General features: G+C 62.6%; 40 protein-coding genes, 14 tRNA genes, 1 pseudogene and 1 riboswitch. Of the genes and pseudogenes, 29 read left to right on the top strand and 26 right to left on the bottom strand.

The genetic code is table 11. The features are described from left to right. A partial coding sequence (locus BN1143_RS13585) for a VCBS domain-containing protein (protein WP_042051007.1) occupies window positions 1–5051 on the top strand: 5051 nt, incomplete at its 5' end. Between the two features lie 295 nt (window positions 5052–5346). Further along, entirely contained in the window at window positions 5347–6291 is a 945-nt protein-coding gene (locus BN1143_RS13590) for a chemotaxis protein CheV (protein ID WP_005297781.1), read from the top strand. A gap of 85 nt (window positions 6292–6376) precedes the next feature. Here the strand turns inward: BN1143_RS13590 and BN1143_RS13595 are convergent, their stop codons facing one another. Continuing rightward, window positions 6377–6976 carry an arylesterase gene (locus BN1143_RS13595; RefSeq protein ID WP_042051008.1) on the bottom strand — a complete coding sequence of 200 codons (600 nt, stop codon included), beginning with the start codon at window positions 6974–6976 and terminating at the stop codon, window positions 6377–6379. Between BN1143_RS13595 and BN1143_RS13600 the strand changes: the two genes are divergently transcribed. Together BN1143_RS13600 and BN1143_RS13605 are read left to right on the top strand one after the other, a co-directional pair. After that, window positions 6975–7697 carry an ABC transporter ATP-binding protein gene (locus tag BN1143_RS13600; protein ID WP_019839439.1) on the top strand — a complete coding sequence of 241 codons (723 nt, stop codon included), beginning with the start codon at window positions 6975–6977 and terminating at the stop codon, window positions 7695–7697. The two genes, BN1143_RS13595 and BN1143_RS13600, sit on opposite strands and share 2 nt — an antisense overlap. Beyond that, entirely contained in the window at window positions 7697–10144 is a 2448-nt protein-coding gene (locus BN1143_RS13605; protein WP_042051009.1) for an ABC transporter permease, read from the top strand. The genes BN1143_RS13600 and BN1143_RS13605 overlap by 1 nt, the downstream gene beginning before the upstream one ends. 93 nt (window positions 10145–10237) lie before the next feature. Here BN1143_RS13605 and BN1143_RS13610 read toward each other — a convergent pair whose 3' ends face one another. Beyond that, window positions 10238–11146, bottom strand: a complete 909-nt coding sequence (locus tag BN1143_RS13610; RefSeq protein ID WP_042051010.1) for a TIGR01777 family oxidoreductase — start codon at window positions 11144–11146, stop codon at window positions 10238–10240. A 246-nt stretch (window positions 11147–11392) separates the two neighbouring features. Here BN1143_RS13610 and BN1143_RS13615 point away from each other — a divergent pair, with 246 nt between their 5' ends. After that, window positions 11393–12925 carry an EAL domain-containing protein gene (locus tag BN1143_RS13615; protein ID WP_042051011.1) on the top strand — a complete coding sequence of 511 codons (1533 nt, stop codon included), beginning with the start codon at window positions 11393–11395 and terminating at the stop codon, window positions 12923–12925. 65 nt (window positions 12926–12990) lie between these two features. On the opposite strand, the gene BN1143_RS13620 is transcribed toward BN1143_RS13615, so the two are convergent. Together BN1143_RS13620 and BN1143_RS13625 are read right to left on the bottom strand one after the other, a co-directional pair. Beyond that, on the bottom strand, window positions 12991–14172 hold the full coding sequence (locus tag BN1143_RS13620) for an aminotransferase-like domain-containing protein (protein ID WP_042051012.1): 1182 nt from the start codon (window positions 14170–14172) through the stop codon (window positions 12991–12993). A 194-nt stretch (window positions 14173–14366) separates the two neighbouring features. Next, complete coding sequence (locus BN1143_RS13625) at window positions 14367–15434, bottom strand: M28 family metallopeptidase (RefSeq protein WP_042051013.1); 1068 nt, start codon at window positions 15432–15434, stop codon at window positions 14367–14369. Window positions 15435–15782: 348 nt separating this feature from the next. Here BN1143_RS13625 and trmB point away from each other — a divergent pair, with 348 nt between their 5' ends. From trmB to BN1143_RS13655, 6 genes are all read left to right on the top strand, one after another. After that, window positions 15783–16496 carry a tRNA (guanosine(46)-N7)-methyltransferase TrmB gene (gene trmB / locus BN1143_RS13630; RefSeq protein ID WP_010632994.1) on the top strand — a complete coding sequence of 238 codons (714 nt, stop codon included), beginning with the start codon at window positions 15783–15785 and terminating at the stop codon, window positions 16494–16496. A 14-nt stretch (window positions 16497–16510) separates the two neighbouring features. Next, a complete protein-coding gene (locus tag BN1143_RS13635; protein WP_042051014.1) occupies window positions 16511–16843 on the top strand; it encodes a YggL family protein in 333 nt (110 codons plus the stop codon). A 123-nt stretch (window positions 16844–16966) separates the two neighbouring features. After that, the gene (gene glsB / locus BN1143_RS13640; protein WP_026142053.1) at window positions 16967–17887 is read left to right on the top strand and encodes a glutaminase B; all 921 of its coding nucleotides are present in this window, start codon (window positions 16967–16969) and stop codon (window positions 17885–17887) included. Between the two features lie 28 nt (window positions 17888–17915). After that, on the top strand, window positions 17916–19208 hold the full coding sequence (locus tag BN1143_RS13645; RefSeq protein WP_042051016.1) for a sulfurtransferase: 1293 nt from the start codon (window positions 17916–17918) through the stop codon (window positions 19206–19208). Between the two features lie 119 nt (window positions 19209–19327). Next, the gene (locus BN1143_RS13650) at window positions 19328–20509 is read left to right on the top strand and encodes a S8 family peptidase (RefSeq protein WP_042051017.1); all 1182 of its coding nucleotides are present in this window, start codon (window positions 19328–19330) and stop codon (window positions 20507–20509) included. A gap of 114 nt (window positions 20510–20623) precedes the next feature. Next, a complete protein-coding gene (locus BN1143_RS13655) occupies window positions 20624–20833 on the top strand; it encodes a YgdI/YgdR family lipoprotein (protein ID WP_010632998.1) in 210 nt (69 codons plus the stop codon). Between the two features lie 55 nt (window positions 20834–20888). On the opposite strand, the gene BN1143_RS13660 is transcribed toward BN1143_RS13655, so the two are convergent. The 5 genes from BN1143_RS13660 to BN1143_RS13680 form a co-directional block, all read right to left on the bottom strand. After that, on the bottom strand, window positions 20889–24449 hold the full coding sequence (locus BN1143_RS13660; RefSeq protein ID WP_042051018.1) for an ATP-binding cassette domain-containing protein: 3561 nt from the start codon (window positions 24447–24449) through the stop codon (window positions 20889–20891). A gap of 98 nt (window positions 24450–24547) precedes the next feature. Beyond that, the gene (locus BN1143_RS13665; protein ID WP_042051019.1) at window positions 24548–25825 is read right to left on the bottom strand and encodes an alpha/beta hydrolase; all 1278 of its coding nucleotides are present in this window, start codon (window positions 25823–25825) and stop codon (window positions 24548–24550) included. Window positions 25826–26228: 403 nt separating this feature from the next. After that, window positions 26229–26304, bottom strand: a tRNA-Asn gene (locus BN1143_RS13670). Between the two features lie 4 nt (window positions 26305–26308). Further along, window positions 26309–26384 (bottom strand) — tRNA-Phe (locus tag BN1143_RS13675). Between the two features lie 183 nt (window positions 26385–26567). Continuing rightward, window positions 26568–28781: an immune inhibitor A domain-containing protein gene (locus BN1143_RS13680; protein ID WP_231570629.1), complete on the bottom strand. Its 2214-nt coding sequence runs from the start codon at window positions 28779–28781 to the stop codon at window positions 26568–26570. 482 nt (window positions 28782–29263) lie between these two features. Here BN1143_RS13680 and rraB point away from each other — a divergent pair, with 482 nt between their 5' ends. After that, window positions 29264–29611, top strand: coding sequence for a ribonuclease E inhibitor RraB (gene rraB, locus BN1143_RS13685; protein ID WP_080628938.1), 348 nt, complete (start codon window positions 29264–29266; stop codon window positions 29609–29611). Between the two features lie 68 nt (window positions 29612–29679). Here rraB and BN1143_RS13690 read toward each other — a convergent pair whose 3' ends face one another. Next, window positions 29680–31653, bottom strand: coding sequence for a putative bifunctional diguanylate cyclase/phosphodiesterase (locus BN1143_RS13690; protein WP_005297806.1), 1974 nt, complete (start codon window positions 31651–31653; stop codon window positions 29680–29682). Window positions 31654–31824: 171 nt separating this feature from the next. On the opposite strand from BN1143_RS13690, the gene BN1143_RS13695 reads away from it, so the two are divergent. Continuing rightward, a complete protein-coding gene (locus BN1143_RS13695) occupies window positions 31825–32319 on the top strand; it encodes a hypothetical protein (protein ID WP_010633004.1) in 495 nt (164 codons plus the stop codon). 143 nt (window positions 32320–32462) lie between these two features. Here BN1143_RS13695 and BN1143_RS13700 read toward each other — a convergent pair whose 3' ends face one another. From BN1143_RS13700 to rsgA, 5 genes are read right to left on the bottom strand one after another with little or no spacing between them, the layout of a single operon-like run. Next, on the bottom strand, window positions 32463–32861 hold the full coding sequence (locus tag BN1143_RS13700) for a hypothetical protein (RefSeq protein ID WP_017788341.1): 399 nt from the start codon (window positions 32859–32861) through the stop codon (window positions 32463–32465). A 2-nt stretch (window positions 32862–32863) separates the two neighbouring features. Beyond that, window positions 32864–33115, bottom strand: a complete 252-nt coding sequence (locus BN1143_RS13705) for a DUF2960 domain-containing protein (RefSeq protein ID WP_005297812.1) — start codon at window positions 33113–33115, stop codon at window positions 32864–32866. 4 nt (window positions 33116–33119) lie between these two features. Next, window positions 33120–33371 carry a VF530 family protein gene (locus BN1143_RS13710; protein WP_017763973.1) on the bottom strand — a complete coding sequence of 84 codons (252 nt, stop codon included), beginning with the start codon at window positions 33369–33371 and terminating at the stop codon, window positions 33120–33122. Then, on the bottom strand, window positions 33368–34240 hold the full coding sequence (gene asd / locus BN1143_RS13715; RefSeq protein ID WP_017763974.1) for an archaetidylserine decarboxylase: 873 nt from the start codon (window positions 34238–34240) through the stop codon (window positions 33368–33370). Before asd ends, BN1143_RS13710 begins: the two co-directional genes overlap by 4 nt. A 28-nt stretch (window positions 34241–34268) precedes the next feature. Beyond that, window positions 34269–35303, bottom strand: coding sequence for a small ribosomal subunit biogenesis GTPase RsgA (gene rsgA / locus BN1143_RS13720; protein WP_041202860.1), 1035 nt, complete (start codon window positions 35301–35303; stop codon window positions 34269–34271). A gap of 91 nt (window positions 35304–35394) precedes the next feature. On the opposite strand from rsgA, the gene orn reads away from it, so the two are divergent. The 8 genes from orn to BN1143_RS13760 all read left to right on the top strand — a co-directional run bounded on the left by orn (window position 35395) and on the right by BN1143_RS13760 (window position 36828). Next, on the top strand, window positions 35395–35940 hold the full coding sequence (gene orn, locus BN1143_RS13725) for an oligoribonuclease (RefSeq protein ID WP_010633010.1): 546 nt from the start codon (window positions 35395–35397) through the stop codon (window positions 35938–35940). Between the two features lie 178 nt (window positions 35941–36118). Beyond that, window positions 36119–36194 (top strand) — tRNA-Gly (locus tag BN1143_RS13730). 36 nt (window positions 36195–36230) lie between these two features. Next, window positions 36231–36306, top strand: a tRNA-Gly gene (locus tag BN1143_RS13735). A gap of 32 nt (window positions 36307–36338) precedes the next feature. Beyond that, window positions 36339–36414 (top strand) — tRNA-Gly (locus BN1143_RS13740). A 24-nt stretch (window positions 36415–36438) separates the two neighbouring features. After that, a tRNA-Gly gene (locus BN1143_RS13745) sits at window positions 36439–36514 on the top strand. Between the two features lie 24 nt (window positions 36515–36538). After that, window positions 36539–36614: transfer RNA gene (locus BN1143_RS13750), tRNA-Gly, on the top strand. Window positions 36615–36652: 38 nt separating this feature from the next. Then, window positions 36653–36728 (top strand) — tRNA-Gly (locus BN1143_RS13755). Between the two features lie 24 nt (window positions 36729–36752). Further along, window positions 36753–36828: transfer RNA gene (locus tag BN1143_RS13760), tRNA-Gly, on the top strand. 379 nt (window positions 36829–37207) lie between these two features. Here BN1143_RS13760 and BN1143_RS13765 read toward each other — a convergent pair. From BN1143_RS13765 to BN1143_RS13775, 3 genes are all read right to left on the bottom strand, one after another. After that, window positions 37208–37417: a cold-shock protein gene (locus BN1143_RS13765; RefSeq protein ID WP_005297820.1), complete on the bottom strand. Its 210-nt coding sequence runs from the start codon at window positions 37415–37417 to the stop codon at window positions 37208–37210. Window positions 37418–37689: 272 nt separating this feature from the next. Next, complete coding sequence (locus BN1143_RS13770) at window positions 37690–38358, bottom strand: LysM-like peptidoglycan-binding domain-containing protein (RefSeq protein ID WP_005297821.1); 669 nt, start codon at window positions 38356–38358, stop codon at window positions 37690–37692. Window positions 38359–38456: 98 nt separating this feature from the next. Beyond that, window positions 38457–40559 carry a methyl-accepting chemotaxis protein gene (locus tag BN1143_RS13775; RefSeq protein ID WP_042051022.1) on the bottom strand — a complete coding sequence of 701 codons (2103 nt, stop codon included), beginning with the start codon at window positions 40557–40559 and terminating at the stop codon, window positions 38457–38459. A 261-nt stretch (window positions 40560–40820) separates the two neighbouring features. On the opposite strand from BN1143_RS13775, the gene gltX reads away from it, so the two are divergent. The 7 genes and pseudogenes from gltX (at window position 40821) to BN1143_RS13810 (ending at window position 43173) form a co-directional block, all read left to right on the top strand. After that, entirely contained in the window at window positions 40821–42236 is a 1416-nt protein-coding gene (gene gltX / locus BN1143_RS13780; protein WP_042051024.1) for a glutamate--tRNA ligase, read from the top strand. An 11-nt stretch (window positions 42237–42247) separates the two neighbouring features. Further along, a pseudogene (locus BN1143_RS22935) lies at window positions 42248–42382 on the top strand (glutamyl-tRNA synthetase); the annotation flags it as partial. A 238-nt stretch (window positions 42383–42620) separates the two neighbouring features. After that, a tRNA-Ala gene (locus tag BN1143_RS13790) sits at window positions 42621–42696 on the top strand. A gap of 28 nt (window positions 42697–42724) precedes the next feature. Beyond that, a tRNA-Ala gene (locus tag BN1143_RS13795) sits at window positions 42725–42800 on the top strand. Window positions 42801–42863: 63 nt separating this feature from the next. Beyond that, window positions 42864–42939 (top strand) — tRNA-Ala (locus tag BN1143_RS13800). Between the two features lie 48 nt (window positions 42940–42987). After that, window positions 42988–43063, top strand: a tRNA-Ala gene (locus BN1143_RS13805). A gap of 34 nt (window positions 43064–43097) precedes the next feature. Continuing rightward, window positions 43098–43173 (top strand) — tRNA-Ala (locus BN1143_RS13810). 134 nt (window positions 43174–43307) lie between these two features. Here the strand turns inward: BN1143_RS13810 and BN1143_RS13815 are convergent. Further along, window positions 43308–45452, bottom strand: a complete 2145-nt coding sequence (locus tag BN1143_RS13815; RefSeq protein WP_042051025.1) for an ExeM/NucH family extracellular endonuclease — start codon at window positions 45450–45452, stop codon at window positions 43308–43310. Window positions 45453–45748: 296 nt separating this feature from the next. After that, window positions 45749–45834: riboswitch (cyclic di-GMP riboswitch) on the top strand. Window positions 45835–45949: 115 nt separating this feature from the next. Between BN1143_RS13815 and BN1143_RS13820 the strand changes: the two genes are divergently transcribed. After that, complete coding sequence (locus BN1143_RS13820; RefSeq protein WP_462477390.1) at window positions 45950–48985, top strand: glycosyl hydrolase family 18 protein; 3036 nt, start codon at window positions 45950–45952, stop codon at window positions 48983–48985. A 414-nt stretch (window positions 48986–49399) separates the two neighbouring features. Here the strand turns inward: BN1143_RS13820 and BN1143_RS13825 are convergent, their stop codons facing one another. The 7 genes from BN1143_RS13825 to BN1143_RS13855 all read right to left on the bottom strand — a co-directional run bounded on the left by BN1143_RS13825 (window position 49400) and on the right by BN1143_RS13855 (window position 57112). Then, on the bottom strand, window positions 49400–50635 hold the full coding sequence (locus tag BN1143_RS13825; RefSeq protein ID WP_017784162.1) for a tetratricopeptide repeat protein: 1236 nt from the start codon (window positions 50633–50635) through the stop codon (window positions 49400–49402). Window positions 50636–50646: 11 nt separating this feature from the next. Then, complete coding sequence (locus BN1143_RS13830; protein ID WP_005297832.1) at window positions 50647–51282, bottom strand: energy transducer TonB; 636 nt, start codon at window positions 51280–51282, stop codon at window positions 50647–50649. Window positions 51283–51298: 16 nt separating this feature from the next. Beyond that, complete coding sequence (locus tag BN1143_RS13835; RefSeq protein WP_005297833.1) at window positions 51299–51706, bottom strand: ExbD/TolR family protein; 408 nt, start codon at window positions 51704–51706, stop codon at window positions 51299–51301. A 67-nt stretch (window positions 51707–51773) separates the two neighbouring features. Beyond that, entirely contained in the window at window positions 51774–52301 is a 528-nt protein-coding gene (locus tag BN1143_RS13840; protein WP_005297834.1) for a MotA/TolQ/ExbB proton channel family protein, read from the bottom strand. A gap of 10 nt (window positions 52302–52311) precedes the next feature. Beyond that, window positions 52312–53685, bottom strand: a complete 1374-nt coding sequence (locus tag BN1143_RS13845) for a MotA/TolQ/ExbB proton channel family protein (protein ID WP_017784161.1) — start codon at window positions 53683–53685, stop codon at window positions 52312–52314. After that, window positions 53682–54446 (bottom strand): DUF3450 domain-containing protein, encoded by a 765-nt coding sequence (locus BN1143_RS13850; RefSeq protein WP_005297842.1) that lies wholly within the window; start codon window positions 54444–54446, stop codon window positions 53682–53684. The genes BN1143_RS13845 and BN1143_RS13850 overlap by 4 nt, the downstream gene beginning before the upstream one ends. A 110-nt stretch (window positions 54447–54556) precedes the next feature. Continuing rightward, window positions 54557–57112, bottom strand: a complete 2556-nt coding sequence (locus BN1143_RS13855; RefSeq protein WP_042051028.1) for a TonB-dependent receptor — start codon at window positions 57110–57112, stop codon at window positions 54557–54559. Window positions 57113–57671 lie beyond the last annotated feature (559 nt).

Raw genomic sequence — 57671 nt, forward strand, 5'->3', positions numbered from 1 at the left:
TGACCGAGACCGGCACCCTGACCGTGACCGACGTGGACGGCGCCGACGAGGCCAAGTTTGTGGCCGGCAATGGCACCCCGAGTGCCGGTGCACTGGGCAGCCTGACCATCACCGAAGGCGGCGCCTGGACCTACAACGTCGACAACAGCAAGGTGCAGTACCTGGGCGAAGGCGAGACCAAGGTCGAGACCTTCACCGTCGAGTCTGTCGATGGCACCACCCATACCGTCTCGGTCACCATCACCGGCACCAACGACGCACCGACCCTAAGTATCGACAAGGGGGCCGTGGTCTCCGAAGAGGGGCTGGCCGGCGGCATTGCCGACACGGCAGGCAGCAGTGATACCACCGACAGCGTGGCCGCCAGCGGCAAGATCACGGTTGGCGACGTCGATAGTCAGGATACCCTCACCATCAGCCTGAACGGGCCGGCTGGCCTGACGGCTGGCGGTGCCGCGGTGCAGTGGAGCTGGAATGCCGCCACCAAGGTGTTGACCGGTTATACCGGCACTCCGGGCGGCGCCGATTACAAGGCGGTCATGGATGTGAAGCTGACCGCACCTGCCGGCAACGGCAAGGGCGACTGGAGCTATGACGTGACGCTCAAGGCCCCGCTGGATCACCCGGTCAAGGGCAGTGAAGACGTACTCAACTTCCAGATCGGTGTGACCGTATCGGATGGTAAGACCACCACCACCGGCAGCCTGCCCATTTCGGTCGAGGACGACTCACCGGTGGCTGGCGACATGGCGGCCGTCTCCGTCATCAAGACCAACATCCCGGATACTCTGACCGGCCTGTTTGATCTGACCAAGTACAGTGGCAGCAACCAGATGACCCTGAACGTGAGCGGTTTCAGCATCACGGCGCTGGGCTTTACCTCGTCGACCAACTCGGCCCTGACGACGGCCAATGTCAACGGTTCCAGCGCCGGCCTGGGTGTTTCCAGCGTTGGTTCACCGAACCACAACCTCGCCAACGAGGTGGACTTCCGCCACTTTGCAGATGGTACTTCGGCATCCGAGCAGCTGATCATCAAGCTGGATGCGGGCAAGGTGGCCTATGGCGCCAACATCAAGTTCAGCCAGATGTTCGGTGGCGAGCTGGAGAGCGGGGTGGTCGAGTTCTACCGCGGTGGCGTGCTGATCGGTACCCAGACCTTCAGCTCCAACGCGGCGGGTGGCGACTATGCCGGCAACTTCCAGGTGCAGCAGGGTGGCTTCGATACCATGGTCATCAAGGCCACCAACAATGGTAACGGCCTCTACGCCGACAACAGCGACTTCACCGTGAAGAGCATCGAGTTCCTCGGGGCGACCACGGCACCGGCCATCGCCTACGGTTCCGGCACGGTTACCCCGCAGTGGGGCGCTGACGGCAAGGGCTACATGCAGCTGGTCGGTTCTACCGAGACCGGGCTGACCACGGCGACCGGCAAACTGATCACCACCTCGATGGAATCGGCCAATACCCTGATCGGCACGGCCAGCGATGGCACCCTGGTGTTCCGTCTGGAATTTACCCCGGCCACCGGCAAGTGGGAGTTCTTCCAGTATCAGAACATGTCCAAGCCGCTGGGCGATGGCGACATCGACTTCCAGATCAAGGTGGTGGATGGCGACGGCGACTACAGCCTGGGCTCTTTCGCAACCAAGCCGCTGTTTACGCCCATCGTACAGTCGGTCTCCAGTGAGAGTGCGGCCGAGGGCGGCAACCTGCTGCACACGGTGACGCTCTCTGATGCGACCCAGGAAGCGACCCAGTATGACTTCGGCATCAAGGGCAGCGGCACCAACCCCGCTTCCAGCCTTGACTGGGGTACTGCCCAGTTCAGCAACGGGGTGACCTACAACAGCACTACCGGCAAGATCACGGTACCGGCCGGGGTGTCGGGCTTTACCGTGACCATCCCGACGGTGGACGATCGTCTGGTCGAGGCGAATGAAACCCTGACCGTGACCGTTGGTGGCCAGAACGGCACCGGTACCATCATCGACAACGATCGTGCGCCGGTGACCACGGGTGGCTACAGTGCCGGCAAGGAAGATACGCCGCTGGTGCTGAAGTGGGCCCAGTTTGGTGCCAGCGATGATCAGGCAGCCTCCGACCTGAGCGTGCAGATCAATACCCTGCCGCTGAACGGCAAGCTGGAGTACCTGAACGCAGCCGGCCAGTGGATTGCGGTGAAGGTGGGGGATCTTGTCTCTTACGCCGATATCGACAACGGTCACCTGCGCTTCGTGCCGGGCCTCAACGAGTCGAGCACCAATGCCAGCAACGGCAATGGCGTCGTGACCGGCAACCTACAGGGCGACTACGCCAGCTTTGGTTACCAGATCAGCGACGGCGCCAACCTGAGCAACAGCGGCAAGCTGGTGATCGATATCGCGGCGGTGGCGGACAAGCCGGTGGTCGACATCAGCCTGACCGGGAACGGTGTTCCGCTCTATAGCCAGTACCCGTCGTCCGGCATCTCCACCGGGGCGTTCCAGAGCGGCAACTTCAACAAGGGCAGCTTTGGCATCACCAGCAGCTTTACCGACAGCACCACCACTCAAGACAGCGTGGTGGGTACCAGCGGCAACGACTACATCGTCAGCGTCAAGGGCGGCGGCGATTACTTCGTCGGTGGTGCGGGCAATGATGTGCTGGTCGGTGGCAACTCCACCTCAGGTGACACCCTCGACGGCGGCACCGGCAACGACATTCTGGTGGCCGGGCTGGGTGGCGACACCCTGTATGGTGGCGCCGGTACCGACCTGGCCGTGCTGATGGGCTCGCGTGCCAACTATGTCATCGAGCGCAGAAGTGACGGCGGTTTCAACTTCCTGGTCAAGGAGAACGGCGTCACCATCAGCAAGTCGCTCTACGACATCGAGCTGGTGCAGTTTGATGACGGCATCTACCAGTTCAATCAGACCGACGGCACCCTGACGGCGGTACCGCCCAGCTTGGTGGATTATCCGCTCGAGATCAGCGCCTCCCTGACCGACCGGGATGGCAGCGAGCAGTTCGACAGCCTGGTGCTGACAGGCATGCCGACGGGGTCGACGCTGTATCAGGGCTCTACCGTGCTTGGCACAGTGGGGGCCGATGGCAAGCTGACGCTGACCGGTTTGTGGAACCAGAGCGCGCTGGACGTCAAACTGACCGGTCTGACCCTGCGGGTGCCGGGCAGCAGTGCCGGCCAGTTCGACCTCAAGGTCGAAGCCATCGCCAAGGAAGTGGCGACCGATCAGACCAGCAGCGCATCGGATCAGGATTCGATTCGCATGAGCTACTTCCTCTCTACCGAAGGGGAGCCAGGCGATCAGAACCGTACCTACGGCAGCGAACACAATATCGTGGTCGGGGATCTGGATGGCAGTGTGGTGCTGCCGGGCCAGAACTACAACATCGCCTTCATGGTCGACAGCTCGGGCAGTATCGGCACCAGTGCCATGAACACCATCAAGAGCCAGCTGGCGCAGGTGTTTGCAACCCTCAAGACCAGTGCCGGTACTGAGGGGGCGGGCAAGGTCAACATCTTCCTGGTGGACTTCGACAGTCAGGCCAACAAGTCCATCAGCGTGGACTTGAAGGATCCCAATGTCCTGACCAAGTTGCAGGCCGTGCTCGACAGCATGGACGGCAGTTACTGGAATGGTGGGGCGACCAACTACGAGGATGCGCTCAAGACCACCTCCAACTGGTTCAACAGCGACACCGCCAAGAACAACGCCAATGCGAAGAACCTGGCGTACTTCATTACCGATGGGGCACCAAACACCTATTACGACTATGAAGATACCAACCCGATCGTGAATACGAGGACCAACGAGCGTCTCGATTCGTTTGTCAACGTCAACAACTATGTGCCGGGTGAAGCCTTCTACGCCAACATAGGCGGCACCAACCGGGTGTTGATCGACGCGAATGGCAATGTTCAGAAGTGGTCGCAGGGCAATAACAACAAGTGGAGCTCGACCACCATCGGGACCTTGAAGGCACAGGGGGATGGTACCTTCGAGATCTCCACCTCCTATGACAGCAACTACTGGGCATTGCAAAACGCGCTGGCTGTGCTGCCGCTTCTGCTGGCCAATAACGTGACGCTGGAAGCGATCGGCATCGGCAGCAACGTCTCCATCGATACCCTGAAGCTGTTCGACAGTGATCAGATTGTGCAGTCCAACGTGTCAGCCAACGATCTGGCCAACGCCATCCTGGGTACCTCGGTGAACAACCTGCCGGGCAGCGACCGGATCGACGGCGGTGCCGGTGACGACATCCTGTTCGGTGATGCCATCCACTTTGCCGGCATCAATGGTGAAGGCTACGCGGCCATCAAGCAGTATGTGGCCGGCAAGCTGAGCGCAGGCTCGGTGACCGATGCCCAGGTCCATGACTACATCACGGATCATGCCAGCGAGTTCGATCAGTCCTCCAGCAACGACAAGGCAGACGTGCTGATCGGCGGGGATGGCAACGACATCCTGTTCGGTCAGGGTGGCGATGACTTCCTGTTCGGCGGGGCCGGCAACGACATCCTGTTCGGTGGTGCCGGCAACGACACCCTGTACGGCGAGAGCGGCAACGATACCCTGTACGGTGGCAGCGGCAACGATACCCTGTTTGGCGGCATCGGCGACGATACCCTGAGCGGTGGTCTGGGCAATGACATCCTGGTTGGCGGGCTTGGCAATGACATCCTCAAGGGGGATGGCGGCGCCGATACCTTCACCTGGCTGCAGGGCGATACAGCTGCGGGCAGCGTGGCCAAGGACTACGTGGTCGACTTCTCCAAGGCGGAAGGTGACAAGCTGGATCTGAGCGACCTGCTGGATCACGACGGTTCTCGCAACCAGAACGATCTGAAGAGCCTGCTCTCTGTCTTCCAGGACAGTGAAGGAGTGCATCTGCAGGTCAAGGAGAGCAGCGCCGCCCCCGTGACCCAGGAGATAGTGCTGATGAACCACACGTTCGACAGCCTCACCGGCAGTGCAGCGGCCACCTCGTCTCAGGTGATCGACTACATGCTCAACAACAACATGCTGGATATCGACAAGTAATCCGGTCGACCCCAGGCAAAAAGCGGCAGAGCAATCTGCCGCTTTTTTTATGGATGGCGCTACCGGGCTGGTTCGATGCTTCCCCCCAAAGGGGGGTGAATGTGCGCCAGGAGCGGGAATTTAGGTGAATGACTACTGACAGGCTTGAAGAGAGCATGGGCGCGAGCGGGGTCTCGCTTTTTTTAATCAAGTTCAGCCATCATCTGGCCGACATAGGATAAGAATACGGGTCGTGTTGGGATTCTGACCCTTCTATACTATGGCGAGACTCGGGCAACGGACGTAAGGGCTTTATATGGCGAGCATATTGGATTCGGTGGATCAGCGTACCCAGTTGGTAGGGGAGAACCGCCTGGAGCTGTTGATGTTCCGTTTGGGATCCCAGCAGCTGTTTGCGATCAACGTGTTCAAAGTACGGGAAGTAGTCAAGCTGCCTCACCTCAACAAGATGCCCGGTGCACACCACAACATCAGCGGGGTGGCCAACATCCGCGGCACCTCCATTCCGGTGATCAACCTGCGCAGCGCCATCGGCATGCGCCCCATGCCCATCGATGCCGAATCCAACCTCATCATCACCGAGTACAACCGCACCATTCAGGGCTTTCTGGTCGGCCAGGTGGCCAACATCGTCAACATGACCTGGAAGGACATACTGCCGCCACCGCGTTCGGCCGGGCGGGCGAACTACCTGACCGCCATCACCCGCATTCCGGAGGATGGCGTTGACCAGATCGTCGAGATCATCGACGTGGAGAAGGTGCTGGCCGAGATCATCACCTACGACATCCGCATCTCGGAAGAGGTGCTGGATCGGGATATCCTGCCGGAAATGCATGGCCGCAAGGTGCTCATCGTCGACGACTCCAGCACGGCCCGCAACCTGGTGCGCGAGACCCTGGGCCAGCTGGGGCTGGAGGTGATCGAATGCCAGGATGGGCTGCAGGCGCTCAATCTGCTCAAGGGGTGGTGCGATGCGGGCAAGAAGGTGACCGACGAGATCCTGCTGATGATCACCGATGCCGAGATGCCGGAGATGGACGGCTACCGGCTGACCCACGAAATTCGCAGCGATGCTCGCATGTCCGATCTCTTCATCACCCTCAACACCTCTTTGAGCGGCAACTTCAACGAGGCCATGGTCAAGAAGGTGGGCTGCGATCGCTTCATCTCCAAGTTCCAGCCAGACTTGCTGGTTGGCGTGGCTCAGGAGCGGCTGCGCCAGATCCTGGAGCGCTGATTCAGGAGCAATAAAAAATCCCGCCAAGGCGGGATTTTTTATTGGGCCGTTCGAGCTGGATGGCGGACGAGGCGCTATGCCGTACTCATTGAGTCAGCAGCGGCTCGATGAAGCTGGCCACCCGGTCGCGGATCTGCGGCTGAGCGGCGGCGGTGGGGTGGATGCCATCGTTCATCATGAGTTCAGGGCGCAGCGCAATATCATCCATGAAGAAGGGCATCAGCGGCAGCTGATTGGCGCTGGCCAGTTCCGGGAAGATCTGCTCGAACTGGCGCAGGTAGCGGGCTCCGTAGTTGCGGGGCAGCTGGATCTGGGTCAACACGGTTTTTACCTGTTGCGCCTTGGTCAGCTCCACCATCTTGGCCAGGTTGTCCCGGGTGATGGCCGGTGCGAACCCGCGTAGCCCATCGTTGCCACCCAGCTCGATCAGCACCCAGTCCGGTTGATGTTCCTTGAGCAGAGCGGGTAATCTGGCCAGCGCCCCTTGCGTAGTTTCACCACTGATGCTGGCATTGATAAGCTGATGTTTACCCCCCTGCTGCTGCCATTTCTGATTGAGCAGGGCAGGCCAGCTCTGCTCCGCCGGCATCTGATAACCCGCACTCAGGCTGTCGCCCAGCACCAGCAGGGTCTGGGCCTGCACCGATGACACCAGGCAGCACAAGGCAAACAGGAAACGCGTCATGAATTCAACTCCCATTATCAACGTCAAGGGCCTGGGCAAGACAGTGCGCCTGGGCCAGGAAAGCCTCACCATCCTTGAAGGGATCGACCTGCAAGTCAATAGCGGCGAAACGGTGGCGCTGGTCGGTGCCTCCGGCTCCGGCAAGTCCACTCTGCTGGGGCTGCTGGCCGGGCTCGATCTGCCGAGCCAAGGGGATATCGAGATCCTCGGCCAGTCGCTGCTGAAGCTGGACGAGGAGGGGCGTGCCCGACTGCGGGCCGAGCAGGTGGGGTTCATCTTCCAGTCTTTCCTGCTGTTGCCCACCCTGAGTGCGCTGGAGAACGTCATGCTGCCCGCCGAGCTGCGCGGCGAGACCCGCTGCGAGCCGCGGGCCCGCGAGTTGCTGGCGGCGGTCGGCCTCAGTGAACGGCTGCACCATCTGCCACCGCGTCTCTCCGGCGGCGAGCAGCAGCGGGTCGCCATTGCCCGCGCCTTCATGACGAAGCCCAGCCTGCTTCTGGCCGATGAGCCCACCGGCAACCTCGACAGCAAGACCGGGGAGCGGGTGATCGAACTGCTGTTCGAGCTCAACCGCGAGCACGGCACCACGCTCGTGGTGGTGACCCATGATCACGACCTGGCCCGGCGTTGCCAGCGGCAGCTGGTGATGGCGGCGGGGCGACTGGAGGCGGCTGCGTCAGCATTCGAAGATGCCTCTGCAGCAAGAGTCAGGGAGCTGTGATGAGTCAGTGGCGACTGGGATTGCGCCTGTTGCGGCGCGAAGGATTCAACGGCGAACTGCGCTGGTTCGTGCTGGCGCTGGCGCTGAGCGTGGCCTGCGTACTGAGCGTGGCCCTGGTGGCGGATCGGCTGGATGCCGGGCTCAAAGCCTCGGGGCGGGACTTTATCGGTGCCGACCGGGCGCTGCGCACGGCCACGCCGGCACCGGCCGCCTGGCTCGAGCAGGCGGCCAAAACGGGTCTGGCGGTGCAGACCACGGTCAGCTTCAACAGCATGCTGTTTCATGGGGATGCCCTGCAGCTGGCGTCTATCCGCGCCGTGCCCGAGGATTTCCCCTTCTACGGCAAGCTGGAGCTGAGCCCCCAGCGGGCGCCGGCACCCGGCGAGATCTGGCTCTCCGCCCGGGTGATGCAGCTGCTGGCGGCCAAGCCGGGGGATGAGCTGGAAGTGGGCAATACGGTGCTCAAGGTGGCGGGGGTACTGGGTCAGGAGCCGGATCAGGGCTTCAGCCCCTTCCTGCTGGCGCCGCGGGCGCTGATCCACAGCGCCGATGTGGAGGCGACCGGTGCCCTGCTGCCGGGCAGCCGCCAGCAGTGGCGCTACCTGTTCAAGGGCACCCGCGAGCAGGTGGCCGAGTATGAACGCTGGCTCAAGCCCAGGCTCAAGGCGGGACAGAAGCTGATCAAGCCGGACGACCAGGGCTCCCAGGTTGGCCGCTCGCTGGCCAATGCCGAGCGCTTCTTCCGGCTCGCCTCCCTGGCCGGGGTGCTGCTGGGGGCGCTGGCCATGGGCATCGCGGTCCGTCACTTTGCCGAGCGCCAGACCAACATGGTGGCGCTGCTCAAGACGCTCGGCGCGTCGCGGCGCACGCTTTGGCAACTGATGGGCACCCTGCTGCTGTCACTGACCCTGGCGGGCGCCCTGCTCGGTCTGGTGGCGGGCAGCGCCATGCAGTGGTTGACCCTGCATCTGCTGGGCAACCTGCTGCCTGCCGATCTGCCGCCGCCGTCGTGGCGCCCCTTTGCGCTGGGGCTGGCAGTGGCCTTCTTCATCACCCTGCTGCTGGCCTTCGTGCCCTTCCTGCGCCTGCTCAAGGTGCCGCCACTGAGGGTGCTGCGCCGCGAGCTGGAGGCGGGGATCCCGCCCTGGCTGGCGCTGCCGGTGGCGCTGCTCGGCCTGTTTGGGCTGGTGTGGGGCTTCACCGCCGACGCGACCCTGGCGTTGGGGCTGATCGGCGGCATGGGTCTGTTGATGGGGCTGCTGGCGGGGATCGCCTCCCTGCTGTTGCGACTGGGGCGCCGGGTACAGGGCCCTCACGCGCTGCGGCTGGCCATCAGCCACCTTTCCCGCGAGCGGGGCAGCGGTCTGTTCCAGCTGGCAGGCTTTGCGCTGGCACTCATGCTGTTCGGTCTGCTGTGGGCGGCGCGGGTCGACCTGCTCGGCGAGTTTTCGGCCCGGCTGCCGGCTGATGCCCCCAACCGCTTCCTGGTCAACGTGGCAGACGGGGAGCGGGAGGGGATCCTGGCCGATCTGCGCCAGGCGGGGGCCGTGACTTCGGACTTCTACCCCATGGTCCGTGGCCGGCTGGTCAGCATCGCCAGCGAGGCGGTGCGCGACACGGATGAAGATGGCCGCGAGGGGGTCAATCGCGAGCTCAACTTCACTACCACCGCCACCCTGCCGCCGGACAACACCCTGACCGCAGGACGCTGGCTGGACGGCCCCGGCCAGGTATCGGTAGACAAGGATCTGGCCAAGCGACTCGACATCGAGCTCGGCGACACCCTGGGCTTTACCATCGAGGGGCGCAGCTTCAAGGCGAAGGTGACCAGCCTGCGGGCCATCAAGTGGGACAACATGCGCCCCAACTTCTACATGATCTTCTCGCCGGACGTGCTGGCTCCCTTCTCCCAGACCTGGCTCGGCAGCTATCGTCTGCCGGAGCAGGGCCGGGTGGCCGAGGTGGAGCTGATCCGCCGGCACCCCACGGTGAGCCTGATCGATGTGGACGATTTGATCGTGCGGCTGACGGCGGTGTCGGATCAGGTGAGCCGGGCGCTGGGGCTGATGCTGGGGCTGGTGACGGTGGCGGCGCTGCTGGTGCTGCTGACCCAGACCCAGGCCAGCATGGCCCATCGGCGCCGGGAACTGCTACTGATGCGCACCCTGGGGGCCGGCAGCGAGCTGCTCAGGAAGATGCTGCGCTGGGAGCTGGTTGCCAGCGGCCTGCTGGCGGGATTGTGCGCCGCCATGGTGGTCGAGCTCTGCTCCCTCGGCCTGCAGTGGTGGTGGTTCGAGGGGCAGTGGCAGTTCCACTGGGCCATCTGGGCCGGTCTGCCGCTGCTGGGGGCCGTGCTGGTGACACTGGCCGGGCAGGGCATGCAGCGCCAGCTGCTGGCGGGCACCCTGAGCGATCGGCTGCGGGGACTGGGGCAGGGCCTGCTCTGAGCACCAGATCCTGCGCGGATGCCGCGAGGCACAACAACAATCAGCCCGGCCAATTGCCGGGCTGATTGTTATCCGGTTGGCTGAAGAGCCCGGTCAGCGGGCAGTAGTGCTGAGCAGATTGGCAAGGGCCTGGGGCAGTTCCGGGTAGGTGAAGTGGAAGCCGGCCTGCTGCAGACGGGTTGGCAGCACCCTCTGGCCGGTGAGCAGCAGATCGGCCGCCTCGCCCATCAGCAGCTGTAACAGGGGGGCTGGCACGAAGAAGAGGTGCGGCCGGTGCAGGGTGCCGGCCAGAGTCTGGCTGAACTCGTGGTTGCTGACCGGCTGCGGTGCCGTGCCGTTGAACAGGCCGTCGCACTCCTCGTGATCCAGCAGGAACAGGATGGCGCGCACCAGATCCTGAATGTGGATCCAGCTCATGATCTGGTTTCCCGTGCCCATGGGGCCGCCGAGGCCGAGGCGATAGGGAGGCAGCATCCTGGGCAGGGCGCCGCCGTCGGTGCCGAGCACCAGCCCGATGCGCACGATGCAGACCCGGGTATGCTTGCTGCGGGCCTCGCGGGCCAGGGTTTCCCACTGCTGGCAGAGCTGATGGGTGAATTCGTCGTGAGGGGTCTGGCACTGTTCGTCCAGCGGCGCATCGCCCTGGCGGCCATACCAGCCGATGGCGGAGGCGTTGATCAGCACCCTGGGCGGGGTGTCAGAGAGCTTGATGAGATCGACCAGCTGCTCGGTCAGCAGCCAGCGGCTGTCGCAGAGTTGCTGCTTGCGCCGCTCGCTCCAGCGGCCGGCGGCGATGGGTTCTCCCGCTAGGTTGATGACCGCATCCACGTCGTTGAGGTTGTCGAGCCGGTCCAGGGTATCGATCAGCTTGACGTCGTGGCCGAGCAGATCGTAGGCGCGGCTGCCCTGGCGGGTCAGCACCAGCACCTCGTGCGCCACCTTGAGGTGGGCCACCAGGCGGCGACCGATAAAGCCCGTCCCGCCCGTGATCAATATTTTCATATCCAGACTCCCTGACGCTGTTGGCTCTACTCTAGTGGGCCTGCGCAAGATGAACAAGCAACTGTTTTTGCAAAGATTATAATCGTCACTGCAGACGTGGGCGGTGCTCACCCAGGGTGTGAGCCGTCATGCCGCCTGCCCTGACGGGGCGCCTTGCCCTGTTGTCCAATGCATCAGAAGATGCTTGTCAGGAAAGGGGATAGGAGTAGACTCGTCCGCCTTTTCACCGTTGCAGCGAGGGGGAGTATGCCGTTTCGTCGTTTGAGGTTGCGCCAGTTTTATACCCGGCTGGGGGCGGCACTGCTGGCCGGCCTGCTGCCCCTGCTGCTCGGCGTGCTGATCGTCTCCTGGCAGACCTTTGCCGGCATGAAACAGGATGCCGAAGAGCGCCTGCTCCATGCTCGCAACATGCTGGAGCGCACCCTGGATCACGCTCACCAGGCGGCCGCCATGGTAGAGGGCAGCGTCGGGCGTCCCTGCGAGGAGGTGGTGCAGGGGCTGCGGGATCAGGTGGCCACCATACCGGACGTGCGCACCGTCAACCTGGCCAGGGGGGAAGTGGTCTACTGCACCTCGCTCTATGGCTCCTATCATGGCCCCTTCAAGCTGGCCGACTACGCCAACGGCCAGCTGGATCTGATGCGGGGCAACCCGGTGACCCCGGATCGGCCTCTGGTGGTCTATCGCCAGCCGGTGGGGGAGTACAGCGTGCTGGTCGGGGTCGACGGTTACTATCTGCACAACATCCTCGACATGCTCAGCCGCAACTCGCCGCTGACCCTGGTGATCGGGGCGCAGAGCATGCTGGCCAACGGCCAGATCCATGACGAGGTGCCGCCCGTGGTGCTGGGCTCGCTGGAGCAGGTCTCCGGCAAGTACCCGTTTCGGGTCGTCACCGAGCTCTCCTATGACGAGTACGGCAGCCACATCTGGACCTACTCCCGCGCCAGCCTCATCATCTATCCCCTGCTGGGGCTGGTGGTGGGCTGTCTGGTCTACTGGCTGACCGGCCGCTCGACCTCTCCCTCCCAGGAGCTGCGACGGGCGCTGGATCAGCGGGAGTTCATCCCCTACCTGCAACCCGTGGTGACCGGTGACGACGCCCACTGGAGCGGCTGTGAGGTGCTGATGCGCTGGCTGCATCCGCGCCAGGGCCTCATCTCGCCGGATCGCTTCATCCCGCTGGCCGAAGACAGCGGCCTCATCGTGCCCATGACCCGCCTGCTGATGGAGCAGGTGCGCGAACAGTTCGCAGGCCGAGTGCACAGCCTGCCCAGAGGGTTCCACTTCGGCTTCAACATCAGCGCCAGTCACTGCAAGGATCTGAGCCTGGTGGAGGATTGTCGCCAGTTCATCAACGCGTTTCGGGAGAACCCCGTCAAGCTGGTGTTGGAGCTGACCGAGCGGGAGCTGATCGTGGCGGACGAGACGACCGACCGGCTGTTTGCCGAGCTGCATCAGCTGGGCGTCTTCATCGCCATCGACGACTTCGGCACCGGCCACTCCAGCCTCACCTACCTGCAGCAGTTCCAGGTGGACTTTCTCAAGATTGATCAGAGCTTCGTCGGCATGATCGGCTCGGATGCCCTCTCCAGCCATATCGTCGAGAACGTCATCGATCTGGCGACCCGGCTCGGTCTGCAACTGGTGGCCGAAGGGGTGGAGAACGAGGTGCAGGCCGCCTATCTGCGGGCGCGTCAGGTGACCTTCCTGCAGGGTTATTTCTTTGGCCGGCCGATGCCGATGAAGGAGTTTGCCGCCCTGCTGGCGAAGGCCTGAGCCAGCCTGCCACCCATAAAAAAACCAGCGACCTTGGTCGCTGGTTTTTTTCATCCCGAGGCCTGTCAGAGCATGCGGGCGAGGGCGCGGCACAGACGCTTGACCCCCTCCTCTATGGTGGCTTCATCCACGCAGGAGAAGCTCAGGCGCAGGGTGTTCTGGATCTCGGGGCGCACATAGAAAGGAGCGCCCGGTACGAAGGCCACCTTCTCCTTGATCGCCTCGTCAAACAGCTCCATGGCGCTGACGCTGGCGGGCAGGGTCAGCCAGAGGAACATGCCCCCTTCCGGTCGGGTATAGCTGACGCCGGGCGGGCAGTGACGGGTCAGGGCGGCCTCCATGGCGGCGCGCTGGCGGCCATAGACCTCCTTGATCTTCTCGAGGTGGGCGTCCAGCGAGTTGTCGATCAGGAAGCGGTGCAGCACCTGTTGGCTGAAGGCGTTGCTGTGCAGGTCGGTGGCCTGCTTGGCGATGGTGACCTTCTTGCGCAGCCAGTCCGGCACCAGCATCCAGCCGAGGCGGAAGGCCGGGACGACGGTCTTGGAGAAGGAGCCGAGCAGCACGGTATTGTTCGGTGCCAGCTTGGCGATGGGGGGCAGGTGCTCGCCCTCGAAGCGCAGCTCGCCGTAGGGGTCGTCTTCCACCATCAGCAGCTCGTGGCGTACCAGTCGCTCGGCCAGCGCCTCGCGGTTGGCGCGGCTGTAGGAGACGCCGCTCGGGTTCTGGAAGTTGGGCACGCCGTAGAGCAGCTTGGCGTTGGAGCCACTGGCCAGCAGCGCATCCAGCGCCGCCAGATCCAGCCCCTCTTCACCCAGAGTGATGGGCTTGAAGGCAGGTTGATAGACGGAGAAGGCCTGGATGGCGCCAAGATAGCCCGGCTCCTCGATGATGAGGTCTTGTCCCTCGTCGATCAGCACCTTGCCCAGCAGATCCAGCGCCTGCTGGGAGCCGCTGGTGATGAGGATGTTGTCCGGATTGACCTGCATGCCGTGGCGGGCCAGATAGCGGTCGGCGATGTACTGGCGCAGCGGGGCGAAGCCCTCGGTGGCCGCATACTGCAGGGCCGCGGCGCCCTGCTCGCGCAGCACGTCCTGGCAGGCCTGCTCGATGGCCTTGACCGGGAACAGGTGCGGATTGGGCAGGCCGCCGGCGAAGGAGATGATCTCCGGATTGGCGGCAACTTTGAGGATCTCGCGGATGAAGGAAGGTTCTACCTTCTCGAAGCGCTGGGCAAAAAAGGGCTGCATAGGATTCTCTCTGGCGTGGTAAGCGGTCGCTCCATTCGACCGCCAAGTTATCCGTTTGTATCAGATTTAAAAAATGAGGCAATGGCTGTAACAAAAATCGATAAAAAAGGGCAGGTTTGGCACCTGCCCGAATTTTATCGGCCGGGGAAGGCCGCGAGGCGTAAAAGCCCCGGTTCAGCGGCGAGATGGCAGGGTTACAGACCCGGCTCCCTGAGGAAGCGGAGCATCAGCTCGGTGTTGGCGCCGAGTTGCTGCTGTACCCGGCCCGGGAACAGCTCGGCCATCTTGTCGAGACGGTCATACTGGGTATGCCAGATCTTGCCCCACTGGGTTTCGCTGCCCCGATCGCAGGAGCTCTTGGTGGCCTCGTCGTAGCAGTCCCACAGCGCCGGATTGGTGGTCTGGGAGTAGCCGTCATAGCCATCTTCCCCGTTGATGGTGAAGTTGGTGGCCTCCACGTAGGCGACGGGCACCCCCAGGCAGGCGAACGGCGCATGATCGGACCAGCCGCCGGTCTCCCCCTCAGGGTAGCCATCATAGCTGGGATGAATGGCAAACGGGGTGGCGGTCTGTTTGGAGATGGCCAGCAGGCGATCCCGTACCTTGGGATCGAAGCTGTAGCGGCTCGGGTCGGCACACTTGTACTTGGCCACGTTGGAGTGGGCCGAGTGAACGTAGACAAGGTCGCCCCCGGCGATGGTGTCGTAGTTCACCATGGCCAGCAGCTTGGCAACGGCGGCGCTGTCGAGGCTGGCGGCATAGGCCTTGGAGCCGTTGAGGCCGTTCTCCTCGGCGCCAAAGAAGGCGAAGCGTACCGTGTAGGGCAAGGTCTGCCCCTTGAGCGCTTCGGCGACCGCCAAGAGGGCTGCGACCCCGGCACCGTTGTCGGTGGCTCCCTCGGAGCCCTGCTTGTCGCCTGTGCTGTCATAGTGGGCACCGATCAGGATCACCTTGTCGCTCTTGCCCTTGAGCTCGGCGACGAGGTTCTGGGAGGCCTTGCTGGTTCCGCTCTGGGTGTAGGTGAAAGGCTGGTGCTGCACCTCGTAGCCCCAGCCGGCCAGATGGTCCTGGATCCAGGCGGCGGCACGGGTCTCGGCCTCGCTGCCGGTCGGTCTGGCGCCTATCCCCTCGGCGGTGGAGCTCAGCTGCACCAGGTATTCATAGGCCTGCTCGGCGGCGGAGGGGGCCTGTGAATCGTTGCTGGAGGTGTTGCACCCGGCCAGCAGGGCTGTGATGGCAAACGCCAATGCTGTGTGTTTCATACTGCAATCCTTTGTTGTGTATGGTTTTATTTGCGCAGGTCAGGATGCGCCCGTGCCCCGGCAGATTCTGTGAACGGGGTGGCATTTGTCAATTGCGGTGGCGGAATTGGTCTGTGTCGGGGGATTTGTTGCGTGAAACACTTGCGCCTTGGGCCTATCTTGGGATAATTCGCTACCCTGTTTCGCCAAGCGATGAAATGACGAGCAATTTCGCGTTCATCGGCGAGGTGGAGCGATGAAACAACGAGCAATTCATCTCGGTCGTCTGTGACCAGCACGACGAGATAGCTAGCAATCCATTTATGTCGTCTGTGACCCAGACCGATGCAATAAACGAGCAATTTGATTATGCCTGTGACCCAAGATGTATTTAACGAAGACGGCAAGTTCATGCGCAAGATCCGCAGCTTTGTCCGTCGCGAAGGCCGCCTGACCAAAGGGCAGGAGAAGGCTCTGGAGGAGCTGTGGCCGGTCATGGGCATCGATTTCGCACCGGAGCCGCTCGATCTGGTTGCCCTGTTTGGCCGCGAGGCCCCGGTGGTGCTGGAGATCGGCTTTGGCATGGGCGCCTCCCTGGTGGAGATGGCCAAGAATGCCCCCGAGAAGAACTTCATCGGTATTGAAGTGCACTCACCGGGTGTCGGTGCTTGCCTGGGCACCGCCCAGGAAGCGGGGGTCACCAATCTGCGTGTCATCTGTCACGACGCGGTCGAGGTGCTGGAGCACATGATCCCGAACGGCTCGCTCGCCTGCCTACAGCTGTTCTTCCCGGACCCCTGGCACAAGAGCCGTCACCACAAGCGCCGCATCGTCCAGCCGGCCTTTGCCCAGGACATTCGCCAGAAGCTGGCCATCGGTGGCGTGTTCCACATGGCCACCGACTGGGAAAACTACGCCGAGCACATGCTGGAAGTGATGAGTGCCGCCGAGGGGTACGAGAACACCTCCGCCACCGGCAACTGGGTGGCGCGCCCGGACTGGCGTCCGCTGACCAAATTCGAACAACGTGGCCATCGTCTCGGTCACGGGGTGTGGGATCTGATTTTCAAACGTGTCAACTAACTGAAGGAGCTATCATGGCCAACCGTAGCCGCCGCCTGCGCAAGAAACTGCGCGTCGATGAATTCCAGGAAATGGGCTTCGACATCAGTTTCAACTTCCCGGTCGGCACTGCCGAAGAGACCATCGATGCGGTAGTCGATGCGATGATCGATGAAGTGATCGAACCCCGCAAACTGGCCTTCGCCGGCTCCGGCCACCTGGCCTGGGAAGGGATGATCTGCACCCAGCTGCTGGGCAAGTGCAGCGAAGAAGACCGCGCCGCCGTCAAAACCTGGCTGGAAGGCAAGGGGATGGAAGCCGTGGTGGTTTCCGAGCTGTTCGACCTCTGGTACGGTGAACCCGCCTGATATCAGGCCGGCTGTGGCAGGCGCCCCGGTTCGACAGCCTGCGACAGCAGATAGACAAGTCCCGCCGCTGGCGGGATTTTTGTCGGTGGTGATGGGATCTCCACGTTAGTTATGGAATCGCTTATGGTGTTGTCATCCGAATTACTGGCCAGCATCCTGGATGAGGTGCGCCCGCTGCTCGGACAGGGCAAGGTGGCCGACTATATTCCCGCACTGGCCCAGGTGCCGGCCGATCGGCTCGGGATCGCCGTCTGTACCGTCGAAGGGGAGCTGTTCACCGCAGGTGACGCCTTCGAGCCCTTCTCCATCCAGAGTATCTCCAAGGCCTTGAGCCTGACCCTGGCGCTCACCCTCTACCAGGAAGAGGAGATCTGGGCCCGGGTCGGCAAGGAGCCCTCGGGTCAGCCCTTCAATTCTCTAGTGCAGCTCGAGTTCGAGCAGGGCATTCCCCGTAACCCCTTCATCAACGCCGGTGCCCTGGTGGTGAGCGATCTGCTGGAAACCCGCCTTACCGCCCCGCGTCAGCGCACCCTGGAGCTGGTCCGCCGCCTCTCGGGCAACCCGGCCATCATGGCAGATCAGGTAGTGGCCCGCTCCGAATATCAGCACTCCGCCCGCAATGCGGCCATCGCCTATCTGATGAAGGCCTATGGCAACTTCGAGAACGAAGTGGACAAGGTGCTGCAGAGCTACTTCAATGCCTGTGCCATCCGCATGAGTTGTGTCGATCTGGCGCGGGCCTTCATCTATCTGGCCAACCGTGGCGTGCCGCTTGGAGAAAGCTCCCCGCTGCTGCCGGCCCGTACCACCAAGCAGGTCAACGCCCTGCTCGCCACCTGCGGCCTCTATGACGAGGCGGGGGATTTCGCCTATCGGGTCGGCATGCCGGGCAAGTCGGGGGTCGGTGGCGGCATCATCGCCCTCATCCCGGGGGAGTTGTGCGTCTGTGTCTGGTCGCCCGAGCTCAACAAGGCGGGCAACTCGCTGGCGGGCACGGCCGCGCTGGAGCTGCTGGCCGAGCGTCTGGGCCGCTCCATTTTTTAACCTTGTCACTCTGAATCGAGAGATCACCATGAAACGAATAATGAGCTTGTTACGGGCCACCCTGGCGACCTTGTTGCTCTGGCATGCCCTGCCGACCCTGGCAGCCGAGCTGCCACCGCTCTCGCTGGCTGACGCCAAGGCCAAGGCGGCGGTCATTCTGGATACCCGCGCCAGCTACTTCTACCAGGGCTGGCCCATGGAGGGCGAGCAGCAGGGCGGCCACGTGGCCGGTGCCGAGAACCTCTCCGCCGACTGGAAGTACAGTGATGAAGAGTGGCCGGCGGCGCTGGAGACCAAGGGGCTGCAGGCCGAGCGGCCGGTGGCGCTCTACGGTGCGCCGCGCGAGGTGGCCGAAGTGGCCCGCCTGCTGCGCCAGCAGGGCATCAAGCAGCTGTTCGAGCTGCAGGGCTGGAAAAGTGCGCCGCGCGAGCATCTGGCTCGCTGGCAGCAGCTGGTCCATCCGCGCTGGTTGGCCGACCTGCAGGAGGGCAAGCCGGTGGTGGCTGCGCCCAAGGGCGACTGGAAGCTGTTCGAGGTGGCGTGGGGTTCACCCAAGGCCTATCTGCTGAGCCATATCCCGGGGGCCGGCTACATCGACACCAACCGGCTGGAAGAGGAGCCGCTGTGGAACAAGGTCTCTGACGAGGCGCTCAAGAAGCTGCTGCTGGAGAACGGCATCCGCCACGACACCACCGTCATCCTCTACGGTCGCAACACCATGGCGGCGGCCCGCGCGGCCCACCTGATGATGTATGCGGGCGTCGAGGACGTGCGGCTGCTGGACGGCGGCCTGGATGCCTGGTTCGTGCAGCATCTGCGCACCGAAACCGGGCTGGCCAACACCTTCAAGCCGGCCAAGGAGTTTGGCGTCGCCATCCCGGCTCATCCCGAGTACTACACCACCCTGAGTCAGGCCAAGGAGCTGCTCAAGCAGCCCGACGGCGCCCTGGTCAGCGTGCGCACCTGGGACGAGTTCGTCGGCAACACCTCCGGCTACAGCTACATCAAGCCGAAGGGCGACATTCCGGGCGCCAAGTGGGGTCGTGGTGGTGTGGATGCCAACAGCATGAGCGACTTCCACAACCCGGACGGCACCATGAAGCCGGCCCGCGAGATCCTCGCCATGTGGGATGAGTGGAACATAGAGCCGACCCAGCGGGCCGCCTTCTACTGCGGTACCGGCTGGCGCGCCTCCGAGGCCTTCTTCTACGCCTGGCTGATGGACTGGAAGCGGATCAGCGTCTACGACGGCGGCTGGTACGAGTGGAGTGCCGATCCCAAGAACCCCACGGTTACCGGCGAGCGCAAGCCAGCCAAGTAACTGATAATCCAGAGCAGGCCGGACCCATGTCCGGCCTTTTTGTTGCCGCATTCGTAGCACGGGCGAGGGGACACTACACTTTTTGCGAAGGGATATCAGATCGACGTGAGGAGTGACTGATGAAACGGATATGGATAGGCCTGCTGGTCGCGGGCGTGCTGGGACAGGGGGCGATGGCCGCCGAGCGGGCGCGTTATCTGGTGCAGCTCAAGCCGGGGGCGGAGGCGGCCGTACTGGCCCAGAGCCGGGGGATGGGTGGCGAGCTGGCCCTGGCGCTGAAGGAGCAAAATGCCCTGGCACTCTGGTTGCCGTCGGCGGCCGCCACGGCGCTGGCGCACAATCCCAACGTGCTCTGGGTTGAGCCGGATGCCAAGCGCTATGTCAGCGCCGAGACCCTGCCCTACGGCATTCCCATGGTGCAGGCGCCGCAGCTGAGCGATGCCGCCGCCGGCGAAGTGCTGGTGTGCATCATAGATTCGGGCTACAGCGGCGGCCACCCGGACTTGCCCCACGGCCCCCAGGTGCAGGGCTATGACGATGCCGGTACCGGCAACTGGGACAGCGACGAGAACAGCCATGGCACCCATGTGGCGGGCACCATAGCCGCAGTGGGGGGCAATGATCTGGGCGTGCTCGGGGTGTTGCCAAACCAGAGCGTGCCGCTGCAGATCGTCAAGGTGTTCGGGGCCAACGGCTGGGCCTACTCTTCCAACCTGGTGGGGGCGCTCAATGCCTGCAAGCAGGGGATGAGCAGCCGCGGCTTCACCCGCATGGTCATCAACATGAGCCTGGGGGGCAGCGTACCCAGCAAGACCGAAGAGAGAGCCTTCAACCAGGCCTACAGCCAGAACGTGCTGAGCGTGGCGGCGGCGGGCAATGCGGGCAACACCAGCAAGTCCTATCCCGCTTCCTACAGCAGCGTGGTGAGCGTGGCCGCCATCGATGCCAACAAGCAGCTGGCCTATTTCTCCCAGCGCAACGATCAGGTGGAGCTGGCCGCCCCCGGCGTCTCTGTGCTCTCCACAGTGCCGGCCGGGTACGCCTACTACAGCGGCACCTCGATGGCGACGCCGCACGTGGTCGGGGTGGCGGCGCTGGTCTGGTCACAACGACTGGAGTGCAGCAACGATCAGCTGCGCCAGACCCTGCGCAGCAGCGCCCAGGATCTGGGGGCTCTGGGGCGCGACAACAGCTTTGGCTACGGTCTGGTGCAGGCGAAGGCGGCGGCAGACAAGCTGGCACTTGGCTGCGGGTCCGGTACCGGAGGTGGTGGCAGTAGCAAACCGGGGGGGCGCAAGTAGCTGATTCTTGACGTTGATCCCGTTGCGGCAATGGCGGCAAACGGGCTCATCTGGTTGAGCTAGGCTTCAGTCACCACCCTCGTGGTGAGGGTGAAGCGGGAGGCGAAACAGGCGATGAAGCAACTGATGATGATCCTGGTGTGTGCCCTGGCGCTGGCGGGGTGCAGCTCGCAATACATCATGAGCACCAAGGATGGCAAGATGATCACCACCGACAGCAAACCCAAGCTGGACGAGAGCACCGGCATGTACCGCTATTACGATACCGAAGGGCGGGAGGTGATGATCAAGAAGGATGACGTCACCCAGATCATGGAGCGTTGAGGCTCTGCCCAAGCAACAAGGGCTGCCCGCGGGCAGCCCTTGTCATTTTTGGTGCTCAGGCCGTCTGGGGCACCTGGCGGTTCACCTGACCCACGAACAGCTGATGGAAGCGGGAGTGGGAGTTGGCCAGCAGGCTGACCGGCGAGCCCTGTTCCACTACTGTGCCGGCCTCCATCACCACCACCTTGTCCACCGACAGCAGCGGCTCCAGATGGTGAGCGATCACCAGGTAGCTGGCCTCCGGCCGGTAGCGATAGAGCAGCTCCGCCATCTTGCGCATGCCGCCGTGGTCGAGATCCGAGGTGGCCTCGTCCAGCACGATGAGCGGGCGGCGCGACAGCAGGATGCGGGCGATCACCAGCAACTGGGTCTCGCCGGCGGAGAGCTGCAGCTTATCGAGCTCCTCGTCCAGCCGGCCGGCGCAGCGCTCGGCCAGCCCCACCCGGGCCAGCGCCTGCTCCAGTGCCGCGTCGTCATGCTCGGTCAGGGGCGCCAGGTTGGCCCGCAGGGTACCGAAGAAGGTGAGCGGGATCTGGGAGACGGTGTCGTAGAGATCGCGCACCGCCTCCGGGGCCAGCCGGGAGAGCGGCTGCTCGCCGTAGTAGATCTCCCCCTGGGTGGCGGGATACATGGCCTGCAGCACCCCCAGCAGCGAGCTCTTGCCGGCGCCGGTACGGCCGCACACGCCCACCTTCTCGCCGGGGGCCAGCTCGAAGTTGACCTTGTGCAGCGCCCACTGGCTGGCCTGGGGGTAGCGCAGCCCCAGGTTGTCGAAGCGCACCTTGGGGTGAGGGGTGGCGAGGGCCTCCCCCTCCTGGCGCTCGCTCTCTATTTCGCTGTATTCGCGCACCCGCTCCACCGCGTTCATCACCTGCTCCACCTCGGCGAAGGTGCGAATGAGGGAGTTGAGCATGGCCGAGGCGGTAAAGGCGTAGGTGATGGCCACGGCCCCCAGCAGCGAGCTGTTGCCAAAGGCCACCATCAGCGCCACGGCGCCCACCAGAGCGGCGGAGAGCAGGGTCTGGTGCATGCCGAGCCAGCGGTTGATGGAGGTGGTGGTGTACCAGCTGCGCAGGTTGTTGTCATAGTGCAGCAGAACCTGATCCAGCGCGAAGCGCTCGGCCCCGGCCAGGCGCAGGGCGGGGGCGCCACGGATGGTCTCGCTGATGCTGATGTAGAGCGGCGAGCGCAGCACCGATGCCTGCCGCCGCAGCTTGAGCTGCACCGCCCGGTAGCGGCGCTGCAGCACGTAGAGGGCCCAGCCCACCAGGGGGGCGATGAGCAACAACAGCGGCATGTTGATGCCGATCACCACCACCTGCAGCGCCACCGACACCAGCATGCCGAACAGCCCCATCAGCATCGACAGCAGGATCTCCTGGGCTTCCCCCAGATCCCGGTCGAAGCGGTTGAGGATGCGCCCCTGCGGCACCTTGTCGAAGAAGGCCATGGGGGCGCGGCTGATGCGCCCCAGCATGCCGTCAAACAGGGTCCAGGCCAGCTTGAGGCCGAGTTTGTAGTTGATAACCCGCACCACCATGATGCAGGTGAGGGAGCCTGCTCCCAGCAGCACATAGATGCCGAGCAGCTCGCTCACCTCGGTCACCCCGGCCTTGCCGCCGAGCCAGAGATCCGAGGCGATGCGCAGCCCCTCCTGACCCAGGGTGAGCAGCAGGGCGAGCAGGATGGCGCCGGGCGCGGCCAGGCGCTGCCACATGAAACCGAACAGCCCCCAGTCCACCTTGCCCTCCACCACCTTCTCCTCGCTGAACTGCTCCGCCTCTTGGGGCGGCACCGGCGGGGTGGGCTGGGGATGCTGGATAAGATCCGCCAGCTGGTGGGCATCGAGCTCCACCAGTTCACCCTGCTCGATGCGGATCACCCGATCGCAGTGAGCCAGCACGTCCGGGTCGTGGCTGACCAGGAGCCGGGTCGGCCCCGGCTTGAAGGCGAGCCCCCGCTCCAGCACCTGGGCCGAGACGATGGGGTCGAGCGCCGAGAGGGGGTTGTCCAGCAGCAGGATGTCGGCCCGGGCGTAGAGGGCGCGGGCCAGGGCGACTCGCTGCTGCTGGCCGCCGGAGAGGCGGGTGCCGAGCTCGCCCACCAGGGTCTGATCGCCGTGGCTGAGCAGTTCGAGGTCGGCGCCCAGCGCACAGGCCCCCAGCACCCAGCGATAGCGCTCGGCGTGCCAGGGCTGGCCAAACAGGATGTTGTTGCGGATGGTGTCGTTCATCAGCCAGGGCTTGTGGCCCAGATGGGCGACCCGGCCGTGGCGGCGGATGCAGCCCTCGAAGCTGTCGTCAAAGCCGGCGACCAGGTGCAGCAGGCAGCTCTTGCCCGCCCCGGTGGCGCCGGTGATCCCCACCAGTTCCCCCGGCTGGATAAACAGGCTGGCTCCCTGCAGCACGGTTTTTTGCTGGTGCAAGGCGGTGACGTTGTCGAGCTGCAGGGCCCCCACCGGCAAGCTTGAGTCGGTGAGATCCCGATGCTGCTCGGGGCTGTTGAGGAACTCGCACAGCCGGTTGAAGCCGGTGTTGAAGTTGATCAGGGTGCGGATGAGATAGGGCAGCCGCATCATGGGGATGCGCAGCACGGTGAACAGGGCGATGGTGGTGAACACCTGGGGCAGGGTGAGCTCCCTGCCCGACACCAGATAGGTGGTGAAGGTGGCCAGGGTCACCAGCAGCGGGGTGCTCAGCATCAGGCTCTCGTTGATGGCATCGAGCCGGAGCACTCGTCCCAGCACCCCCAGCTCCTGCTGGCGCTTGTGGCCGGCGGCCCCGGTGAAGAAGGCGCCGAGCCCGTTCTGGCGTACCAGCCGCAGCTTCTTGATGTACTCTGCCAGGATGCCGTTGCGCTCGTCCTGCTGGCGCTTGAGCTGCTGTTCCTGCTGGTTCATACGCCGCACCACCCGGGTGGAGATGAGCAACAGCAGGGTGAGCACTGCAAAGCCCACCAGGCCGGCGCTGCCCACCTGCCACACCAGCAGGGCGATGGTGCCGAGCAGTTGCAGCAGCATGGTGAGCGGCATGGCGGGGTCTGCCAGAATCCAGGTAATGTCCCACACGTCTCGGTTGATCAGGTTCTGCACCCGGCCACCGGCCCGGTCATCGAAGCTCTTGCCGCCCAGCTTCATCACCTTGGCGAGCAGGGACTCGGCCAGCAGGCGGCGGATGGGCACGTGCATCTTGAGCGCCAGCTGCAGCGAGTGCTCCGCCAGCATGCCGGAGGCGAGCACGGAGGCGAACAGGGCCAGGGCCAGCAACAGCTTGTGGCCGGTGTCAGCGCCGGTGCCAAGCTGGGTCATGCTGTGGTTGAGCAGCCAGGGGCTGGCCAGGGTGGCCAGCATGCCAAGCAGCTGCAGCAGGGTAAGCAGGCCGATGCGGCCGCGATACTGGCGCCAGATAAAGGCGGTGATGGGCCAGGGGCGCACCGGCTGGGCGGCGGTGAGCGCGAGGAAGGCGTCGGCACGGCCATCGCGCCTGTCTTCCGGCAACAGGGGATAGAGATCGTCGAGGTTGACCTGGGGCTCGGTCAGCCCCTTGCGTTGCAACGGGCCGGTCCAGTGATAGAAGAGGCGGCTCAGCCAGCCGGCCGATATTTCCGGATGATCCAATGGGTGTCCTTATTATTTTGTGCTGCTTCCAGGGGGCGGGGCGGCTCATGGGCCGCCCTCGATATTGTCGTCTTGCTGTGGGCGCGAGCCCGGCGGGATCAGCGATCCCGATTCATGCGGATGAGTCGGTCCAGGATCTGCTCACCATCGACCCGTAGACCGTTGTGCTCGTACTCGTTGGTGATCCAGGCGCGGCTGTTGCCAAGCCCCTTGAGGGTGTCGCGGCTGTAGTCGAACTCCACGTACATGTCCTCGGCATAGACGGCGCAAGCCACCGGCACTTGGTTGCGGGCCAGCTGCACCGGGTCGTAGAGGGGGCCCCAGTCCGCCTTCTTGGCCAGCAGGTGAGCGGCTTCCTTCAGCGGGATGAGCTCGCGGAACTGCTCGAACATCCAGGGGAAGATCATCTCGCCGGTGAAGGCGAAATCCTTGCCCGGCGCCCAGGCCAGGGCCGGGAACTCGCCCCTGACCCGCTCGGCCGCCCAGTTGCTGGCGCTCCCTTCGCAATAGATGGACTCGTGCAGGATGGCGAACACCGGGTTGGTGTTGAACGGCTGCATCGCCTGCAGCTGATAGAGGAAGGCGGGGTTGAGCCGCTCGCCGATGAAGGCGTCCTCCAGCAGGTAGTAGAGCTCCTCGAAGGCGCCGCTGGCACCCAGATCCAGCCCCTGCTGCTGCAACTGCTCCACCGTCAGGCGCTGGCCGTTGGGCAGGCGCACCTCGTGACTGTGCAGGTGGTTGGCCAGCCGGTTGGCGATGGCCTGGGCATGGGGGAAGCGGGCGAAGAAGGCGCGGTTCTTGTCCGCCACCCGCTGGTAGGTGGCGCGGTAGACCTCGTCTGCGCTGCGACCGATGGGGGCCACCCCGCCGGTGAGGTAGACCTCGTGCAGGCTGCCTGGGAACAGGGAGAGGTAGGTGAGGCTGCAAAAGCCGCCGAAGCTCTGGCCGAGCAGGCTCCAGGGGCGACCCGGGCTCAGCACTTCGCGAACGTACTCGGCGTCGCGCACTATGCTGTCGGCGCGAAAATGGCCGAGGTACTCCGCCTGCTGCCGGCCAGTGAGCTGGGCCAGCGCATCGGCACTGATGGGGCTGGAGTGACCGGTGCCACGCTGATCGAGCAGCAGCACCCGAAACTCCTGCAGGGCCCGCTTGATCCAGCCGCTGGCGGCGGTCGGGCGCGGGGCGCCAAAGCCGGGCCCGCCCTGCAGGAACAGCAGCCAGGGCAGATCGTCATGCAGCCTGTCCTGGCGGCAGAGGGTGCGGCCGAACAGGGTGAGGGTCTCCTCCTCATCCGGTCGCTGGTGGTCGAGGGGCACGGTGAAGAAGCGGGGCTCGCAATGGATGCCGTCCAGCACGTAACGCAACGGGCTGCTCATCTGGGGTCTCCCTGAAGGTAGGAAAATCGTCGGCCTCATCATAGCCCTGGCGCAGGAGCGGGTCACGCCGGTTTTCCAAATTGTTAACATTGTCGTCAAGTGAAAACGGGGGCTGCAGGGTGATGAATTTATTGTCGGCAAGGGAGTTGACGGTGGCGGGCCGGCTGCACAAAGATGGCTCGCCTGCCGACGGGGCAGGGGTCGTAACAGGATGAGGTGGGCGCGATGAAGCCTGGGTGGAGACGATTGCGCAAAAAAGAGAAACGGGTGAACCCGGAGGGTTTGCTGCAGACCGGCTTGTTGCTGTTCAGTGCCACCTGCGGCGCGACCCTGCTGCTGGCAACCTGCAACGGCAGCTGACCGGAATGAAAAAAGCCCGCTCGATGAGCGGGCTTTTCAAATTTGGCTCCTCCTACTGGACTTGAACCAGTGACATACGGATTAACAGTCCGCCGTTCTACCGACTGAACTAAGGAGGAATTGTGGTGCCCAGAGACGGAATCGAACCGCCGACACGGGGATTTTCAATCCCCTGCTCTACCGACTGAGCTATCTGGGCAACGGCGCGCATTAAACCCTTTCTGAACGGATGTGTCAACCGCATGGCGCAGATAGTCGCATTGTTCGCTCGACAAGTGAGCAATCAGGGTGTTTGTTGGGCGGTTTGGCCTGTTTTCATCCTGGGCGGCGGGTCGGCAGATGAAAAAAGGGGCCCTAGGGCCCCTTGTCATGGTTATCGTGCTCAGTGGCGGCTGACGATGATCCGCCCGGTACTCATGTCACGGGCCTGACCGGTGACGCTGATCTTGAGCCCGTATTCGGGCAGCAGGCGACCGGCATCCGGGATCTCCTTGCTCTGGTAGCTGCGGGAATCCTTGAACACCCGGTTCGGGGTGATCCAGAAGTCGCGCAGCAGGGAGCCGCTCGGGTGCTTGAGGTTGAGCGGCTGCTGGAAGCCCAGGCTGAAGGTGGCGTCGTGGATCTGGTAGCGGGTACCGGCCACGGCGCCGTCGCTCCACTTGAGGGTGCGCTGATCCGCATCCACCACCCCGAGGAAGCCCTCACCCGGGTGGACTCCCACCCAGTTGTTGACCTGGCTGTTGTCCACGTACCAGAGCAGCATGCCCGGCTCGTAGCGCATCAGCTGGTCGGCCACATTGATGTGGGCCAGCCCCTTGTCCACTCCCGCATGGTTGCGCCACTCGGCCAGGTAGTAGTGATCCTTGGCCTCGTTGCCGTCGCTCTTCACGAAGCCGGCCAGGGTGAAGGGGGAGTTGCCCTCGGCACCGTCTCTCAGCAGGGTGTCGCCATCGGCGAGGATCTGCAGCTCGTCCACGAACAGCCCGTTCTCGGCCACGCCGCCGTCGCTCAGGTATTGCAGGGTCAGAGTGACCTGCTGACCGGCCCAGGGGGTGAGGTCGAACTCGGCATCGGTCCAGCCGTTGGAGTTGCCGGTGATGCCGACCCCGAAGCCGACCCCGTTGGGATCGTCACTGGTGGTCAGGTTGCCCGCGATGGGCTGGCCGTTGACCAGCACCCTGGCGTAGTCGTACCCCTCTTCAATCTGATACCAGGCCTTGAAGTTGAGGCTGGCGCTCTGTTTGCCGCTCAGATCCAGCTTGAGGCTCATGCGGTTGTCGAGGTTGTTGCCCTTGCCGCCGTGGTACTCGTACTGGCCGGCGTAGGGCGGGTTGAGGGGGATCTGCTTGGCCGGCAGGTTGATGCGCACCACGTCGTCGTTGCGTCCCTTGTCGTTGGCCTGATCCAGCATGTAGACGTTGCCGCGCGGGCTGAGATCGGCGAGCTGCACATTGCTGCCGTGCAGCCAGTTGCCGCCGAGGGAGGCCTGCAGGAACTCCTTGGCCCAGGCGGAGAACCCGGTCGGCTCGGTGCCGCCGATGACCCCGGCCCAGGAGCCTGAGGACATGATGGACCAGGTCGCCACCGGTTCCCCCTTGCCGGTGTACTTGGTGTCGTACTCGTCCGGCAGCCCCAGATCGTGGCCATATTCGTGGGCACAGACCCCGGCCGCCGCATCGATGGGCTGGATGGTGTAGTCGTAGGCGGCAAACTTGCCACCGAAGTTCTGGCTCGGGCTGCTGGTGCCCGGGATGGGGTAGGGGGCACCCAGGTTCCAGCGGTGCGCCCAGATGGCGTCTTCGCCGAGATCGCCGCCACCGGCCTCCTCGCCGACGCTGGAGTGGAAGATCATCAGGTGGTCGATGAGGCCGTCCGGCTCGTCCCGGTTGCCGTTGCCGTTGAGATCGTAGCGATCCTCCTGGTCAAACTCGGACAGATCGATGGAGGGGTCGCCCGCCACCTGGATCAACGCCTCCTTCACCAGCTCCCGGATGGTGTTCGGGGTGGCATTGGCGCCGTAGTAGGCGGCGTTCTTGCTGGCGGTATACCAGCCCGCCACCTGGCCGCGCACGCTGTAGCTCTTGCCTGACTGCTGCTCGTAGAACTGGCGCATGGAGATGAACTGCTCGCCGTTCGGGCCGGCATAGCCCTTGGACGAGAACAGCAGGTCGTTGTAGTGCTCCGGGGTGTAATCCGGGTAGTACATCTTGGTGAGCTCGGGGCGGATGCTGTTCTTCGGGTAGTCGGGGAAGTCCACCAGGATGGCGAGGATCTTGTCCTTGCGCATCTTGCCCTGGTAGTGCTCCCGCTCGATAGACTTGAGCAGCAGGGTAGGCACCCGATCGCCGGGACGGGCGGTGCCGTTGAGGCGGATCTTCTTGAGGATGGTCTCCCGCACCTTGCCCTCTTTCACCGCCAAGGTACCGCTGTTGCCCTGATAGGCCCGCGACTTCTCGCGATAGTAGCTGGCGAGGGCCGCCTGCTCCTGCTCGGGGGAGGCCAGGGTCGGGATGCGGCCGCTCTTCTTGAGCATCTCCAGCACCTTCACCTCATCGGCCAGGGGGGCATCGAACGGACCGTGGACCGGGGCGGCCATGGCGTGGTTTCCAATCATAAGGGTTGAGCCGACAAGCAGGCTCATTATTGTTTTTTTAGGCATTATCTATGTGCTCCTTCACATGATAAAAAGGGAGCCTCACTGGCTCCTCTTTCCGTACGGGCGATGGATTGCCCGCGTCCCTTGATACACTCCGTGGATGGCCTTGTCACCGTCGCGCTGCTGGTGGATCCTGCTGATTTCAAACGGCTTGCTGGCGCTGTCGCGTGGTTTTGACACATCCGTGCAAAGCTCCATATGGAGCAATCCTGTTTTGGCGGCAGATTACCCTTTATTAACCTTTTGTGATGGCACCCCATTTGGGGTGGCTGCCGACGACGGCTTATCTTGGTCTGCCGCATTGAGCCGGATGGGCTGTGCGAGTATGCTTTGCCGCAACCGGGCCTGCGGGGCGGCAGATGGCCGAGATGGCACCGTCCGCGCAAGCATTTGATCACAACACAGTCGCATCTGGGGTTAATATGAGTCTTGATATGCAAGAGTGGCGCGAAGAGACCACCGCCATCGTCAACGAGTTGCTGGCCGATGGCAGCAACCCGGATTTGGAGTACGAGATTGAGCACCACTTTGCCTGCCAGGATTTCGATCTGCTGGAGAAGGCGGCGGTCGACCTGTTCAAGGCCGGTTTCGAAGTGACCGATGCCGAAGAGATGGAGCTGGATGACGGCGCCACCATCTTCTGCTTCGACGCCACCGTCGAGTGCAAGCTGGACATCGAGACCATAGTGGCGGATATCGCCACCATGCTGCCCATCCTCGAAAAATACGGCGTGGACTACGACGGCTGGGGCACCTACTTCCAGGAGTAAGGCGCCAGCTCACGCACGCTTTGCAAAAACAACAAGGCCACCCTCGGGTGGCCTTGTTGTTGTGAGCATCACGCCTGTGGCAACTGGTAGCAGCGGGCAAACTCGGCGGGGGGTAGCGGGCGGCTGAACAGGTAGCCCTGCAACCGGTCGCAGCCGGCCTGCACCAGCCACGCCTGCTGCTCTTGCGTCTCCACCCCTTCGGCGGTGATCTTGATGCCGAGCTCGTGGCCCAGCCCGATGACGGAGCGCACGATGGCGGTGGTGGCCTGGTTGGTGACCAGCTCCTGCGTGAAGCTTTTGTCGAGCTTGAGGGTCGCCACCTGCAGCCGTGGCAGGTAGGCCAGACTGCAGTAGCCGGTGCCGAAGTCGTCGATGGCGAGTTGAAAGCCCGCCTCGATCAGGCAGGCCAGGTTGCTCTCTATCTCGTCGGCGTTCTCCATCAGCACCCCTTCGGTGATCTCCAGCTCCAGCTGCCAGGGGGCGAGGCCGTGACGCTCGATGCAGGCGAAGATCTGCGGGCAGAGCTCGGGATCGCGAAATTGCAGCGGCGACAGGTTGATGGAGAGCACCAGATCCGGCGCATCGGCCTGCCAGCGGGCCAGCTGGGCGCAGCCCTGCTCCAGCATGTGGCAGCCGAGCAGGCCGATGAGTCCCAGCTCTTCCGCCAGCGGGATGAACTCGTCAGGCGAGATCATGCCTAGCTCGGGATGGGGCCAGCGGCAGAGCAGCTCGGCCCCGTGCAGCTGGCTGGTGCGGGTGCTGATGATGGGCTGGTAGACGGCGGTCAGCTGGCCGGACTTGATGGCGAGCGGCAACTGGGCCGCGATGAGCTGGCGACGCTTGAGCTTGGCATCGAGTTCGGGGTCGAACAGGGTGCAGTGCTGCTGTTGGCGTTTGCCCTGGGCCAAGGCGGCCTCGGCGTGGCTCAGCAGCCGTTCGGCATCGTTGGCCTTGCCGTGGGCGATGCCGAGGAACACCGGGATCTGGATCCTGTGCTCTTCCACCTGGTAGGGGACCATCAGCGCCCCCTGCAAACGGCTGCTCCAGTTGGCCAGCGGCTCGTTCAGTTCGGGCAGCAGCATGGCAAAGTCGTCGGCGGCGACCCGGCACACCAGCGACTGGGGCGGAGCCAGCTGCTGCAGGCGACGGGCCACCTGGCTGAGCAGGCGGTCTGCGACCCGGATGCCGAAGCGGTCGTTGATCTCGCGAAAGTGTTGCAGGTCGACCAGCACCAGGCTCGCCTTGCGGGCGCCGAGGTGACGGCTGGTCTGCAGAAAGTGGGAGAGCTTGAGCAGGCCGGTCAGGCTGTCGTAGTGCTGCTCCTGCTGCAACTGGGCCTGGGTGGTGCGCAGCCCGGTGATGTCGCGGCTCAGGGTGAGGATGCCGAGGGAGTTGCCCTCGTCGTCCGGCACCTCGACCCGGGTCACCTCCAGATGGCGGCCCTGGCCGTTGGCATCCACCAGGCAGTATTCACCCCGTCCCATCGGCAGCTCGGTAGAGAGACGGTGGGCCACCCGCTGGCCGAGGGCCTCGCTGGCCGCCATCCCCATGAAGTCGAGAAAGGCCTGGTTGCAGTCGATCAACAGCCCCTGATGGTCTTCCAGCCGGATCGGATCCGGGATGGCGTCCAGCAGGCGGCGTTGCAGCAGCTGTTGCTGGCGAAAGGTCTGCTCCAGCTCCTTGCGCTGATCTATCTCGTTGACCATGCCGAACAGGGCCACCGGCTTGCCCTGCTCGTCGTAGAGCGGGATCTTGTGGATCTCCATCCAGCTGGTGGCGTCGCCGTTGCTGCAGTGCAACTGCTGATAGAGCAGGGGTTTGCCCTCCGCCAGCAGGCGCAGATCCTCTTCCCGAAAGATGTCACCCCAGGGCATGTCGGCGTCCGTCTTGCCGACGAGATCCGCCGGCAACGGCAGCCCCGCCTGCTCCGTGAAGGCACGGTTGGCAAACAGGTAGCGCCCATCCGTATCCCGGCAGAAGATATTCATGGGTAGCTGGTCGATGATCTGCTGCAGCAGGGGCAGGGTGAGCAAGGAGTTCACACAGACACTCACGGGGGAAATTTCGAGCAAATCTATGATAGCAGGCTGGTTTTGTAAAGCTTGGGTTAAGGCTGACTCATTTCTGCCGATCCCTGCTGACAGTCTGTGTCGCTGCCGCCATAATAGCCGCCGGTCGGCCGAGGGCCGGATTATATGGATGAGAGAAGCAGCATGAAAAAGATAGTGGGAGTAGCACTGGCCCTGTTGATGGCCGGTTGTGCCAGCGACAACAATGGCGGCGAGCAGTACCGCTATACCCCGCCGGTAGCCAAGGCGACCAACAACACCCAGGAGATGCAGATCCCGGTGGATCTGGTGTGGGCCCGCGCCGAGAAGTGGTTTGGCGATCATGGCCTTAACATCGAAAACAGCCAGCGTGGCTCCGGCCTGATGACCGCCAACGTCGAGAATTCGGCCGACGGTCTGGAGTGGCTGGATTGCGGTACCATGGGCTCCAAGGTCGCACTGGGCAACCCCAACCTGCAGATCAACCTGATCATCACCCAGAGCGGCAACAACAGCGTGGCCACCGTCAACGTCAAGGGCAACACCCAGCTCTACTTCGTCGAGTCCTCCGGTGAGCGGGTACCGGCTCCTTCCATCACCCCGGTGTGCGTCTCCCGCGGCAGCCTGGAGCAGAGCCTGTTCTCCACCCTCGCCAACTAAGGTTGCGCCGAGTGCCAGCAAAAACCCCGTTGCCTGCAACGGGGTTTTTTGTTTCCGGCCTGGTGGAAGGGGCATGCGGGCCGCTGTTGATAGCCGCAAAAACAACCCCCGGCAGGGCCGGGGGCTGGATAGAGTCGGGTGACTCAGCGGGCGACGTCGCCGTGAAACAGCGTCTGCTCGCCGGCTTTGAGCACATACCCCTTCCACGGGAAGAGGGTGTAGCCGCTGCCTTGCCACGACCAGTTGCCTTCTGCGCCTTGGCGGGTGAGCAGGTGTTGCTCGCCGCTCGGCAGGGTCAGCTCGGCCTGGCTCTGATCGGCGTTGAACAGCACGAAGGCGCTGCTGGTCTGGCCGGCATCGGTCGGATTGAGCCGGATGCCCTGCTCGAACAGCCGCACGCACTGCCTGGTCAGCGCCGACCACTGATAGCCGGCGCTGGCTCGGCAGCCGTGGACATCCTGATCATTGCCGACCAGGTGTTGTTCCGGGGTACTGCAGGCCGCCAGCAGCAGGGAGGCAGCCATCAGGGTCAAGGTACGCATGGTTACTCCTTGGCATCCCGCTCGATGACGATGTTGGAGAAGCCCAGCTCCTTGAAGTAGTTCTCTCGGTAATCCTTCACGCTCTTCTTGTCGCGCCGGCATACCTGGGCCAGCTGCTCCTCCATGGCGTGGAAGCTGGTCAGGTTGATCCCTTCGGCAGCGGCAATGGCATCGTAGATGCTGTTGAACTTGTCGTTGGCGTAGCCGATCTCTTTGGTTTTCTTGCCGTAGGTGTAGGTAATCTTGAACGCCATGGCGTTATTCCTTTGCTTTGGCCTGCTTGCGCTGGACGTACAGATAGAGGCTCTCGACCTTTTCCCGCGCCCAGGGAGTTTTTCGCAAGAATTTCAGGCTGGATTTGATGCTGGGATCCTGGGTAAAGCAGCGGATATTGATCTCCTGCCCCAGTTTCTCCCAGCCGTAGTGTTCGACCAGGGCGGTGACGATGGCTTCCAGCGTCAGCCCGTGCAGCGGGTTGTTCTTCTGGGAAGAGACGGGCTGATCGCTCATGCCTGCTCCGCCAGCTTGGCAAAGGGCTGACCCATGCGGGTGGTGACCCCGTTGGCCAGATGGGGCTCGAAACCGGCCAGCATGCCCGGACCAAACAGGCAGACCACGGTACTGCCCAGCTTGAACAGCCCCATCTCGGCGCCTTTTTGCAGGGTGATGGCCTCGTCGCCTGTGTAGTCCCAGCGCACCACCTTCTTCTCTTTGGTCGGCGCTATGTTGCCGGCCCAGATGGTCTCGATGCTGGCCACGATGGTGGCACCGACCAGCACCAGCGCCATGGGGCCGTGCGGGGTGCGGAAGGTGGCCACCACCCGCTCGTTGCGGGCAAACAGGTTGGGCACGTTCTCGGCGGTGAGCGGGTTGACGGAGAAGAGATCCCCTGGCACGAACACCATGCTCTCCAGCACGCCGTCCAGCGGCATGTGGATGCGGTGATAATCCTTGGGTGCCAGGTAGATGGTGGCGAAGTCGCCATCCTTGAACGGCGCCACCAGATCCTCATAACCGCCCAGCAGCTCGCGGGCGCTGTAGTCGTGGCCCTTGGCCTGGATGATGCGGCCCTGCTGGATCGGACCGAGCTGGCTGACGGTGCCATCCACCGGCAGGGCCAGGGTCATGGCGTCTTCCACCAGGGGGCGAATACCGGGCTTGAGTTCGCGGGTGAAGAACTCGTTGAAGCTCTTGTAGTGGGCAGGGCTCTCGTGCAGCGCCTCGCTCATGTCGACCTGGTACTGCTTGATAAAGGCCTCGATCACCCTGGTGGTGAGGTTGCCCGCTTCGGCGGCGGCAAGCTTGCCCACCAGGCGGGAGAGGGCGTGTTTGGGCAGACAGTATTGACCGGCAATTTTCAGGTTGTCAGTAATGCTCATGTTCATCATCAACGTAGGTTAAACAGGGTCACAGGCGTGCCTGTTGGCGACCGTGACGGGCTTCCTGCATGGTTTCCAGGATGCGGTGATAGTTGTGGAAGCGATCGGCGCTGATGGCGCCCGCTTCGACCGCGGCGCGCAGGGCGCAGCCGGGATCGTCCTTGTGGGTACAGTCGCGGAACTTGCAACCGCCCAGATAATCGCGGAACTCGACGAAGCACCAGGTGATACGGTCGGCCTCCAGATGCCAGAGGGCGAACTCGCGGATCCCGGGGGAGTCGATGAGATCGCCGCCGCTCGGGAAGTGGTAGAGCCGCGCCGTGGTGGTGGTGTGCTGGCCGAGCCCCGAGTTCTCGGAGATCTCGCCGGTGAGCACATCCAGCCCCGGCATCAGGGCGTTGGTCAGTGACGACTTGCCGACCCCGGACTGGCCGACGAAGATGCTGATCTTGTCGGTCAGGGCGGCTTTCAGCTCATCGAGCCCTTCGCCGCTCTCGCAGCTCACCAGCAGCACCTCGTAATTGAGCTTGCGGTAGGTTTCGAGCTGGCGCTCGATGCGGGCGCGGGCGGCATCATCGAGCATGTCGACCTTGTTCAGCACGATGAGGGGGCGGATCTCCACATCCTCGGCGGCCACCAGATAGCGGTCGACGATGTTGGTGGAGAACTCGGGCATCACCGCCGAGACGATGATGATCTGGTCGATGTTGGCGGCGATGGGTTTGACCCCGTCGTAGAAATCCGGCCGGGTCAGCACCGAGTGACGCGGGTGCACCGCCTCGATGACGCCGGCGGTCGCGGCATTGAGGCCGGGACGCCATACCACCTTGTCGCCGCACACCAGGCTGCTGATGCTGCTACGCCGCAGGTTGCTGCGGTGGATGGTGCCATCGCTAGCCTCGACGTCTGCATGCTGACCAAAACGGCTGATCACCACCCCTTCGATGGCCGGCCCGAACAGGGTGTCATCCACCTCTGTGGTGTGCTCTTTTTGCAGCCGACGCTCGCGGTTGGCCTGGACGCGCCTTTGTTGACCCAGATTGAGTTTTGCTTTCTTTGCCACTCGATTCGCCAGTTTATGAACAGATCCAAAGCCAGTATGATACATGCAAATTGGCAAAATTCCGCCATTCCTCCCAATAGAGAGAGCAATCATGACAGTCAGCGCGCAGAACCTGGTATGGATCGACATGGAGATGACGGGCCTTGACCCTGAGGAAAACGTGGTACTGGAGATTGCCACCATCGTCACCGACAAGGACCTGAACGTGCTGGCCGAAGGGCCGGTTATCGCCATTCACCAGAGCGACGAAGAGCTGGCCAAGATGGACGACTGGAACGTCAACACCCACACCAAGAGCGGTCTGGTGGCCCGGGTCAAGGCGAGCCAGCACGACGAGGCGAAAGCCGTCGCCGAGACCCTCGACTTCATTCGCCAGTGGGTGCCGGAGCGCACCAGCCCGCTGTGCGGCAACAGCATCGGCCAGGATCGCCGCTTCATGGTCAAGCACATGAGCGATCTGGAAGCCTTCTTCCACTATCGCAACGTCGATGTCAGCACCATCAAGGAGCTGGTACGCCGCTGGCAGCCGGAGCTGCTGGATCAGTTCAAGAAGAGCGGTACCCACCAGGCGCTGGACGACATCCGCGAATCCATTGCCGAACTGCAGTTTTACCGCAGCCACGTCTTCAAGATCTGACGCCCAGGCAAGGGATTGCCCCGCTCTGGTTGCTAAAATCGACAGTTCGACCAGCTTTTGAGCGAACGCGCGCAACCAGACAAAAAAGCCCTTGCAATTGGAATGACTGCTCTTATAATTCGGCTCCCGTACAGTAGCGCAAGCAACCAAATGCTGTACGGCCTGTTTTAAGGTAGTTGCGGGAATAGCTCAGTTGGTAGAGCACGACCTTGCCAAGGTCGGGGTCGCGAGTTCGAGTCTCGTTTCCCGCTCCAAAATCTGATGATGACACTGGTGCAAACCAGCCCGATGCGGGAATAGCTCAGTTGGTAGAGCACGACCTTGCCAAGGTCGGGGTCGCGAGTTCGAGTCTCGTTTCCCGCTCCAATCATCAGCCAGCCTCAAGACAACCTAATGTTGCGGGAATAGCTCAGTTGGTAGAGCACGACCTTGCCAAGGTCGGGGTCGCGAGTTCGAGTCTCGTTTCCCGCTCCAAAAATTTGTAAGTGGTATTCCGATGCGGGAATAGCTCAGTTGGTAGAGCACGACCTTGCCAAGGTCGGGGTCGCGAGTTCGAGTCTCGTTTCCCGCTCCAATCACTTGCAGATGACATTCTGTTGCGGGAATAGCTCAGTTGGTAGAGCACGACCTTGCCAAGGTCGGGGTCGCGAGTTCGAGTCTCGTTTCCCGCTCCAAACAGTTTCTAGTAGATATGTGTAAGTGACATTCCGTTGCGGGAATAGCTCAGTTGGTAGAGCACGACCTTGCCAAGGTCGGGGTCGCGAGTTCGAGTCTCGTTTCCCGCTCCAATCACTTGCAAATGACATCCTGTTGCGGGAATAGCTCAGTTGGTAGAGCACGACCTTGCCAAGGTCGGGGTCGCGAGTTCGAGTCTCGTTTCCCGCTCCAATCTCTCTTCAAATTCAATCTCTCTCCCCCAAGTTCACGAATCCAGTTGCTCAATACAATCACTGCCACATTCAGTTGGTAGAGCATGATCCGCGCTTGCCAAGGCTGGGGTCGCGAGTTCGAGTCTCGTTTCCCGCTCCAATCTCTCTTAGAAGTCCTCACCATCCATTTGAATTGCCCATTACATCGCGCTGCGATGATTTGTCGTATCCGGCGTTCAGCCAGATCAGATCCATGTTTGCTGTACTCGTGTCGTACACAAGGGCGGGAAGGGCTGTTGCTGCTGCGGGCAGGTTGATGATCGTGGCGGGGAAGGGGAAATGGCAGGCAAAAAAATAGGAGGGGCGATGGCTCCTCCTACCGGCTCACTGGCGCTGGCTTAGATAACGGTAACGTTCTCAGCCTGAGGACCTTTTTTGCCCTGGGTCACAGTGAACTGTACTTTTTGACCTTCAGCCAGGGTCTTGAAACCGGCGCTCTGGATGGAGGAGAAGTGAACGAAAACGTCCGGTCCCTGGGATTGCTCGATGAAGCCAAAACCCTTGGTCTCGTTGAACCATTTTACTTGGCCGGTGCGAATGTCAGACATGTGGTAAGTCCTATCTATAACAAAATGAAACTAAGCCTGGTTGGGCAGCATTTGCCTAGAAAGCAGGGGTTGAAGCATGACTGACCACGTCAATTTGTCCCAGTAGCATGTAGCACAATCCCTGTCTAAAGCACAAACGATTGTACGTGAGCACGATCCCTTGTCAATTTGGCACTTTTCATTTTTTGAGCAAGCTAAAAATATTGTGAAGTCAGTAGCTTGTTTCACGGGAGCCGGTCAAAAAAACGGGAGGCGCCAGGCCTCCCGTTTCATCACTCCTTGAGGGCGAATCCTTCGCCCTGTCGGTCGTAGCGATAGATGGCCTGACCGTAGGAGCGGATCTCGACCCGCTGGATGCGGCGGGTGTCGTCCACCAGGATGAAGATGGCGCGACCGGACTGCAGGCGGGTCAGTGGGCGATCCGGCCCTTCGATGGCAATGAGGCGGCTCAGCTCGGCACCTGGCAGCTCGAACTTGCGGAAGATGGAGTAGAGGGTTTCACCGGCCTGCACATCGTGTTGCAGCCAGGTGCCGTTGACCTTCTCTTCCACCGGTTTGGCCGCGGCGGGGGCATTGCCGCTGGCGCCGTTGCCCACGGTGAGGGCCTGGGCCGGTACGGCGATGGGCACCGTCAGCGAACCGGACGGCGCCGCCTTGGGTTCGGTCGGGGCGGGTTCCCAGGCCAGTACCAGCAGCCAGAGCGGGATCAGGATCAGCAGCCCTATGGTGTGCTTGCGGGGCAGCGGGCTGGCCAGTTTGAACTTGCCAGTCCTGGGTTCCTGGCCGCGTTGGCCAAGTCCGCTCATGCCCTGGCCGATGCGTTGGCGCAGGGGCAGGGTAGCGGCATTGATACGATGGAGCAGGGATCCTTGTGATTCGTCTTGGCGACGCTGCTGGGCTCGTCTGTTGTGGCCACGGGGGCGACGGTCCGGGGTGGGCACGGCATTTACCTCTCACTACATTGCCTGCCATCAGGCAAATTCGTGCCTATGGTAAACGGACTCGCCCCCGAGGGGGAGAGTCCTGACCGTGAAAATTATCAGCTGAGACGAAATTGTCCCAACAATTGCTGTAAACGCTCGGCCGCCTGACGCAATGCCTGGCTGGCTTTGGCCGTCTCGGTGGCATCCTGGGCGATGTCGTTGGCCAGTGCGTTGGTTTTTGACAGATTGCCGGAGACGGTCTCGGAGACCGAGCTCTGCTCCTCGGCGGCGGAGGCGATCTGGTAGGTCATGTCGTTGATGGTGGAGATGGCCTGATAGATGCTGCCGAGCGCCTCTTCTGCCAGATCTGCTTCCCCTACCGCCTGATGGGTCAGCTGCTGGCTCTGGTTGATGGCGTTGACCGCGTTGGCCGAGCTGTGGCGGATCTTCTCGATCAGCTCCTGGGTATTCTGTACCGCCTGCTGGGTGTTGCCCGCCAGCTTGCGCACCTCGTCGGCCACCACCGCAAAGCCGCGGCCCTGCTCGCCGGCCCGGGCCGCCTCGATGGCTGCGTTGAGCGCCAGCAGGTTGGTCTGATCGGCAATGCCCTGAATGACGGTGAGGATGCTGGTGATCTGCTCGCTGTCGTGAGCCAGCCCTTCCACCACCTCGGCGCCCTTGCCGGCTTCGGCGGCCACCTTGTGCATCGACTGGATCACCTGCTGGAAGCGCACCTTGCCCTGATCCGCCGCGCCCTGGGCCTGTTTGGCTGAGTCGGCGGTGTTGTTGGCGTGGGTCGCAACCTCCTGGCTGACGTAGGACATCTCCTGCACCGCAGTCAGCATCTGTTCCATCTCCGCCTGGTGGTGCTGCAGGTTGTTGTCGGTTTGGCCGGCGATGCGGTCGGTGTCGCCGGCGTGACGGTTGACCTCGCTGGCGGTCTTGAGCACATCCCCCAGCAGCACCTGTAGCTTGTCGATGAAGCGGTTGATGCCCTTGGCCAAATCCCCCAATTCATCCTGGGACTGGGTATTGAGCCGCTTGGTGAGATCTCCCTCGCCATCGGCGATGTCATCCACCAGGCTCACCATTTGGCGGATGGGGCCTGTGATGCTGCGGGCAATGACCAGCATGGTGGCCAGCGCCAGCACCAGCACCACGACGGCACCCACCAGTTGCTGGGTCATGGCGGCCCGGTTCATGTCGCCCAGCTGGGCTTCCAGCTGATCGGCACCGGCCAGCACCACCTTGTAGGGCAGGGTGACGATGATGGCCCAGTTGCGGCTCATACCCGGCACCGCGATGGGTACCGAGATGCGAAACGCATCGTCGAGCTCCTCGCGCTGTACCTCGGGTTTGAGGTACTGCTGCCAGCCGTTGCCGAGCAGCTTGTCGGCGCGACTGCCGAGCAGGCTGGCATCCCTGCTGGTGCCGGTGATGACGCCGGCGGCGCTGACGATCAGGGTCTCGCCCTTGCCGTCATAGATGTTGCTGTTGAGGGACTGGGCCTGACGGCTGATGGAGTCCACCGCCAGATCGAGGGCGGCTATCCCCTTGAACTGGCCGCCCACCATGATGGGGGTGGTGATGGTGCTCACCAGCACCTGCTGGCCGTTGATGTCCACCTTGAAGGGGTCGATGAGGCAGGAGCGCCCCTCCCGTTTCGGGCAGGCGTAGTAGTCGTTGGCCGGATTGCCAAACTCATCCGGATCGCTCTTCTCGATGGAGAGCAGCAAATCGGTGCCGATCTGATCCTTGTCACGATAGAAGTAGGGGACGAAGCGCCCCTTGCTGTCGCTGCCCAGCGCCGTCTGGCCGGCAAAGCTGGCGTCCTGGCCGTCGAAGCCGTTGGGCTCGAAGCCGGCGAAGGCACCGTAGAGCTGGGGTTCGAGGGCGAGCTGGGCCTTGAGCAGGTCGGTGGCCTGCTGGCGATCCAGCGGCAGCTTGCCCTCCTGCTGCAGGGCGAGGGCGCTGGCCATCTGCTGGGTATAGGAGAGCCCCTTTTGCAGCAGCTGGGTGATGGTGGCGGCCTCGGCACGGGCGTTGGCGCTGACCTTCTGCCAGGCCTCCTGCTGCAGGGCGGCGCGGCTGGAGCTGATGGTCAGCTTTTGGGTCTGTTGACCCGAGTACTGGTTGAGCAGGATCAGGATGACCAGGGCGGCGGTCATGGCGATCCCGGCCATCACCAGAATGCGATTCTGGATAGAACGGAACTGCATCGTCTCTTCCTTGTTGGTGAGCGTTATTTGAATATCGGCCGGAGGAGGCAGCTCTCCAACACTTTGCATAGCAAATAGGAAACGGGGATTTTGTTTTGCGATCCCCTTCAAACATCAGGTGGCAAGGGGGCGGACCGGTGCTTTGTTCCCCCTACTTTGGCTCGTGGCAGCGCCATGGTTTTCCCATCCGTCATTGTCGGTGCTAAAATGCGACGGTTTTTTTAACGAATTGGCCCAAGGCCCTCTACACAAGGCTTAAAGATGAAAGTCAAAACCCGTTTTGCTCCCAGCCCGACCGGCTTTTTGCATGTCGGCGGTGCCCGTACCGCACTCTATTCCTGGTTGTTTGCAAAGAACCAGGGCGGTGAGTTCGTGCTGCGTATCGAGGATACCGACCTGGAACGTTCCACTCAGGAGGCGATCGACGCCATCATTGAGGGCATGGAATGGCTGGAGCTGAACTGGGATGAGGGCCCCTACTACCAGACCAAGCGCTTCGATCGCTACAACGGTCTGATCGACGAGATGCTGGCCGATGGCCGCGCCTACAAGTGCTACTGCTCCAAGGAGCGGCTGGAAGCGCTGCGCGAAGGCCAGATGGCCAATGGCGAGAAGCCCCGCTATGACGGCAAGTGCCGCGACCACGCCCACGACCATCCGGCCGATGCGCCCCACGTCATCCGCTTCCGTAACCCCACCGAAGGCTCCGTGGTGTTCGATGACCACGTCCGTGGCCGCATCGAGTTCGCCAACACCGAGCTCGACGATCTGATCATCCGCCGTACCGACGGCGCGCCGACCTACAACTTCTGCGTGGTGGTCGATGACTGGGACATGGAGATCACCCACGTGGTGCGTGGCGAAGACCACATCAACAACACCCCGCGCCAGATCAACATCTACAAGGCGCTGAATGCGCCGGTGCCGGAGTTTGCCCACGTTTCCATGATCCTGGGTGACGACGGTGCCAAGCTCTCCAAGCGCCACGGTGCTGTCTCCGTGATGCAGTACCGCGACGACGGCTACCTGCCGGAAGCGCTGCTGAACTATCTGGTGCGTCTGGGCTGGTCCCACGGCGATCAGGAGATCTTCAGCCTGGAGGAGATGATCAAGCTGTTCAGCCTGGATGCCATCTCCAAGTCTGCCTCCGCCTTCAACACCGACAAGCTGCTGTGGCTGAACAACCACTACATGCGCAGCCTGGATCCGGCCTATGTGGCCAAGCATCTGGCCTGGCACATGGAAAACCAGAAGATTGACACCAGCAAGGGCCCATCACTGCCAGAAGTTGTCACTCTGCTGGCCGAGCGCTGCAATACCCTGGTGGAGATGGCCGCCCAGAGCCGCTATCTGTTTGAAGAGTACGAAGCGATCGACGAAGCGGCTGCCAAGAAGCACCTGCGCGGCGTCGCCGCCGAGCCGCTGACCCTGGCCAAGGCCAAGCTGGCTGCCCTGGAAACCTGGACCACCGAAGCGCTGCACGAGCTGATTGAAGCGACCGCCGCCGAGCTGGGTCAGGGCATGGGCAAGGTCGGCATGCCGCTGCGCGTAGCCGTCACCGGGCTGGGTCAGTCCCCTGGCATCGACGCCGTGATGGCGCTGGTGGGCAAGGAGCGGGTACTGGCCCGCATCGACCGCGCCCTGGCGTATATCGAAGCGCGCATGGCTGCCGAGTAAGCTTGCCGTCGCACATTGCCGTCACCGGTCTGGGGTAATCTCCCCCCGCCATCGATGCCGTGATGGCGCTGGTGGGCAAGGAGCGGGTACTGGCCCGCATCGACCGCGCCCTGGCGTATATCGAAGCGCGCATGGCTGCCGAATAAGCACCAGCCAGTACTTGCGGAAAGGGCTCCCGTACGGGGGCCCTTTGTTTTTGGCCAAAGGCCGGTTTTGTGACATAAAACAGCGAGATAGCTGTGCCATTGCCGGTTAAATCGGCTAACTGCTTGAATTTTGACTAAACGCGCGAATCGCCGTTATTTTTGGGTTGACAGCAAAGCGGCCGGTGCCTATCATGCGCCTCCGTTGCCAGAGATAACTTTGGTAGCGCCGAGGTGAGTTGGGGTTATAGCTCAGCTGGGAGAGCGCTTGCATGGCATGCAAGAGGTCCGCGGTTCGATCCCGCGTAGCTCCACCAAATTCTCCTCGAACAATCTGGAATCCAAGGGGTTATAGCTCAGCTGGGAGAGCGCTTGCATGGCATGCAAGAGGTCCGCGGTTCGATCCCGCGTAGCTCCACCAGGTTCCTGATTGAAATGAAGTGCCCAGGGCAGTGCGGTGTGTATCACCCAAGCCGGCCTTTGTGGGGTTATAGCTCAGCTGGGAGAGCGCTTGCATGGCATGCAAGAGGTCCGCGGTTCGATCCCGCGTAGCTCCACCATTATTTAGGATGATTGGCCGCCAGAACCATTCATTCAGTACCGAATTTGGGGTTATAGCTCAGCTGGGAGAGCGCTTGCATGGCATGCAAGAGGTCCGCGGTTCGATCCCGCGTAGCTCCACCAAATTCAGAGTGACTCAACGTCACTCACACACATCGGGGTTATAGCTCAGCTGGGAGAGCGCTTGCATGGCATGCAAGAGGTCCGCGGTTCGATCCCGCGTAGCTCCACCATCTTTCGTACTGAAAGTAGAAAAGGCCACCGCACTGCGGTGGCCTTTTTGTTTTGCGCTCCGTTCACCAGTCGTGCCGACGATCCATAAAAAAGCCCGCATCGCTGCGGGCTTTTGGCTTGATGGCAAGGGTCATCAGCCGTGGCGGCGACGCCAGGCCAGCGGCAGCAGGGCCAGCAGGAGGGCGCCCATGGCACCGCCACCGCCGTTGCTCTCCTCTTTCAGCTTGAGGTCGACGATGATGGGGTCGTGGTCGGAGGCGCTGAACGGGTTGTCCGACTTGATCATGTCGCCGGTGAAGTCCCGGCCGTACTCGAACAGGTTGCTCTCGAACGAGTTGATGTGCCAGTCGGCCACGGCGATCACCTTGCCTGCCAGTGCCGGGTTGGCGAGGGCATAGTCCAGGGTGCCGAGCTCGGCCTCGTAGCTGTAGGAGATGGCCTTCTCTTTGTTGAACTTGACGTTCATGTCCACCAGGCCGTAGCTCTTGGCCACTTCGCTGCCGGTCTGCTCAAAGACCTGGTCGCCGAGGAAGGTCTGGGAGGCAGAGACTATCTTGCGCTGACCGTCGGTCGGCACATAGTCGGTCAGCACCCGGATCGCATCTTCCCGGGCGTAGGAGTTGAAGTCGCCCACCAGCAGCACCTGGCCGGCCAGCTTGCTCACCGCCTCGCCCAGCACCTTGGCGGCGCTGACCCGGAACTCGGTGCACTTGCCCTGCAGATCGGCCGGCTCCTTGCCGTCCAGGTTCTCCAGGCAGCCTGAGCCCTTGGATTTCAGGTGGTTGACCACCAGGGTCAGCGGATCCTTGCTGCCCTCGACGGTGAAGGTCTGCACCAGGGAGTCACGTTGGGAAGCCTGCTTCTCGACCCCTTTGGCATCCAGGTATTTCTGCACCGGCAGGGTGATGACGTTGGCGTCCCCTTGCGGGGTCAGCTTGGCCGGCCGGTAGATCATGGCCACCATGATGGCGTCGCCGCCGAAGTAGTGCTCGCCCTGCAGCAGCGCCTTGGGCAGGGTGACGAAGGCGTACTGCTTGCCCGCCTCTTTCTGCTGGGCGTTGAGGGCCTGCACCAGGTCGCTGATGGCGGAGTGGCTGTCAAAGCCGTTGTTCTCCATCTCCATCAGGCCGAGCAGGTCGGCATCCATCTCGGTGATGGCGTTGACGATCTTGGCGCGCTGCTTCTGGAAGTCCTCCAGGTTCTTGGCACCACGGTTGCAGCCTTTGGCGCTGTCCGCATCCGCCTGATCCTTGCACAGTACGTTGAGGGCACCGCCCACGCTGGAGTGGCTGGTGAAGTAGTTGAGCACGTTGAAGCTGCCGACGCGCAGATCGGTGCCGTCGGCACGGGCCGGGGCGCTCTGGCGGTCGTTGTCGCTGGTGCGCAGCAGATCGCCGGCGGTGATCACCTGATCCTGCGGCACGATCAGCCGGTACTCGTTGTAGCTGTAGCCCACCATGGCGTCCAGATTGACCGGGGCATCGCCGATGCGCAGGTAACCCTGTTCCGGCTCCCAGGCCGGCAGCCAGGGCAGTTTGCCGTCGGCGGCCTTGAAGTCCGATTCGAGGAATACCCGGTTGCCGGCGTTGGCCTTGGCCAGCGCCTTGGCGGCCTTGCTGTCGGCGTCGTGCAGCTGGGTCGGCTTCATCAGCGGCGCCTGGTGGGAGAGCACCAGGTTGTTGCGCCGGGCGGCGTAGTCGTAGCTGAAGTTGCGGCTGATTTTGAGCGCGCTGTCGGCATCGAGCCGTACCCGCATCCCTTCGTGGCGCTCCAGCGCCCGGGCCAGGGTCTCGTTTTCCAGCACCCGCAGCGGGATGGCGGCCGGGGCTGTGCCCTGGGCGATCACCTGCAGGCGCGGGGTGCCGCTGTCAGTCAGTGGCTTGAGCTGGGTATGGCCGTAATACTCCTCGACCTTGGCCTCTAGGCAGACTTCGGCGCCCGGCTTGATGTCCGGGTACTTGCTGGCGAAGTTTTTGTCGTTGAGATAGACGAAGATGCCGTCCGAGGTCTGGGGGTTGCCGTCGCCCTGCACATCCAGCAGGTAGAACCCCTTGTTGAGGCTCTCGCCCAGACCCGAGACCACCGCCTTGACCATGACGCTCTGGGGGCTTTCGAACTTGTCGGCGGGAATGAGCGGGCTCTTGTCACCGCTGCCCTGAATGACCGGGATCGGGGTGAGGTCGCTGTCGGCCGGGCAGCTGAAGCCGGCGGCATAGACGGACGGGGAGGCGAGCGCAATCCCCACGGCCAGCGACAGCAGGGTACGTGTTCCTTTCATATCTGTTCCTTTTTTATTTTTTGCCAGTGTTTCCATAGCCTTGGCGCATCGGCCAAGGGCGCGCATTGTCACATTTCTGGCATGTCGTACCAGTGAGCCAACGCACATTACGGGGATACAAATGAGGGCAATGCCGGTTTTTTTGACTTAGCTAACAGCATGAAACTAATGACAAATTTGTTATTTCATCCGATTGGCGAAAATGTGATCCCGCTGGCATCCACATATTTTTCCTCGAGAATGAAGATTGAGACTCGGCTGGTTGATTCCTATACTCGGCTTGTTCCTCACGGAACCCAGGTAAAGGGCAAACCGGCCGAGACGCCGGGACGCAATGCCTCCGGTCTTCAGATCGTGCGATCCAGATAGCGGGGCTTCCCAGGGTGAGGGTGACGTTTGTGGCAGGTCCATTGCCAGTTGTCTGCGCCCATCACGCAGGTTGCGCTTGTGCTTTGCCTTGGAGACCAATGCCAAGACAAAACAAGGAAGATAACAATATGCAACAGACCCTAAGGCCCAGCAGGCTTGCCATGCTGGTGGCTTTGGCTGCCATGCCCGCCTGGGCACAGGCCGCTTATCCCGCCTATCAGGCCGGTACCGCCTACAAGGCCGGCGACATCGTCAGCAACGTCGGCAATCTCTATGAGTGCAAAGAATTTCCCTACTCCGGCTGGTGCGGGGCCTCGCCCTATCACTATGAGCCAGGTGTCGGGGTCGTCTGGGCCGATGCCTGGAAACTCTATGGCGGCGAGGTGCCGCCCCCGGCGCTCGGCGTAGCTGTCAGCTCGCCGGCTGCCGGCGCCAGTGTCAACGAAGGGGCCAGCGTCGCGCTGGCGGTGACCCTGAGCGGCCCGGTGACGGCGCTGGTCAAGGTCGAGTACCTCATCGACGGCACCCTGGTCGCCACGGCGAGTGCCTCGCCCTGGAACGGCAGCTGGCGTGCCGCCGGTGTCGGCGCCCACGCCCTCAAGGCGCGAGCGCTGGATAAAGACGGCAAGGTGCTGAGCGAAGCGGATTCCAGCTTCAAGGTCGCCGCCGTGGTGGCGCCAGAGGCGCCCAAGGTGAGCATCAGCAGCCCAGCCGCCGGCGCCAAGGTGACCCTGGGTCGCAGCGTGGCAGTGAGCGGCAACGTCACCGATGCCAACGACGACGTCGCCAAGGTCGAGCTGTTCGTCGATGGCAAGAAAGTGGGTGAAGACACCAGTGCCCCCTGGCAGGTGAACTGGACGCCCCAGAGCAAGGGGCTGGCCGGCCTCAAGCTGGTGGCGACCGACAAGGAGAACCTGAGCGGCGAGTCGAGCCAGGTCGACGTGCAGGTGGAAGAGGCCGCCTTGCCGCCCACCGGTGGCAATCTCTCCTGCGACATTCGTCAGATCTACCGTCCGGATGGCTACGAGTGCATGGGGGATGACCACGCCCGCCGGGTCATCGGTTACTTCACCTCCTGGCGTACCGGCAAGAACGGCTTGCCCTCCTACCTGGTGAGCGACATCCCCTGGGACAAGATCACCCACATCAACTACGCCTTCGCGGCGGTGGACGAGCAGAGCCACACCATCAAGGTGGATGACTCGGCGACCAAGATGACCTGGGACGGCGTGCCGGGTGCCGAGATGGATCCGGAGTTCGCCTACCAGGGCCACTTCAACCTGCTGTCCAAGTACAAGAAGCAGTATCCGGACGTGAAGACCCTGATCTCGGTGGGGGGCTGGGCCGATACCCGCGGCTTCTATACCGCCACCACCAAGGGTGACTGCTCGGTCAACACCGACGGCATCAACGCCTTTGCCAACTCGGCGGTGAGCTTCATCCGTCAGTACGGCTTTGACGGGGTCGACGTCGACTACGAGTATCCCACCTCCATGAAGGATGCGGGCAACCCCAACGACTTCCCGCTCTCCAACCAGTGCCGCGGCAAGCTGTTTGCCAACTACAAGGTGCTGATGCAGACCCTGCGCAGCAAGCTCGACAGCGCCGGCAGCGAGGATGGTCGCAAGTACATGCTGACCATCGCCTCGCCGGCCTCGGCCTATCTGCTGCGCGGCATGGAGAACTTCCAGGTCACCCAGTACCTCGACTACGTCAACCTGATGACCTACGACTTCCACGGCGCCTGGAACAACTTCGTCGGTCACAACGCCGCCCTGTTCGACAACAAGGCGGATGCCGAACTTGCCCACTGGGGCGTCTATACCCAGAGCCAGTTTGGCGGCATTGGCTACCTCAACGCGGCCTGGTCTGCCCACTACTTCCGTGGCGCCCTGGCGGCCGGCAAGATCAACGTGGGCGTGCCTTACTACACCCGCGGCTGGCAAGGGGTCAGCGGTGGCACCCACGGCCTGGGCGGCAAGGCAGCACTGCCGAGCCAGAGCGATTGTCAGCCGGGTACCGGCGGCAGCACCATTCCGTGCGGCAACGGGGCGGTCGGCATCGACAACATCTGGCACGATCTCGACAAGAACGGCAAGGAGATCGGCGGCGGTGCCGTGCCCATGTGGCACGCCAAGAACCTGGAGAACGCCGCCAGCCTGGGTATCACCACCATGCCGAGCTACGGTCAGGCCTGGGGTCTGGATCCCAACAACCCGGCTCACGTGATGCAGGGCAAGTACGTGCGTTACTACGATGACAAGGCGCAGGCGCCTTGGCTGTGGAACGAAGAGAAGAAGGTGTTCCTCTCCACCGAAGATGAAGAGTCCATGGGCCACAAGCTCGACTACATCATCAAGCGGGGCCTGGGCGGGGTCATGTTCTGGGAGATGGCGGGTGACTACGCCTTCGATCCGGCCAAGAACGAGTACGGCATGGGGGATACCCTGACCACGCTCGCCTACGACAAGTTTGCCAAGGCGACCAAGTACGACACCAGGCAGAACGATCTGGCGGCGCCAACCGCCCAGCTCGACATCGCGGTGAGCCTCTCCGGCTTCAAGGAGGGGGATTCCAACTACCCGATCAACCCGACCCTGAAGCTCACCAACAACTCGACCCAGACCATTCCGGGCGGTACCCGCATCGAGTTCCTGGTGCCCACCTCCACCTCCGACACCATCACCGACCAGAGTGGGATGGGGCTGAAAGTGGTGGAGAGCGGCGGCAACCAGAACTCCGACGGCATCGCGGGCGAGAAGGATTTCCACAAGGCGGCCTTCACGCTGCCGACCTGGAAGGCGTGGGCGCCGGGCAGCGACGTGGAAGTGGCGATGACCTACTATCTGCCGGCCGCCGGTGTGCCGAGCGGTATCCGCATCATCAGCGGCAGCCAGACTGCGGGTCTCAAGGCCGAGTTCCCGACCCTGCCGGAGGCCGTGCTGGGCAGCAGTGGTGGCGGTGAGAACCCGGGCGGTAGCACCTGCAGCAGCCAGAACGTCAATCCGGCCGCCTACAAGGCCTATCCGACCTGGCCGCAGGGGGATCACGCCAACGGTGGTGATCGTATGACCAACAACAAGGCGGTCTGGCAGGCCAACTGGTGGACCAGCAGCGAGCCTAAGGCGGGCGACGGCAGCTGGAAACTGGTATGCAGCTACTGAGTTGTCCAAGCTGCCGCACCAGCAGCGAGCTCAGAGCGGGCGATAGCAGCTGGAAACTGGTATGCAGCTACTGAGTTGTCCAGGCTGCTGTACCAGCAGCGAGCTCAGAGCGGGCGGCGGCAGCTGGAAACTGGTGTGTAGCTACTGATGACCGTTTGAGAGGCAGGCCGGCACTCTGCATGGCCTGTTCTCTCGCAAGGTAATGACCCAATCCGGAGCCCAGGCTCCGGATTTTTTTATGGCGGGGTAATAAAGGCAGGGGCATAAAAAAGACCGCTCCGGGGAGCGGCCAATTGCCACCAAGGCAATCTGCGGGGTAATCCCCTTGTTGTTGATCGGCAGGGCGGGAGCCCGTACTGCCGAGAGTTGTTGCGTGCCTTGCCGAGAGATGGCCCCGGTCGGCACGCGGTTTGGTTACTGGGTGACGGCGCCGCCCTGCTGCTCTTTCAAGAAGCTGATCCAGGGCGAGGCGCGGCCGCTGACGTTGCCGTTCTGGGCAGCCTGGGTGAAGGCGGAGAGTGCCTCCTTCGGCTTTTGCTGCTCAAAATAGGCAACCCCGGTCAGGAACTTCAGATCCGCCCGCTGCTCGCCGCTGGCGTTGGCGGCAGGCTTGGCGGCGAAGGCCACCAGATCCTGGTAGCGCTTGCTCTGGATCATCATGCGCGCCATCTTCAGCTGCAGATCGGCACTGGGGGCCAGCTTGTAGGACTTGGCCAGGGTGTCGATGGCCGGGTCCAGCTCCTTGGCCTGGTGCCAGTAGTTGGCCAGCGTCTTGTAGTTGGCTGCGTTGCTCTCGATGGTCCCTTCCTTCATCGCCTTCTCCATCACGCGGGCGGCGCGGTGGGGAATGCCGGCGAAGGCCAGGTAGTTGGCGAGGCGCTGCAGCTCGCTGGCTTCGGTCAGCATGCCAAGGTTGTAGGCGCCTTCCAGCGCCGCCAGGGCCTTGGCATCGTTGCCCGCCTGCATGTGCATGGCCGACAGCTGGGTCCAGTACTTCTTCTTCTCCGGGTAGCGGTCGACCAGTGCGGTCAGCACCTCGGTGGCCGGCTTGTACTGCTTCAGCTCGTAGTGGGCCGCCATCTTCAGCAGGTACCAGGACTCCGGCGCCTTGCCCGCGGAGAGCTTGATCGCGTTGTCCACCGCCGGAATGGCTTCCCGATACTGCTTGAGTTGCACATGGGCGTTGGCCAGCGTGATGTAGGCGTGCGGGGTCGGTTTCTCGTCCTTGCCGAGGTTCGCGAACCACTGGTTCATGGTGTTGATGGAGGCCTTGAAGTTCCCCTCCGCCATGTAGAGCTGGGCCAGGTTGTAGCGCACCTGCTGGGCCACCGGCTGGGGCAGCCCGCCGGTGGCGATGGCATCGGCGAAGTACTTGGTCGCCTGACCGTACTTCTCCTGTTGCGCCGCCACGAAGCCCAGGGTCTGCAGAATGACCCCCTTGTCGTAGACCCGCTCGCCGGCGCTGGACAGCGCCTCCTGCAGCTTGGCATTGGCCTCGCCGTATTTCTTCTCGGTGATCAGTGCCTGCGCCTTGTTGACCGCGCGGTAGGCGCGGTCAGAGAGGGCGGGCTGCTCGGCGGCCCAACCGGCGGTGCTGAGCAGCACCGCCATGGCGACCGGGGCGAGGATCAGGGTGTGTAACTTTTTCATCGCCACCTTCCTTAGTTGGTCGCAAACTCGATCTCTTGCTGCATGCGACTGGCCTGCGGCTTGCCATCCACCATGGCCGGTTTGAACGTCCATTTGGCGATGGTCTGGCGCGCTGCCTTGCCGAGGTCGTAGCTGCGTGGCTCTTCCTTGACGATCCGCACGTTGCTGACGGTGCCGCGTTCGGTGACGGTGAACTCCACCAGCACCTTGCCGGAGGCGAGGCCGGCCAGCGCCGCCTTGCGGGGCATCATGGGCTCGAAGGTCGCCAGTGGAATGGCGCCGTTGTTGCCACCCATGCCGCCGCCACCGCCACCAGTGCTGTAGGCACCCAGGGCGTTGCCGCCGCCGATGTTGACCGGGATGTCGAGTTTGGGCATGTCCATCGGCGAGCTCTCCATCTGCGGCCGATCCGTGCTCGCCACTTCCATCTCGGGAGGGGGCGGCGGGCGTTTCGGAGGCGGCGGTTTGGGCAGCTCACGTTGTCTCTCTTGCAGGGTCTCCTGAGGCTTGAGGCGAATGAAGTCGGTCATGGTGACGTCCTCCTTCTCCGTCAGCTCCCGGTGATCCGGCGTGATGAGCTTGTTCATTCCCAGGAACAGGAAGAACACCACCACGCAGGAGACCGCTAACGATATCAGGTATCTCATGGCATTCGCTCCGGCATCAGCTGCTCTTGTCGGCGGCGATGGAGATGTTCTGGACACCGGCCATGCGGATCTGATCCATGACCTGGACCACCAGACCGGAACGGGATTCGCTGTCGGCCTGGATCACCACGGCGCTCTCCGGGTTCTCTGCCCGCAGCCGCTCGATGTTGGCACGCACGGCACCCACTTCGACGATGCGCTTGTCGACCCAGACCTGGCCGTTCTCGCGGACCGCGACCATGATGTTCCCCTTCTTCACCGTTTCGGCCGTGCTGGCGCTCGGGCGGTTGATCTCCACGCCGGACTCCTTGACGAACGAGGTGGTGACGATGAAGAAGATCAGCATGATGAACACTATGTCCAGCATGGGGGTCAAATCGATGGCCGCCTCATCAGCACTGCTGTCGCTGTGACGTTTTCTCATGGCAAAAACTCCTTGCTTGTTCTGTGCCCCCGCCAGAACCGGGTCCGGCGGGGGAGTGCATCCTGCATCAGCCGTGTTTCAGGTTGTCTTCCAGCTTCTGCACGGCCAGCTTGGCCTTGTGATCGAGCCGGCTGACAAAAAACAGACCGGAAAGGGCGGCAATCATGCCCGCCATGGTCGGTACCGTCGCCTTGGAGATCCCCGAGGCCATCGCCCTGGGGGAGCCGGTGCCGGTGATGGCCAGGGTGTCGAACACCTGCACCATGCCGACCACGGTCCCAAGCAGTCCCATCAGCGGGCAGAGGGCGATCAGCACCTTGATGACCGGCATCCCCTTGTCCACCGCCATGGCCACCCGGGAGACCAGCTCGCGGCGGATCTGCCTGGCGGACCAGGAGAGGTGATCGCTGCGGGCCAGCCAGGCGGCCTTGGTCTGCTTCACCTGTTGCGGGTAGACCGCCATGAAGTAAAACCAGCGCTCCAGCAGCAGGGCCCACATCATCAGGGTCAGGAAGAACAGGGCGACCAGCACGTCGCCCCCCAATCCCAGAAACCGGCGGACCGACTCGACTTCTTCAATCAACCAGAACCACATGGGTGACTCCTTACGCTGCGGCTTTGGAGGCGTGCAGACGTTCCTGATAACGGGCGACGAAGCCGGCGCTCTGCTCTTCCAGCACCTGGATCAGACGGCGGCTCTGGGTCTGAACGATGGTGTAGAGGAACAGCATGGGCACCGCGACCACCAGACCCTGCATGGTGGTGACCAGGGCTTCGGAGATACCACCCGCCATCAGCTTGGGATCGCCGGTACCGAACAGGGTGATGGCCTGGAAGGTGGCGATCATGCCGACCACGGTACCCAGCAGACCCAGCAGCGGTGCCACCGAGGCGATCAGCTTGATGATGCTGATGCCCTTCTCGAACTTGGGCACGTTGCGCAGGATGATCTCGTCGAGCTTGGACTCCAGATCCTCGATGTTGTCGCCACGGTGCGCCTGGTAGGCGCCCAGCATCTCGCCGATGGGGTTGCCCTTGATGATCTGATCGGATTTGAGCTGCTTGCGCATGGATCCGCCGATGAGGGAGAGGCGGGCACCGCAGAACAGCGCCAGCAGGGTGCCGATGACCCCCAGTGCCAGGATCACGTAACCCACGGAGCCGCCCTGATCGATGCGCTCTTTGAGGGTTGGCGACTGCACCAGCAGGGAGAGAATCACGCCGCGGGACGGGTCGATGAAGATGGGTTCGACGCTGCCACCGCCCTGTTCAAACTTGGCGACCGGTTCCAGCACATTGTTTTCAGGCTGACGGGAGAGCTGTTCGAACTTGCCGGTCTCCGGCACGAAGGTCAGGTACTTGCCTTCGGAGACGGTGTTGAACTCGCCGATCTGGGTGACGGTCTTCTCGGCCTGGTTGCCTTCGCCATAGACCACGGTGGCCGGGATCTGGCTCACCTTGCCACCGTCGACCATGCGGCTGAGGGTGGTGGTCCAGAAGGCGGTCAGGTCATCGCTGGAGGGGAGCTCCTTGCTCTCGGCCAGGCGGGTCAGCAGGGCGGTCTGCTCCGGATGCTCGACCCGACGGGCGGAGGCGTTGAAGATCCCCTTGAACTCGCCGGCGAACTGGCGCAGTACGCCGAACATCTCGCCCATGTTGCCGGAACGCTGGCGCAGGGTCTCGGTCAGCTCGGTCAGCTGCTTGTCATTGGCATCAAAAGTGGCCTTGAGCTGCTCGCCTCTGGCGGTCTCGGCAGCCAGGTCGGCCTTGGCCTTGGCCAGCAGGGCGGTCTGCTCGTTCTTGTCGGCCAGGAAGCGGGCTTCCCGCTCCTTGTTGAGCTGGGATTCAGTGGTGCTGGCAGCCTTGACCTGATTGAGCAGGGCGTTCAGATCCACCGGTTTCTCGGCGGCGGTCACCGGCAGGGTGACCAGGGTAGCGCCCGCGATCAGCGAGGCGATGGCAAGTTTGATTCCTTTCATGATGCTTTCTCCGCAGTTTGAACCGGCAGCTTGATGAGGGCGGGAGGCGCCTGCTTCTTGGCGATGCGAAGGCCCTGTTCCACTGCACTGCGATACTCCTGGGGCAACTCTTCCCACTGGCGGGTCTGCTTGTTCCACATGCCGGTTTCCTGGCCGTCCGGGGACTGGTAGAGCAGGGCGATGCGGCCGACGCGCAGGAACTCGTAAGTCTTCTCGCTGCCATCCTTGTCCAGGCTGGCCTTGTAGGACTCGATGGTGCGGCTGAAGCCCTCCTCGATCTGATAGGCCTCCAGGATCTTGCGGTACTTCTCGGAGATGGTGACATCGGCCCGGTTCATCAGGTCGGTCAGGGCCGCCACGCGGTCCTCCCGCTCAACCTTCTGGAACGGCAGGTCCAGCGAGACGAACTGGTCGAGGGAGTCGATCATCTTGAGCATCAAGGGCACCACTTCGGTGCTGGTCTGATCGATCTGGGCGATCTGGCGCTGCATGGAGGCCAGCTCGCTGCTCTGGGATTCGACCATCTTGCCCACCTGCTCGTTGTAGGTGCGCAGGCTGTCGACCTGGCGCAGAGCGGCCTTGTACTGGGCGAGGGCGGATTCGGCAGAGTCGGCGTAGTTGTCGATCTTCTGCTGGGAAACTTTGGATGCATTGTCGGTGGCGGCTTGAGCGTCCACTGCCTGGCTGGCAGAGGCGGCACTCAGATTGAAGCTGGTCAGCAAGGCAGCAGAAACCAGGCTGCCGAGGAGCGCTTTCTTCATTGTAATTGTCCTTGTTTTCATAGGATTACCCTATCTCCGTAACTTCCTTGGACGTTGGGCAAAGCCGGCCCGACCGGGCCGGCTTAGGTTGGTATATCAACGAGAGTTGATTAGAACTTCTGGGTGTAGTCGAGGTAGACGATGCGTCCGTCGATGCTGTAGAGATCTTCGTCGTAGGTGAAGCCGTCGCTGGAGAGCGAGGGGCCTACGTTGAACATGTTCTTCACACCGGCTTGCAGCTTGCCGTTCCAGGGGGTGTTAACACCGACGTTCAGGTTCCAGGTGGTCTGGGAGGCGATATGGCCCTCGGTCCGACCGTCAACATAGTCCTGGCTCTGGGAGTCGATGTAGTTGGCACTCAGGTAGGCATCCATGTTCCACCACTGCGGCACATTGACCCCGACACCGGAGTTGAAGCGCAGTTCAGGCTTGGCGTTCCAGCCCTTCTTGTCGACCATGGGACCACCGGCGAACAGACCCTCTTCGTATTTCAGAATGTAGGTGCTGCCGAAGTCGTAGCGCACAGTCGCGACGTTGAAGTCGTACTTGTAGTCAGCCTTGAAGTCCAGACCGCTGGTCTTGAGCTGGCCCAGGTTGACCATGCCGGCATAAACCTGCTCCACATCGCCGTTGGCATCGCGGATGACGTTCGGGTTGCTGCCAGTGTTCAGCTCCTGATAGAACTGGGTCTGGGTGGTGGCCAGCTGGATCACGTCATCAATCTTGATGTAGTAGTAGTCCAGCGAGAGGTTGAGGTCGTCGATCGGGCTGTAGGCAGCGCCGATGCCGAAGGTGTCAGCCGTCTCTTCCTTCAGGTTCTTGTTGGATTGGCGAACCGTGGTGTACTGCTCTTCCGGGCAGTTGGCGACACCGTTGGCCTGGCAGGAGACATAGTCCTTGGCGTAGTCGGCGGAGTCGGCATCGGCCGCGTACAGGTCGTCCAGACCCGGGGCACGGAAGGACTGCGACCAGGAGGTGCGGAACAACAGGTTGTCCAGCGGCTGATAGCGCAGGCTCGCCTTGGGCGAGAAGGCGCTGCCGAAGTCGCTGTACTTGTCGAAACGACCGGCCAGGTTCAGCTCGATCTGCTCGGTGATGGGGATCAGGCTCTCGATGTAGGCGGCGAAGACGTCGCGCACACCACTGCCCGAGTTGCCGGAAGAGCCGATGACGTTGCCGGCCGCAGACTGGCTGTCATAGGTGTCGGAGTAAACCCAGTCGTTGTACTCGGCCCCCAGGTACCAGCCGATGGGGCCGGCCGGCAGCTCGCCCATGCTCCAGCCCAGGCCACCGTACCACTGGAAGAAGTCCATCTTGGAGGTGCGGCTGGTGTCGTAGGAGAGGCTGTTGGTGGCGGCACTGGAGAACTCGCCGTTCTTGAAGTTGCCGCTGTCGACCTCCTGCTGGACCGCCGGATTCAGCACATAGCCGGTCCCGCGGTTCTTGTTGTCGGTCTTGGAGTACATGTAGCCCGCATTCCACTCCACATCGCCCACCGCTTCGGTCGGCAATGTGCCCTCGAAGCCCAGGTTCATGCTGCCGGTCATGTCGGTGACGTCGTTGTCACGGGGGCCGACGTTGCTGAAGCGATAGTAGACGGTAGCCTTGTCGCCGATGAAGCCGTTGTCGGCCAGCAGCTGGGCGCCGCCCGGAGTGGTACCGTCGATGCTGAAGGGACCGGCGGCTGGGGCGAAGCGGCCGAAGCTGGTGACCCGCGAGCCGATCAGCTGGGGTACGAAATCGACGTTGTCATTGATGTGATAGCGGCCGTTGACATAGACGGTGTCCCGGGTACGGGAAGCGGTCTTGGCGGCGACCTGGGCAAAGTCGAAGCGGCAGGCGGTACCGACCGGCACGAAGCCGGGACCGGTATTGGCGCAGTCGATGCCGTCCAGGGTACGGGTGACCGTCTTGCCGGTGGCGGCATCGATCCCCTTGATGTTGCGGCCATACAGGCTGGGAGCAGACGAGCCCTGCAACGCCAGGTAGTCGCGATCCTTGTAGTAGATCTCATCCTTGACGTCGTGCTCGTACACCATCATCAGGGAACCCTTCTCCCCGGTGATGCCGCTGACGATGGAACCGCTCTTCTCGTCACCACCCTCTTCGGTGGGAGAGCCGATACGGCCCTGGAATTCCAGCCCTTCATAGTCCTGTTTCAGGATGACGTTGATGACGCCGCCGATGGCATCGGAACCGTACAGGGCAGAGCCGCCGTCCAGGTTCACTTCAACCCGCTCCACCGCCGCCATGGGGATGGAGTTGAGGTTGATGGAGCTGCCACCGATGGAAGGAGAACCGGCGACCCGCTTGCCGTTGAGCAGCACCAGAGTGCGCTCTGAGCCAAGCCCGCGCAGGCTGACGGTGGCCTGGGATTGGGCTGAGCTGCCGGAGGAGGGGGAGATACTACCGAAGGAGTTGTAGGAAGCCTGCTTCAGGTAGTCGGCCACGGTCTGCTGACCGGATTGTTCGATCTTGGCCTTGCTGATGGCGACGACCGGGGTGGCGCCTTCCACGTCGACACGGGAGATGCGCGAGCCGGTAACCTTGATCTTCTGGAGTTTTTCGACGTTTTGGCCTTCTTCGGCCAAGACAGGGGTGGCCACTACTGCCGCGCTCGCCAAGGCAAACGCAACGGCAGCAGAGAGTCTGCTTTTCCTAAGCATCGCTTATATCCTTCCTGGTTGTTTTTTTGTTTGCTTCCATACCGCCCTCGTTGGGGCGATGCGTAAGGCTTATCAAGGTTTGGCGGTTGACGTCAATTGAGGCGGTACGGATGGGGGCGTGGCGGGCAATAAGATGACTATGTTTTATTTTTTCGCATTTGGCAGAGATTTATTCTGATTTGGTAACGTTTTCCTATGTAAAGGTTTTGTTAAAGCAAATTGATTCCAGTTTATTGATTAATTTTGAACTTATCGATAAGGGTGGTGTCTTTCTGGGTTTTATATTGTTGAGTTAGGTATTTTTAGCATTATTGTCTGTTTTGGTAGTGTGTTCGGCTGAGGTTCAGGCTGGGCGCCGGCCACCTATTTATGTGCAGCCATATAGAGAAGGTGTTCTTTTGTGGGGTTTGCTTTAAGTAGCTGTTTTTAATGGTTTATTTAATTTATTTGCTGGTTTTTATCTGTTTTGTTGAATTACTAAACGTTATTTAAGTTGTTCATCTTGTAGTTTTTTATCTTGAAGTTGCGAATTTCAGAAAAAACTCACGATAAATTCCAC

Origin of the sequence: Aeromonas dhakensis (assembly GCF_000820305.1) — a bacterium.
GTDB lineage: Bacteria > Pseudomonadota > Gammaproteobacteria > Enterobacterales > Aeromonadaceae > Aeromonas > Aeromonas dhakensis.

What these genes read in the sequence shown, in the direction of transcription:
- BN1143_RS13590 (WP_005297781.1), top strand. Translation starts at nt 5,347, where the DNA reads ATGGCGAGCATATTGGATTCGGTGGATCAGCGTACCCAGTTGGTAGGG.
- BN1143_RS13600 (WP_019839439.1), top strand. Translation starts at nt 6,975, where the DNA reads ATGAATTCAACTCCCATTATCAACGTCAAGGGCCTGGGCAAGACAGTG.
- BN1143_RS13595 (WP_042051008.1), bottom strand. Translation starts at nt 6,976, where the DNA reads ATGACGCGTTTCCTGTTTGCCTTGTGCTGCCTGGTGTCATCGGTGCAG.
- BN1143_RS13605 (WP_042051009.1), top strand. Translation starts at nt 7,697, where the DNA reads ATGAGTCAGTGGCGACTGGGATTGCGCCTGTTGCGGCGCGAAGGATTC.
- BN1143_RS13610 (WP_042051010.1), bottom strand. Translation starts at nt 11,146, where the DNA reads ATGAAAATATTGATCACGGGCGGGACGGGCTTTATCGGTCGCCGCCTG.
- BN1143_RS13615 (WP_042051011.1), top strand. Translation starts at nt 11,393, where the DNA reads ATGCCGTTTCGTCGTTTGAGGTTGCGCCAGTTTTATACCCGGCTGGGG.
- BN1143_RS13620 (WP_042051012.1), bottom strand. Translation starts at nt 14,172, where the DNA reads ATGCAGCCCTTTTTTGCCCAGCGCTTCGAGAAGGTAGAACCTTCCTTC.
- BN1143_RS13625 (WP_042051013.1), bottom strand. Translation starts at nt 15,434, where the DNA reads ATGAAACACACAGCATTGGCGTTTGCCATCACAGCCCTGCTGGCCGGG.
- trmB (WP_010632994.1), top strand. Translation starts at nt 15,783, where the DNA reads ATGCCTGTGACCCAAGATGTATTTAACGAAGACGGCAAGTTCATGCGC.
- BN1143_RS13635 (WP_042051014.1), top strand. Translation starts at nt 16,511, where the DNA reads ATGGCCAACCGTAGCCGCCGCCTGCGCAAGAAACTGCGCGTCGATGAA.
- glsB (WP_026142053.1), top strand. Translation starts at nt 16,967, where the DNA reads ATGGTGTTGTCATCCGAATTACTGGCCAGCATCCTGGATGAGGTGCGC.
- BN1143_RS13645 (WP_042051016.1), top strand. Translation starts at nt 17,916, where the DNA reads ATGAAACGAATAATGAGCTTGTTACGGGCCACCCTGGCGACCTTGTTG.
- BN1143_RS13650 (WP_042051017.1), top strand. Translation starts at nt 19,328, where the DNA reads ATGAAACGGATATGGATAGGCCTGCTGGTCGCGGGCGTGCTGGGACAG.
- BN1143_RS13655 (WP_010632998.1), top strand. Translation starts at nt 20,624, where the DNA reads ATGAAGCAACTGATGATGATCCTGGTGTGTGCCCTGGCGCTGGCGGGG.
- BN1143_RS13665 (WP_042051019.1), bottom strand. Translation starts at nt 25,825, where the DNA reads ATGAGCAGCCCGTTGCGTTACGTGCTGGACGGCATCCATTGCGAGCCC.
- BN1143_RS13680 (WP_231570629.1), bottom strand. Translation starts at nt 28,781, where the DNA reads ATGGCCGCCCCGGTCCACGGTCCGTTCGATGCCCCCCTGGCCGATGAG.
- rraB (WP_080628938.1), top strand. Translation starts at nt 29,264, where the DNA reads ATGAGTCTTGATATGCAAGAGTGGCGCGAAGAGACCACCGCCATCGTC.
- BN1143_RS13695 (WP_010633004.1), top strand. Translation starts at nt 31,825, where the DNA reads ATGAAAAAGATAGTGGGAGTAGCACTGGCCCTGTTGATGGCCGGTTGT.
- BN1143_RS13700 (WP_017788341.1), bottom strand. Translation starts at nt 32,861, where the DNA reads ATGCGTACCTTGACCCTGATGGCTGCCTCCCTGCTGCTGGCGGCCTGC.
- BN1143_RS13705 (WP_005297812.1), bottom strand. Translation starts at nt 33,115, where the DNA reads ATGGCGTTCAAGATTACCTACACCTACGGCAAGAAAACCAAAGAGATC.
- BN1143_RS13710 (WP_017763973.1), bottom strand. Translation starts at nt 33,371, where the DNA reads ATGAGCGATCAGCCCGTCTCTTCCCAGAAGAACAACCCGCTGCACGGG.
- asd (WP_017763974.1), bottom strand. Translation starts at nt 34,240, where the DNA reads ATGAGCATTACTGACAACCTGAAAATTGCCGGTCAATACTGTCTGCCC.
- orn (WP_010633010.1), top strand. Translation starts at nt 35,395, where the DNA reads ATGACAGTCAGCGCGCAGAACCTGGTATGGATCGACATGGAGATGACG.
- BN1143_RS13765 (WP_005297820.1), bottom strand. Translation starts at nt 37,417, where the DNA reads ATGTCTGACATTCGCACCGGCCAAGTAAAATGGTTCAACGAGACCAAG.
- BN1143_RS13775 (WP_042051022.1), bottom strand. Translation starts at nt 40,559, where the DNA reads ATGCAGTTCCGTTCTATCCAGAATCGCATTCTGGTGATGGCCGGGATC.
- gltX (WP_042051024.1), top strand. Translation starts at nt 40,821, where the DNA reads ATGAAAGTCAAAACCCGTTTTGCTCCCAGCCCGACCGGCTTTTTGCAT.
- BN1143_RS13815 (WP_042051025.1), bottom strand. Translation starts at nt 45,452, where the DNA reads ATGAAAGGAACACGTACCCTGCTGTCGCTGGCCGTGGGGATTGCGCTC.
- BN1143_RS13820 (WP_462477390.1), top strand. Translation starts at nt 45,950, where the DNA reads ATGCAACAGACCCTAAGGCCCAGCAGGCTTGCCATGCTGGTGGCTTTG.
- BN1143_RS13825 (WP_017784162.1), bottom strand. Translation starts at nt 50,635, where the DNA reads ATGAAAAAGTTACACACCCTGATCCTCGCCCCGGTCGCCATGGCGGTG.
- BN1143_RS13830 (WP_005297832.1), bottom strand. Translation starts at nt 51,282, where the DNA reads ATGAGATACCTGATATCGTTAGCGGTCTCCTGCGTGGTGGTGTTCTTC.
- BN1143_RS13835 (WP_005297833.1), bottom strand. Translation starts at nt 51,706, where the DNA reads ATGAGAAAACGTCACAGCGACAGCAGTGCTGATGAGGCGGCCATCGAT.
- BN1143_RS13840 (WP_005297834.1), bottom strand. Translation starts at nt 52,301, where the DNA reads ATGTGGTTCTGGTTGATTGAAGAAGTCGAGTCGGTCCGCCGGTTTCTG.
- BN1143_RS13845 (WP_017784161.1), bottom strand. Translation starts at nt 53,685, where the DNA reads ATGAAAGGAATCAAACTTGCCATCGCCTCGCTGATCGCGGGCGCTACC.
- BN1143_RS13850 (WP_005297842.1), bottom strand. Translation starts at nt 54,446, where the DNA reads ATGAAGAAAGCGCTCCTCGGCAGCCTGGTTTCTGCTGCCTTGCTGACC.
- BN1143_RS13855 (WP_042051028.1), bottom strand. Translation starts at nt 57,112, where the DNA reads ATGCTTAGGAAAAGCAGACTCTCTGCTGCCGTTGCGTTTGCCTTGGCG.